Here is a 45,120-nt window from a genome sequence, read left to right as displayed (position 1 = left end):
AAACCGGTCGCTCACTCAACGTACTGACGATGATTAATCCGTCTTTCGACAGACAAACCTTCCTCTAATACTGTGTGAGGCTTTTGATACTTTTGCTATCCGGTGGCTCCGAAGAACCACCGCTGCATTCCGCATCAAGTGCCCACACTTATCGGCTGTTAGTTTTTAAAGATCGATTCGCTCAACGCGCTGCGCCATTACTTCAACTACCCGGCGCTGCTTCGTTTTGCGTCGCTGCGTCATCAGCGAAGAAGCGAGATTATGGAGATCCAAACACACTCCGTCAAGCCCCTTCTGCAAATTTCTTTTCGGGGACCGCAGCAGGGATGCCTCCCCTATATATAGATGGAGGGTTCGAACACACCGCGCCCTTGTGGGCGTACAGTGCACCTCTATATAGGGTGTAGCCCGCGCAGGCATCCGGCATGCCCACAACAATAGAGATGATGAATTGATGTGCACCGGTGAGCGTTAACCCCCAAGGTCGGCTATAATGCGAGCCGCGCAAAATTTCGCATGTCCATCGGCCCGCTTCCAGCGGGCTCATCTTTTTAGCTCCCCAGAGCACAGCCCAACAACCGCGTTGAGTCACATCAGGTGATGCTGAGCCCTGCTCGAAACGCCTGACGGTAGCGTCTTGCGTCTCATAGCGAAGCCTCTAGAGGAAATTACGTGAACCCTTTTGATCGCGAAGATTCGCAACACGAAGCCGCCGCGTTTACCGCCAAGCTCCCGTCCGGCCGCGCGGCCAAGGGCAAGGGCGCCAACAAAGCGATCCCCTCGGCAGCCGATCTGCCCCCGCAGCAAGCCGAAGAACGTCAGCGTCTGATGCGCGCGCTGATCCAGCTGGGTAAAGAGCAAGGCTACCTGACTCACGCGCAGATCAACGACCACCTGCCCGACAACTTCACGGCGACCGCCGCGATCGACAGCATCGTCAGCGCGTTCAGCGACATGGGCGTGCAGGTCTACGAACAGGCTCCCGACGCGGAAACCCTGCTTCTGAATTCGAACTCGCCCGCGGTGGTGTCGGACGATCAGGCGGACGAAGAAACCGAAGTCGCGTTGTCGACGGTCGACTCGGAATTCGGCCGCACGACCGACCCGGTGCGTATGTACATGCGCGAAATGGGCGCGACCGAGCTGCTGACGCGCGCCGGTGAAATCGCGATTGCGAAGCGCATCGAAGACGGCCTGCACGAAATGGTGCAGGCGATCGCCGCGTGCCCGCTCGCGATCTCCGCGATTCTCGCGAGCGCGCAGCAGGTCGCCGATGGCGAGCTGCGCATCGACGAACTGGTCGACGGTCTGAACGAAGAGACGGTCGCCGCGGAAGAGGAAGCCAGCGCCGATTCGGACAGCGACGAAGCCGCGGACGTGGACTCGGACGACGACGAAGAAGACGACGACGATTCCGGCCCGGCCGATTCGTCGGCGGCGGACGAAGCGCGTCTGAAGCAGCTCACCAGCGACTGCCTCGAAATCTTCGCGCAGGTCGGCATCCTGTACGACGAGATGAACGCAGCGCACACGCGCGGCGACGTCAGCTCGAAGGCCTACCGCCAGGCTCGCGAAGACATCCAGCAACACCTCGCGAAGATCCGCTTCACCGCTCGCACGATCGATCGTCTGTGCGGCGACGTTCAGCAACAGGTCGCGCAAGTGCGCGCGATCGAGCGCAACATTCTGCAGATCGTCGTCTCGAAGGCCGGCATGCCGCGCGAGAAGTTCATCGAGACCTTCGCCGGCACCGAAACCGACCTCGGCTGGACCGAGCGCGCCGCCCGCCTGGGCGCCTCGAGCTACGGCCCCGCGCTCGAGCGTCATCTGCCGGCGATCCAGTCCGAGCAGCAGAAGCTGATCGACATCGAAGCGACCGTGTCGCTGCCGCTCAAGCATCTGAAAGAGGTCAACCGCCAGATGGTCGCGGCCGAATCCAAGATGCGCAAGGCCAAGAGCGAGATGATCGAGGCGAATCTGCGTCTGGTGATCTCGATCGCGAAGAAGTATGTGAACCGCGGCATGCTGTTCCTCGACCTGATCCAGGAAGGCAACATCGGTCTGATGAAGGCGGTGGACAAGTTCGAATACCGTCGCGGCTGGAAGTTCTCGACGTACGCGACGTGGTGGGTCCGTCAGGCCGTCACGCGTTCGTTGGCCGACCAGGCGCGCACGATTCGCGTGCCGGTGCACATGATCGAGACGATCAACAAGCTGAACCGCATCTCGCGCGAAATCCTCCAGCAGACCGGTCAGGAAGCGCATCCGGCCGTGCTCGCGGAACGCATGGAGCTGTCGGAAGAGAAGGTGCGCGGCATTCTGAAGATCGCCAAGCAGCCGGTCTCGCTGGAAACGCCGGTCGGCGACGACGGCGATGCGACCCTCGGCGACATGATCGAAGACGCCGGCGTGTCGTCGCCGGCGGACGCCGCGATGCAGGCCGACCTGCGCGCCGCCATCGACGACGCACTCGACTCGCTGTCGCCGCGCGAAGCGAAGGTGCTGCGCATGCGTTACGGCATCAACACGAAATCGGACCACACGCTGGAAGAGGTCGGCAAGCAGTTCGACGTGACGCGTGAGCGGATCCGTCAGATCGAGAGCAAGGCAATGCGCAAGCTGATGCACCCGAGCCGCGCGGACCGTCTGAAGTCGTTCCTCGATCGTTAAGCTTCTCCATGCGCTTGCCGTGCGCGTTGCACGGCAAGCCGCGTCAAACCTCTTTTCTTGCAAGCAGCGGGATACGCCGGACGACGGCGAATCCCGCTGTTTTTCCTTTCAGGCACCCAAGATAGAACCCATGCGGAACTGCCGCATCGCGCGGCTTCGTTCGACTGCGCGACTCGCTCCCGATACCTGTCGGAGCTCCACTGTTGTCCACAGATTTTGGGCACAAGCTTGTGGACAAGCTGCGCATGACTGCGCTAACTGATTGAGCGGATTGGATTTCCCGGGCGAGCTCCCGGCAGGTCGCTACCCGCTTCAAGACTTGCCGCTCATCGCGCGAACCGCCGCCCGCTGCAGCGCTGCGCCCGTCGGAGCAGCACGCGCCACGCGGCAGCACAGGCGCGACGTCATCGTCAGAACGCACCGCCGTGATCGAGCAGGTTCAACATCCCCTCGCCCGTGAGCGGCGCCGCCTGGGTATTTTGATGCAGCATATGCGGCTCGACCGAACCGCACACCTGCAACGTATCCGCAGCAAAGCGCAGCGTCCGATGCCGCACGATCGGCGCGCCGAAACCGAGCGTGAACACGACGATCGCCAGATTGCCGAATTGCAGCGCGAGCAGACGCCCGACGCTGATCCGGCTGCCGAAGCACAGTTGCGAGCCGAGCGTGGTATTGCCCATCACATGGCGTACCCACGCGGTGACATAGAAACTGCGGATCAACATCACGCCGATAAAAAACAGCGCATAAAACAGGAACAGCGGCGCCAGCGTTGCCACCGACTGCGCGGTGTCCGGCGTGGGCAGATGACCGTCATGCATCGATGCGAGCGCGCTCTTCAGAAACATCGTGAACAACACGACGAGCAGCACCACCGAACCGGCGAAGGTAGCCGCGAACACCCCGTACACCGCCCGCGCCCGCCCCTGGAAATGAAACGGCAGATTGCCGAAGCTGCTCGCGTTGATGCGGCGCTCCGCGAGACGCATCGACATCCACGGCGTCAGCTGGCCGAGCGTCACGATGCACAGCAGCCCGTACAGCAGCGTGCGCACGCCGTAGCCGAGCGCGGAACCGGTCATGCCGCCGCAAATCCCGCCCCATTGGGTGCGGCTGAGCCGATAGCGCTGCGCGCTGTAAAACCCGCCCGCCGCCAGCACGAAGATCAGCGCATACAGCGCGATGACCGGCAACGCGCCGAGCAGCACGCTCCTCGTCAGCATGCGCACCGCGGCGCTCAGCGCCACAGCGCCGACTACCGCGCCGACTACGACCGCCGCCGCGAGCAGAAAACCTTTGAACAACTCGCCGCCGGTGCCGGTGTATTCGAAGCGCTCGTCCTGAAAACGCATATGCGACCAGATATAGCGACGGTTATGGGTGGTCGCCCAGAAGCGGTAAATGCCGAGCGTCAGAATCACCAGCAACAGGTTCTTAAAAAAGATGCCGTAGAGTTCGCCGAGCGTGCCGTCGTAGATCAGCAGCGGCCGTTTTGGCTCGAGTGAATTCATTTGCGTGCCCTCTTCCTCATCATTTAACGTCTTTTTATGCCCGTGAATACATATGCTTCGGGGCGCGCGCCATGCGCGGCCCAAAGCGGCGGGCTATTGGTGCTTCCCCGTGCGAACGCCGGCTCGTGCGGCAAGGATTCTTGCAAACCTTGCCGGTCCGCCTTTTACGAATACGGAACTGCGGGCAAACGGCAGCCGGACGGCGAGCACGATAATTACATGCTTTCCAATCTTTATAAACGGCATTTGCGCATATAAATCACAATTTGCATTACGAGATATAAGCAGAAAGCGAATTTATCCACGACGCATAATTTGAGGATAATAGCCGCGATATTTAAGCGGCATCAATAATTAGAAGTATCGATGTATTGACGTGAGCGGATTTTTCAGGGCATCACGAGCGTCAACTCGCCCGCTGCCGCCGCTGCCGCTGCCGTAATAGTTGACGAATACAGATGGGCGCCCTTGAGCGGCGCCGCGGACGAATAGATCTCCGGCCCGTAGCCGGCGGTGGTTACATCGACGCCGAGAGCGACGCCGGGCGCGACGACGACGTGCAGATCGAGGTCGCCGCCGCTGTCCCACGCGAGCAGCACGCGCAGCTTTGGCTGGGTTTTGCCGTCAAACCATGCGGAAAGCTTTGAAGCCCCGCTACACCACGTTCTTTTCGACGATCGGCCGGTTCTCCAGCACGCGCGCGAAGCTCAACGAACTCAGATCGAGCGTCGTATAACGGCCGTGCAGAACCAGTTCGCTAATACCGCGTCCGGTGGCCGGTCCCTGCTGCAAACCGTGTCCGCTGAAACCGTTCGCGAAGATGCAGTTATCGACATCCGGGTGATGCCCGATGATCGCGTTCTGATCGAGCACGTTGTATTCGTAGTAACCGGACCAGCAGTTCTGTACACGCAGCGCCTCGAATTGCGGCACCCGGTTCGCGAGCGTCGGCCAGATCACGTCGTCGAATAGCGTGTGGTCGACTTCGTCGAGCGGCAGATCGTCGGGGTCGTTATCCGCCGACGGCGACGTGCCGCAGATATACGCATTGCCCTCGGGCCGGAAGTACACGCCGCTCGGGTCGATCAGCAGCGGACAGCGTTCGAGCCTGGCCGGCGACTTCACGTTGAAGATGCTGCGGCGCCGCGCATAGACCGGAAGGTCGATGCCGAGCATCTGCGCGAGCTTGCGCGACCACGCGCCCGCCGCGTTGACGACCACGTCGCACGCATAGGCCTCGCCGTCCGCGGTCTGCACGTGGGTCACGCGGCGGCCGTCGCGATGCAGCGCGGTCACGTCGGCGGCGACATAGCGCGCGCCGAGCGCCTGCGCTTTTTTGCGCAGCGCCTGCACGAGGCCGTAGCCGTCGAACCAGCCTTCGCCGGTTTCGCCGTATGCGCCAGCGACGAGGTCATCGGTATTGAGCCAGGGGAAGCGCGTTTGCAGGCCGGCCCGGTCGAGCAGGCTGATGTCCGCGCCAAGACTGCGTTGCAGCGCGTGGTTCTCGCGCAGCGTCGCTTCGCCCGCGGGCGTCGCGAGAAACAGATAGCCGCCCTCGTGCAGATCGATCGAAGGCTGCGTGCCGTCCACTTCGAGCCGCGCGCCGAGCGAGCGTAGAAACTCGATGCCGAACAACGACATCCGGATCGACAGCGGCGTCGAGAACTGCTGCCGGATCGACGCCGCCGACAACGCCGACGACGAGCGCGCATAAGTCGGATCGCGCTCGATCACCGTGACACCGACCGTCGGGTCCGACAGCCGCAAGAAATACGCAATCGAACTGCCGATCACCCCACCGCCGACGATCACGACTTTCGAACTCACGTGTTGCTCCACGAGTAACGTGGCCGCTCCGGCAACGCCGGACGGCGCAAACGGCTTGCTTGATGAACGCGCGCGACTGCGGGCGCGCGCATTACGGTCAACGCGAACGTCGGGCGACGGCGCGCACGACGCATCGAGATCCGCTTCAATGCCGCGCGCCGCCGCTCAACCCCGCCTAACCCCTGCTCTACGCCGGCAATGCTCAGTCGAGGTTGAAGTCGATCCCCTGCGCGAGCGGCAGCGCCGACGAGTAGTTGACCGTATTGGTCGCGCGACGCATATACGCCTTCCACGCATCCGAGCCCGATTCGCGGCCGCCGCCGGTTTCCTTCTCGCCGCCGAACGCGCCGCCGATCTCCGCGCCGCTCGGGCCGATATTGACGTTGGCGATCCCGCAGTCGCTGCCCGACGCGGACAGGAAGCGCTCCGCTTCGCGCAGGTCGGTCGTAAATACGCAGGACGACAAACCATGATGCGCGGCGTTATTCGCATCGACCGCGTCGGCGAACTCGGCATAGCGCAGCACGTACAAAATCGGCGCGAAGGTTTCCTTCAGGACAACCGCGGTTTGCGACGGCATTTCGACGATCGCCGGCCGCACGTAGTAGCCGCCTTCATGCCCCTTCACCTCGACGCGCTCGCCGCCGAACACCTTGCCGCCCTCGGCCTTCGCCTGCTGCAACGCTTCCTGCATCCGGTCGAACGATTGACGGTCGATCAGCGGCCCCATCAGCGTGCCCTTTTCGAGCGGGTTGCCGATCGGCACGCGGCTATACAGCTGCTTCAGACGCTCGACGGTTTTGTCGTACACGCTGTCGTGCACGAACAGACGACGCAGCGACGTGCAACGCTGCCCGGCCGTGCCGACCGCCGAGAACAGAATGCCGCGCAGCGCGAGTTCGTGATCCGCGCTTTGCGTGACGATGCCCGCGTTGTTGCCGCCGAGTTCGAGCAGCGAGCGGCCGAAACGCTTCGCCACTTCGACGCCGACCTTGCGGCCCATTTCGGTGCTGCCGGTCGCGCTGACGATCGACGCGCGCGGATCGGCGACCAGCTTTTCGCCGACCTCGCGGCCGCCGTTGATCAGCGCGGTGAGACCGGCCGGCGCATCGCCGAATTCCTTCAAGGCATCGGCCAGAATCCTGTTCACTGCGAGCGCGGACAGCGGAGTCTTTTCCGACGGCTTCCAGATCACCGCGTTGCCGCACACCAGCGCGAGCGCCGCATTCCACGACCACACCGCGACCGGGAAGTTGAACGCCGAGATCACCACGCAGGTGCCCATCGGATGCCAGCTCTCGGCCATCCGATGACCGGGGCGCTCGGACGCGATCGTCAGACCATAGAGCTGACGCGACAGACCGACCGCGAAATCGCAGATGTCGATCATTTCCTGCACCTCGCCCATCCCCTCCTGCAGGATCTTGCCGGTCTCCAGCGATACGAGGCTGCCGAGCGCGTGCTTCTGTTCGCGCAGGCGGTTGCCGAGCAGCCGCACCAGCTCGCCGCGACGCGGCGCCGGCACGTTGCGCCACGTGGCGAACGCCGCCTTCGCCTGGGTCAGCGCCGCATCGACCTCGGCCACCGTATTGCTGGCCACACGGCCGATGAGCTCGCCGTTGACCGGCGAATGAACCGCGAGATCGCCGGCTTGCGCGGCTTGGGCGATGCCGAGATCGGCGAGGATGGTGGACGCGTCCATTTGAACCCCTTTAATTTCCGATGCGAAACAAGAGTAAGTTCGGAAACTATACACGCGGGTTTTTATGGCGACAAGAAGGTTCGATGGGGGGTAAAACGCGGCTTGACAGGGGCAGAGAAGTTTCCAGAAGGAAACTTGAAGAAAATCCAGGAAGGTAAGCGGCGGCCCGCGCCCGGCGATCCGCCGCGGACCGTTTCAGACCGTCGCGGTCCGTGGTGAAGTGCTGAAGCCGCACCGGTTCTACACGCGCCCCTCCATTCCTTCACGCCTGCGCCAGACCATCCCCTTCCGCGGCCGTCATCAACCGGTCGACCAGCACCCGCGCGAACGGCGGCAAATCCTTCAGACTGCGCACGCAGATCTTCAGCTTGCGCTCGGCCCACGGATCGTTCAGACCGACGAGCGCGATCTGCATCGTGCGCCGATGCCGCAACGCGACCGATTGCGGCACGATGCCGATCCCGACGCCCGCCTCGATCATCCGGCACGCGGCCTCGAAGTTGCCGACCTGGATGCGCAGTTTCAGACGCGCGCCGAGGCCGTCGGCGGCACTGATGATGAATGCGTGGATCGCGCTCGAGGTCGGCAGACTGACGAAGTTCGCGTCGAGCAGTTGCGAGAAATCGACCGATGCGAGCCGCGCGAACGGGTGATCGAGCGACGTGACCAGCACCAGCCGGTCGTCGCGATACGGCAGCATTTCCAGATGCTCCGCATGCACGTTGCCCGCGACGATGCCGATATCGGTCGCGCTGTCAGCGACGCCCTTGACGATCTCGCCGCTCAGCACCTCGCGCAGATCGATGTTGACGTCCGGGTGATCACGCAGAAAACGGCTCAGCACCGCCGGCATGAATTCGCTGATCGCGGTGGTGTTGGCCCAGATGCGCACATGGCCTTTGATGCCTTCGCCGTACTCCTGCATATCGCCGGCCAGATGCTCGACGCGTTCGAGCACGAGCCGCGCGTGATGCACGAACGCCTCGCCGGCGGGCGTCAGCGTCACGCCCTGACTGTTGCGGTAGAGCAGCTTGAAACCGAGCTGCTCTTCGAGGTTCTTCACGCGATTGCTGGCGGCGGGCGCGGACAAGTGCGAGCGCTCCGCCGCACGCGCGAGATTGCAGGTGTCGGCGATATGAAGGAGCAAACGGAGATCGACGAAATCGAAGTGCATGATGAAAGCTGTTCGCGAAGCCTGTGCGGAGCAAACTTTCATCTTAACCGCCCTACGTGGATCGGACGAATCAGGCCGACTTCTGGACCAGTTCCGCTTGCGGCTGCATGTCGGAGTCGGGGGAAATTTCCTCCAGCGTCTGTTGACTGGTTTCGATGCGCAACGCGAGGATCGCGATGCTCAGCAACAGCAGCACGCCGCCGACCATCGTCAGCACACCCGTCACGCCGAACTGCGTATAGAGCAGCAACGCGACGTACGGCGTCGACATCGATGCCGCGCGCCCGCAGGTGCCGGCCACACCGGTGCCGCGCAAGCGATGCGCGGTCGGGAACAGCTCGGGGATATAGCCGAACAGACCGAGCGTGCAGACCGTGTAGATGGCAGTGACCAGCGCGAAACCGACGACCGCAATCGATACCGGCTCGCGCATCTGCACGTAGATGAAGCCGAGCACGATGGTGGCGAGCGAGAACAGCACGATGCCGTTGCGTCGCCCGATGCGGTCCGTGATCAGATAGCCGACCACCGCGCCGGCCGGTGCGCCGGACGACATCAGCAGCACGAAGCCGAGCGACTGCACGATCGTCAGACCTTCCTTGACGAAGAAGGTCGGCAACCACGCGACGAAGCCATACAGCGACATGTTGATCGCCATGCAGGTCAGCGCGGCGACCAGCGTGCGGCCGATCATCCCGCGCGCGAACAGCGCGGAGAACGGCGCGGCCGGCACTTCGTGGCTGACCACGCGGGCGACCGGCGGCAGTTTGCCGACGCGCGCTTCGACTTGTCGTTCGATCGCCGAGACGGTCGCTTCGGCCTCTTCGAGCCGGCCGACGGTTTCGAGCCAACGCGGCGATTCCGGCATCCGGTGACGCAAAAACCACACGACGAGTGCGCCGATGCCGGCGATCGCGAACATGTAGCGCCAGCCGAGATGCGGGATCACCCAGTAGCCGATCGCCGTTGCGCCGAGCAGACCGGAGTTGATGATCAGCGCGAGCAGCGCGGTCCAGCGGCCGCGCGTGGCGGGCGGCACGAATTCGCACAGCGTGCCGGCGGCGACGACGAGTTCGGCGCCGAGGCCGACACCCATGATGAAGCGCAGCAGGATCAGCCAGTAGATGTTCGGCGCGAAGCTCGCGACCAGCGACGCGATACCGAAGATCGCGAGATTGGCCTGATACGAATAGCGACGGCCGAAGCGGTCGCCGAGATAACCAGACAGGCCCGCGCCGATCATCATGCCCATGAAGGTCGCGGAGATGAAGAACGAGCCGAGGCGCAGGTCGGTGAAGCCGCTTTTGACCATCGCGGCGAGCACGCCGTTGGCGAGGTAGATGTCGAATGCGTCGAGGAAAGCGCCCGCGCCGATCAGGCCGAGGATGTTCCAGTGGAAGCGGGTGATCGGGAGGCGGTCCAGGCGGGCGCCGGAGTTGACTGTTCTGGGGGTTTTGGTCGGGCTGGTTGCGGTTATTGCTGTGGCTGCCGTTGCTGTCGACACGGTTGTCTCCTGTCCTTTCTTTGCTTTCTGTTCTTCATGCTTTGCGGCTTGGGGCTCTGGTGCTTTGCGCGCGGCCCGGGTCTGGGCGCGCTGTGCACGGCTTAGCCCATCCCACTCCCGTTCCATCCTGCCGGTCGGTTGGCAATCAGAGTGCGTCACGTGGACCTGAGTGGGAATTGGTTTTTTTGGAAGTTGGGGTTTCGGTTTGGTTAATGAGGCAATGCTCCGCCGACGTTCACCACCGGACGGTTCTGCCGCGGTAGTCGAGGAACTCGAGGCCGGGACGTCCCTGCTTGGCGATCAGCACCTCGACGATCCCCGGCACGCTCTCTTCAATTGACAGTCGCCCTGCGGGTCCGCCCAGCTCCGTACGTACCCATCCAGGCGCCATCAGCAGCATCGCGCGTCGCGTGTTGGCCTGGCGCGCCGCGAAGCTGCGCATGAACTGGTTCAGTGCCGCCTTGGTGCCGCGATACAGTTCGCGCTGCCCGGACTCGTTGTCGGCGATGCTGCCTTGCCCGGATGACATCACTCCGATCAGACCATCGGCAGGCACCAGGTCGGACAGGCGCTCGACCACCCGCATCGGACCGAGCGCGTTGGTGATCATCAGGTCGACGAAGTCCCCGGTCGAAACTTCGCCGATGGTCTGCGTCGGATCAGGGTTGGTCGTGCCAGCGTTGACGAACAAAATGTCGTACCGCTGGTTCGACAACCGAGCTCGCAGAGTATCGATCTCGTCGGGACGGGTAATGTCCACCGTTTCGATCACGACTGTGCGCGGATTCGCGTCGGCCAAAGCGTGCAGCAAAGGAGAGTGGCTGCCGGCGCGGACGGTGCCGACAACGTTCCACCCTTTCGTCACGAACTGCGCGGCCATCGCGTAGCCGAGACCGCGCGAAGCGCCGATGATCAGGATCGTGGGAGCGCGAGCAGGCAGGGTTGCTTGGGACATGAGTTTTCTCCTGGCCGGTCGAAGTGATGGCTTCATTCTGAAACCCGTGCCCGCTTTGCACCAGACGCGCGAATCGCAAACCACGATTGCATGGAACGCCATGCGTGTTCCGCGATCCGGTATGCTGGGTCAATGTCACGCGTCGATCTCAACCTTCTTACGGCCCTGGACGCGCTGTTGAGCGAGCGAAGCGTCACAGCGGCGGCGCAGCGTCTGAATCTCAGCGTTTCCGCAATGAGCCGCACGCTCGCGCGCCTGCGCGCGGCCACCGGCGACAGGCTACTGCTGCAGGCAGGCCGCTCGCTCGTCCTCACGCCCTATGGCGAACAATTACGCCAACGCCTTGGCCCTTTGACCCTGGAAGCGCAGGCTTTGCTGAAGCCGCCGGAGTACCGGTTCGATGTCGCTGCTCTGGAACACAGCTTCGCGGTGCGAGCGGGCGAAGGATTCATCGATCTGGTCGGCGCCGCTCTGATCGAGCGGATCAGTCGCGCCGCGCCCGGCGTGCAACTGCGTTTCATGCCCAAGCCGGACTGGGATGCGCAGCCGCTGCGGGACGGCACAATCGACCTCGAGATCGGCACGGTCAGGACTTCCGCTCCAGAGATGCGCACGCGTCTGCTTTTTCGCGATCGCTACGTGGGCGCATGCCGCGTCGACCACCCGCTTTTGAGCAACAGCGGTGTGTCAGTCGAAAGCTGGATCGAATTCGGTCACATACTGACTGCGCGTCCCGGAGAAGAATCGAACCCGGTCGATCTGGCCTTGGCGAAGTGTGGCAAGGAGCGCCGAGTACCTATGGTCGTCCCGTCATTCACCAGCGCAATGCAGGTGGCTCGCCGCTCCGACTTGCTCGCTGTCATCCCGCGATCGTGCGTGGGTAATCCGTTCGTACCGGATCACGCTGCCGTAAATGGCTTGCAGTGGTTCGAACTGCCCGTGTCGACGCCCCGTTTCAATGTGTCGGCGATATGGCATCCGCGCCTCGATCACGACCAGGCGCATCGCTGGCTGCGCGCCGAGATTGTCGATGTATGCGTCGCTGCTTATCCACGGGACCCGATCGGACCAAAGTCCGATACACAGTCCGCTCGATAACGCATAGGCTGAAAGCTTCGATCAGGAAGCCGACCTGCGAGACCGTTGCAGGTTGGCCCGCCATGCGAAGTCCCATCGGGGCCGTGCTCACTGTCTTCCTCGCCGAGGCATTGCGGATGAGCGCAGCCGCAGCGAATCGGCGCAACGATACCCGCATCGATTTAGGGGCACATATGACAAAGTTGCTCATCGACGTCGTCATCTTTCTCGCCTCAGCGCTAATTGCCGTACCCCTGTCCGTGCGCCTCGGCTTTGGCGCGGTTCTGGGATATCTGGTCGCCGGCATCATGATCGGCCCGTGGGTTCTGAAGCTCGTGACCGACGTCGACGCCATCCTGCACTTCTCGGAGTTGGGCATCGTGCTGATGATGTTCGTGATCGGACTCGAAATGAGAGTCGATGCGCTGTGGGCAATGCGCCGCACTATTTTCGGCTACGGCACCATGCAGATGACCGTTTGCGCCGCAGCGCTGTTTGCAATTTTCGTGGTGCTGGGATTGCCGTGGCGCATTGCATTGACGGGCGGACTCGCGCTCTCGCTATCGTCCACCGCAATGGTGATGTCAGAGCTGCAACAGCGTGGGTTAATGAATATGCCGACGGGCCGGGCGGCATTCGGCATTCTGCTGTTCCAGGACATGGCGGCCATACCGCTGATTGCGCTGCTGCCGTTGCTCGCGCCCAAGGTCGCCGTCTCCACGGCAGATCCGGGTTGGCTTGTCGCGTTGCAGGCGCTTGCCATGCTTCTTGCCGTGGTCCTCGCTGGCCGCTATCTGCTGCAATTCGTGCTGCGGGTGATTACCAGCATTGAGGTCCCCGAAATATTCACGGCATTCGCACTGCTGTGGATAGTAGGCATTGCATTACTCATGCAGACTGTCCATCTGTCGATGTCCCTCGGGGCCTTCGTCGCGGGAGTACTCCTCGCGGATTCGGATTACCGGCATCAGATAGAAATCGATATGGCGCCTTTCAAGGGCCTCCTGCTCGGGCTGTTTTTCATTGCGGTGGGCACGTCGATCGATTTCGGCGTTTTACTGCGCGAACCCGTTCGTGTCGCGGTCCTTGTCGTGGCACTCGTGAGCATCAAAACGATCGCCCAGTGGCTTCTCGCCAACAGATTCGGCGTGCCGGCTTCGCAACGCTCATACTTTGCCATTTTGCTGTCGCAGGGCGGTGAATTCGCTTTCGTGGTGATGGCGGCGTCACTGGCAGCGGGTGTCATCGATCGACGCCAGTCATCACTCGTTACCCTGGTCGTTGCGCTCTCCATGGTCGCCACGCCTTTGCTGTTGGTCGTGCACCGCCGATTCTCGCTGTCATCTGTCAGTCGTGAGCCGGGATAGATGGCCGTTAGCGAAGCCGCTCAAATGCGTGTCAAGGAAAAATCGGCGTTGTAGCCTCCGCCCCCTCGACAGCGGCCCGCGGAAAATGAACGGCGACCATCTCCTCGATCTCCTCTTCTCGCGACCCGGGCACATCGGCCATGATCAGGATCTGCCCTGCCGTTATCGCGTCACGAAATCGCTCGAGCCGTGCATTCGGTTCGTCGACGCCGATCATCGCGGCCGTCCAGGCTCCGAAGCCCGCACCCGCCACCGTCAACGCGACGACAGCGCCCCCCGCAATCGCGAGCTGCGCGGGAGGAAAGACCAGCGCCACGAGGCCGACAAGCGCTCCTGTCGCGCCGCCGAGCGCCACGCCGCGCTCGAGCGAGTGCACGACGTCGCTGCTTTGCAGCAAGGAGGCTTCGGGTAACTGTTCGAGCGCGACGCTGTGGTTCGCAAGAACATGGATATGTCGCCACGTGACCCGAGCTCGCAGCAAGTCGTCCACGATCGCCCTTGCCGTCGTCGTCTCAGGTACGAGGAAATAAAGACGTCTCATCTCCGCCCTCCTTCGATCATGCGGTCCCGCCACGGGATGATGCCGTTCATCGTACGCCTGCGCCGGTCGAGCGGACGATGTCAACCTGATTAAGACCGGGGGTTTCGGCAGTTTTTTGCGGATTGCCCACCTGGATGTCAGCCAATAGACACATCCGAAAGGAGACTGTTAGCCGCGACTGTTTTCAACGGGCTGCTAACTCCTTCGGGGCGAGCGCTTAAAGTCCGCCGCGCGCGGCCATGGAGCGTGATAGCTGCTTTTTTTCAAACCGGACGTTGATAGCGGTTTACGGTCTTCATCGGTATTCGATACATTAACCGTGCTCAGGAGACAGCCCGCACAACACCCGCCGCGACAAACATCGGCTACCGCGCGACACCTGCTGTCTCTACCAACGCATCATCCGAACGCCGGCGTCCATTGATCACAGACCACCAGGCGTCTAACCGGAGGCAAACGATGACACGAGTTCGCGTTAACGGCTTCACCATCTCGCTCGACGGCTACGGAGCTGGTCCGAATCAGGACATCGACAACCCGCTCGGTGTCGGCGGGACGGAACTGCATCAGTGGCTGGTTCCGACGCGCACGTTCCAGCGGGCCTTGTTCGGCAACGACGTCGGTACAACAGGGGTCGACGAGGATTTCGCCGCCCGTGGCTTTCAGAATGTCGGCGCCTGGATTCTTGGGCGGAACATGTTTGGCCCCATTCGTGGCGACTGGGGGGACACCGAATGGAAAGGCTGGTGGGGCGACAATCCGCCATATCACGTTCCAGTGTTCGTCTTGACCCATCATGCTCGCCCTGACATCGAAATGGAGGGCGGCACGACGTTCCATTTCGTAACAGGAGGGATTCGCGAGGCGCTCGACCGTGCACGCAAGGCCGCCGGCGGAAAGGACGTGCGGATCGGCGGCGGGCCGGAAACGATCCGGCAGTATCTTCGTGAGGGTCTCATCGATGAACTGCACATTGCCATATCGCCGGTCCTGCTTGGCCGCGGAGAATCGCTCTGGGAAGGGCTTGATTTACGGGCTCTCGGATACGAATGCGTTGAATCTGTTGCGTCGGAGAAGGCGACGCATGTTGTGCTGAGGCGTCAAGGACGCTAGGAGCTTTCCCGAATGTCCGCCCCCGCATTCGCATGCCGAAGCAGACGATTTACTGCTGCGCTTTTGGTACTCGACTGCGAGCTGCGAAAAAAGGCGTTTTAGCGCTATTTCCGTAGCGAGTTGGAGTAGACGCGAGTCAGGATAACGTTCATTAACGCTGGGGATTTAAGGCGATCTTCCTCCGTATCTTCCGGATCAGGATCTCCAAACGCCAGTTGGACATCGACGGGGAACCGGCTCGTCGGACGATTCGAGGCACGATAGCGATAGCTATGCAGAAGAACATGGGGCGGAGCTGCTCCCATGTCATTGCCCGGTTTCCGATTGCCATCGCTATCGACCCAGTATCCAATATCAAGAGCAAACAAGGCTTCCAGGGCTGAGCGGCTCATATAAGGTGATCTCTATTTATTCACCGTTCCGCCACCCAACTTTGCGCCGCGCCCATACGAACGAGAAGCCGTGCCCACTGCCCTCGAAACGCGCGCGCACGAAGAACTGCCCGCCCCCAAACACTGACCGCAATCCGCAAATCCATACAGACATAACCGGAATCGCCCGACCAGACAGACTTGTATTTGCCCTCACCCGGCCCGAGGTCGACATCCCGTCCATTGTCGAACGCCCATTTCATCACGTGTTCAATGAGCAAGGACCCCGGCGAAAGCTTCGCATAGGCGGGATCGAACGCAGCCTGCATGCCTATCACCGTCGCCGCGGAAATCGCCACGAGATTCATCGCGATTGCTTTTCCATCCAAGGACAGAACAAATAATTTAAGTACCGGCTCGAGCGCGGGATCCGCCAATATTTTTCGAACGAAGTTCTGATAGGGCTCTTTGAAGAAATCCCCTTCTACTCCCATCCGGATCGCCCACTGGCTTTTCCAGTCGAACATTGTCCGAACGTAAGCGGCGCTATCGGCCTCGGCCAACGTTGCAATGGCGATTTCAACTTTTCCCGCTCGCGACAGGCGGCGCTGATGATAATCCTGCTCCTTGCGAAACGCCGGCGCCAATTCACCTCGATATTGCGCCCACGATTCGTAGCGCGATAAAGGCGCCACCTTGATCATGCGTCGCGCCCCATGCGATACGCATTTCTCTCGCCACCCGAGCCGGTACAGAACGGAGTCCGTGCGCACCATCGGCAAGCTGATGACATCGCTGCCGCATGAGGCAAGCAACACGCGCCAAGCCGCGGTAATCGTCGCTTCCGGGTCCTCTCCATCCGCCAGCAGCAAATCAGCGGGCTCCGACGGATCCGGTGCGAGCGGCCGCAATGCCGTCCATAAGTATTCCCGGTATCGGACCAATGGCCACACGAAAATCAAGCGCCCCTCTTTCCTGCCGATAATGCAATGCAAGCTCCCACCCGCGGGAAGCGCGACCTCGCGCAGCGTATGAAGACAATAGTGGAATTGCAGAAACGGCTTGGCATTGGCGGCATTCCAGAGCATCTCCCAGTCTTGTTCGAGCGACAGAAAGTTCTCGGAATCGGTGATTACCTCAAATTGCGAAGTGATCCCGATTGACGACATTGCCTCTATCTTTTTCCCCGAAGAATAGAAAAATCCATCAAGTAAGAAATTTGTTTTCATTCTGTCGGCTCGCGGAAAGCATTTCAAAGAGATGCGGGCAAGCCGCATCGGTTTTGGCATCGACAAAATATCCGGGCACTATTCGCGCTTCCGGGGGTTGGCGCACATTCGGCACGATATTTACTGCGCACCATCAAAAAAAAAAGATCAAAACCTTACCGAGCGACCAGTAATTTTTTCAGCATGGCGAATTACGGTCACCCGTCTTTATTTAGTCCACCGCGGTTCGGGTCGCAATGACGTCACGAGGGGAAGTCCGCGCCCGGTACGCCGACCAATGTGATGACGAGCAATTACACCCCATGGGTGGTCGGACTCGTCGAACGTTTGTTGGGACAGTGAGCACCAGCTCGTTCACAATGAACTTATCCATCGGAGACAAAGGGTGCTTGCAATGAACGATACGAATCTGGCGGATCTGTACCGCGGCTACATCGACTGCCTGAACCGGCAGGACTGGGCAAGGCTCGGCGAATTCGTCGGCGACGACGTCGAATACAACGGCCAACGGATCGGTTTGTCCGGCTATCGCGAGATGCTCGAACGAGATTTCCGCGCCATACCGGACCTACGCTTCGAAATCCAGCTGCTCGTTTGCGAGCCGCCCCGTATCGCGAGCCGCCTGCACTTCGACTGCACGCCGGCCGGTTTATTTCTTGGGCTTCCGGTGCATGGCAAGCGCGTCGCGTTTTGCGAGAACGTGTTCTATGAATTCGGCGGCAACAGGATCCGGCAAGTCTGGTCGATCATCGATAAGGCCGCTATCGAGCGTCAGTTATCGACGCACCTCGACACCCCCCCGGATCTGCCGTCCAGCAATTCCACCGACTGACCATGCGGCGAATACCGCTATAACGCGAATTCGCGCGCAAACGCTGCCATTAGGGAAGTGGCGCGGGTACCGCAAATGCCACTATTTCCCCTCGACTCCATTTATCGCGCGAACGTGCGTAGGCTCGCTGCGGCTCAGTGCAATGCAGCGCGCGCGGCGTCGAACGAAACCAGCTTGCCGGAACTGTCGAGAATCGCGACAGGCCCCACGGCGTCCACCTCCGGTTCATCGACGATCACAAGCTGTGCGCTGGCGCCGGGTTGCGCCGTTGCGGGCACACCTGCCACGATAGCTGCCGCGTCGGCGAACTGCCTGAAAGAAGCCTCGAAAAGTTCTTGTACCACCGAGAACAGTCCGCACTGCGCGCGCACCGTGATATCGCCGACATGCTGCCAGTACGAAAAGCTCTTGCTCACTGCGGCCGGCAGTTGCCGGAATTGAAGTTCGCATAGCTGATCGATGGACTTTGCGTCTACCGCCGCCTGCGCCAGCACGTGCTGCTCGGCCAACGACGTGTTGACCGACTGCAGGTTGAGTTCGGCCATTTCTTCCAAGCCGCCAAGCAGCGTGGCCGCGCATTCGAACGCGGTATCAATGGTTTTCGGGTGCAGGGTCTCGCTATACATAAAGCCTCCGTGACGGTGTGGCGCGCGGCGCCGTGGTATCGATGATTCGATCTTTCCACCGGTGCCGATGCACGCGACGTGCCTGAAAACGGAGAACTAAACAATGAATACGCATCGGGAAGACGCCGTGAGCGTCAAGGTTTGTTCGCCCGCGGTGGCCTTGCATTCACAAACGGGTTGTAGCCGGACGGCGTCGCTGTTCGATTCGCGGAACGCGCGCGGCGGCCCCTGCCCGACGACTCACTGCCCGCGAGTTGGGCTAGTAGTTCATCCGGCTCCGCTTCGTCAGCGGCCGGCTCGGATTTCCGCCGTGAGCGTTTGTTCGGCTGCGCAAATTCCGCATTCGCATCGTCGCGAGATGCGGAAGAGCCGACGCCCCGCAAATGCTCGATCACATTTCCGAAAGACTCCGCTGCTGAGCGGCCCGTTTGTCCCGGCAGCATGGTCAGCGCGACGATCTCATGCACGGTGCGGCCGTCGACGGAACGGACCTGGGGCTTCGCGCGCCAGTCGGGGCTCGCCTGCGCGAATGCGCCGATTACCCGCTCGAGAATCGCGGGCGACAACACTCCGCCGTCGTACAGCCGGATTACGACGTCTTCGAAGGTCCGGAACGGATTGAAGCCAGTTGCTTTCGACACCACGGTGCTGACCCGGTTGAATTCTCTTGCGAGTTGTAGGTACGCGAACGGTCAGCAACCGGCGTGCCTTCTCTGCGCCACCCTACCTCCCGTCCAAAATCCTCCGCGCCTTCAAAATCACCGGCATATCGACCATCTTGCCGTCGACCGCCACCGCGGCGCCGTGGCTCGCGTCGACCGCCGCAAACACCCGTTGCGCCCATTCGATCTCCGCGTCGCTCCACGCGTAAGCGCGATGCACCGCGTCGATCTGCTGCGGATGAATGCACAGCTTGCCGCCGAAGCCGAAGCGCCGGCCGCGCCGCGCATCGCCTTCGACCGCGTCGGTATCGGTGATCGTGGTCGATACGCCATCCACCGGCGCGCCGATCCCGGCCAGCCGCGACGCCAGCACGATCTGCGAGCGGAAGAAATGCAGCTCCTCGTCGTCGCCGTCGATGCCGAGATCGACCTGAAAATCGAGCGTGCCGAACACGATCCGCTGCACCCGCGGCGCCGCGCATAGCTCAGCGAGATTCGCGATGCCGCGCGCGGTCTCGACGATCGGCAGCACGCTCAACGCCGGATGCGCGTTCGCGAGCAGCGCATCGATCTGCTCGCGCGACTCGGCTTTCGGCAGCACGATGCCGGCCACGCCGGTCTGGCCGGCCAGTGTGGCGACGTCGTCGCGAAACCATCCGGTATCCGAACCGTTGATCCGCACCCACGCCGCGCGGCCCACATTGACGACCACGTCGCTCAATACCGCCGCGCGCGCCGCCAGCTTCTGCTCCGGCTGCACCGCGTCTTCCAGGTCGAGAATCACCGCATCCGCGCCGGCCGCGAACGCCTTGTCGAAGCGCTCGGGCCGGTTGCCCGGCACGAACAGATACGAACGGGGCAGCGCGCCGCTCATGCCGCCACCGCCGCTTTCGCGCTCGCCCCGAACACCGAACCGAGTTGCGGCTGGCCGGCGACTTGCCAGGCAGTCCCGAGCAATTGCGCAGCCTCCGCTTCGCTTGCCGCGCCGGAGAACGCGGCCAGCCGATGCAGCTTCGTCGCGATCTCGTCGCGCGACAGCGTGTTGCCCGGATCGCCCTTCGGTTCGTCGACGCGGCCGGCGAACACGCGGCCATCGTTGGTCGTCACCGTGACCTTGCCGATCCAGCGCGCCGGATACGCGCCATCGACTTCGGCGTCGAGCGCCATCGTGACCTTGTCGCGGAAGGCCGCGATCTCGCTGGCGTCGAAGCCCTGCTCGAATTCGGTGACGCCCGCGTAACCGTGATGTGCGACGAGGCCGAGCACGGTGCCCATGTTGAACTTCGCCTGATGCACGGTGCGCGGCGTGACGACCGGGCCAAGCACGTCGATCGCGCCTTGATGGACGTGCGCGACGACTTTCGCGATCTCGCGTGGCGCAAGTCGATGCGTCTGCACGACCGACAGCAACGCATCGGCGGCCGGATGGGTGTGACGGCAAGCGGCGTGATATTTGAACGAGGTCTCCGCGGTCGCCCAGCGGCTGCCGAGGCGGTCGGTGAGGCGCGCCGGATCGGCGTCGCTCGACATGCCCGCGGCCATCCCCTGCGCGCCTTCGAGAATATGCGTCGCGCCCTTGAAGCCGTCGGCGGCGAGTTGCGCGGCCATCAGACCGTTCGCGGCGGCCATCGCGGTGTGCAGTTGCTTCGAGTCGGCGGCGGCGCGCAGGAATTCCCACAGCCCGCTCGCCTGGGTGCCGGCGGAGCCGAACGCATCGAGCATCTGCGCGGGCGACAGCCCGAGCAGGCGGCCGGCGGTCGCCGCGGCCGCGACGGTGCCGACCGTGCCGGTGGTGTGAAAGACTTTGTAGTGCGAACGGCCGAGAAATTCGCCGATGCGGATGCCGACTTCGTAGCCGGCCACCGCGGCCGCGATGAACTCGCGCCCCGACGCGCGGCGCGCCTGCGCGAGCGCGAGCGCGACCGGAAACACCACGGTGGCCGGATGGAACACCGAGCCGTTGTGCACGTCGTCCTGCTCGGCAAAGTGCGACGCGGCGCCGTTGATCATCGCGGCGAAATACGGGGTGGTGCGGGTGCGGTCGATCAGGACTTCGCTCGGGCCGTTGCCGTTCGCGGCGCCGGCCAGCCGCGCAAACCGCGCGATCGTCTCGACCGGCCGCGCGCCTTTGCCGGCCAGCGCCGAGCCGAGCCAGTCGACGTACAGATTGACGGTACGCTCGACGACCTCAGTCGGAATGCTGTCGAAGTCGAGTTGCGCGGCGAAAGTGGCAAGCGTGAGACTGGGATGGTCGTTCATGAGTGTCGGGCGCGCTGTCGCGCCGGGTGGCATCAGGGATTGGCTGCGGTTTTTTTAAATCGTGCCGGCCGCGCGCAACGTGTCGATCCGCGCGCCGTCGTAACCGAGTTCGCGCAGAATCGCTTCGGTATGCTGACCGAGCGCGGGCACCGGGTCCATCCGCGGCTCGAACTCGGCGGGCATGCCTGGCGGCAGCAACGCGGGTACCGTGCCCGCCGCCGTGCCGACTTCCTGCCAGCGCTCGCGCGCCTTCAGTTGCGGATGCGCCCACACGTCGGCGAGCGTGTTCATCTGCGCATTGGCGATCCCCGCCTCGTCGAGCCGCGCGATCACCTGCGCGGCAATGAACTTCGCAAACGCCGCCACGATCACTTCGCGCAACGCGTCGCGCGCGGCGGTGCGCTTCGAGTTCGACGCAAAGCGCTCGTCGGTCGCGAGGTCCGGCTGTTCGAGCACGCGCTCGCAAAAGAGCTTCCATTCGCGCTCGTTTTGCAGGCCGAGCATCACGACCTTGCCGTCGCCGGCCGGGAATGGGCCGTACGGATAGATCGTCGCGTGGGCGGCGCCCGCGAGCGCGGGCGGCGACTGACCGTCGATCGCGTAGTAGAGCGGATAGCCCATCCACTCGACCATGCTTTCGAGCATCGATACGTCGATCCGGCAGCCGCGCCCGGTGCGGCCGCGCTGCAGCAGCGCGCTCAGAATGTTCGAATACGCGTACATGCCGGCCGCGATATCGGCGATCGAGCAACCCGCCTTCGCGGGCGCGCCCGGCGAACCGGTGATCGACAGAAAACCGGATTCGCTCTGAATCAGCAGGTCGTACGCTTTCTTGTCGCGATACGGGCCGTCCGCGCCATAACCGGAGATATCGCAGACGATCAGCTTCGGATACTTCTTGCTCAGCGCGTCATAGCCGAGGCCGAGCCGTTCGGCCGCGCCCGGTGCGAGGTTCTGCACGAGCACGTCGGCGTCGGCGACCAGCGCATCGAGAATCTCCGCGGCCGCCGGCTGCTTCAGATCGAGCGACAAGCTCTCTTTCGAGCGATTGGTCCAGACGAAATGCGACGACAGTCCATGCACGCGCTCGTCATAGCCGCGCGCGAAATCGCCGACGCCGGGCCGTTCGATCTTGATCACGCGGGCGCCGAGATCGGCCAGTTGCCGCGTGCAGAACGGCGCGGCGATCGCGTGTTCGAGCGTGACGACCTTGATGCCTTCGAGTGGTCTCATGATGTGCGCCAGGTTAGAACGAACGCGGCAGCCCGAGGATATGCTCGGCTACGTACGACAGAATCAGGTTGGTCGAAATCGGCGCGACCTGGTACAGGCGTGTTTCGCGGAATTTACGCTCGACGTCGTATTCGCACGCAAAGCCGAAGCCGCCGTGAAATTGCAGACACGCATTGGCCGCTTCCCACGACGCATCCGCCGCCAGCAGCTTCGCCATATTCGCCTGCGCGCCGCACGGCTGATGCGCATCGAAACGACGCGCCGCTTCGAAACGCATCAGGCTGGCCGCCTCGACGTTGATGAACGAGCGCGCGATCGGAAACTGCACGCCCTGGTTCTGACCGATCGGGCGGCCGAACACGACGCGTTCTTTCGCGTATTCGGTGACTTTGTCGACGAACCAGTAGCCGTCGCCGATACACTCGGCGGCGATCAGCGTGCGCTCCGCGTTCAGTCCATCGAGAATGTATTTGAAGCCCTGGCCTTCTTCACCGATCAGGTTCTCGGCCGGAATTTCGAGGTTATCGAAGAACAGTTCGTTGGTCTCGTGATTGACCATGTTCAAAATCGGCTGCACGGTCAGCCCATGACCGAGCGCTTCGCGCAGATCGACGATAAAAATCGACATCCCTTCCGACTTCTTCTTCACGTCCGCCAGCGGCGTAGTGCGCGCGAGCAGGATCATCAGGTCCGAATGCTGGACGCGCGAGATCCACACTTTCTGCCCGTTGATCACGTAACGGTCGCCACGGCGCTCGGCGGTAGTCTTGATCTTCGTCGTATCGGTGCCGGTGGTCGGCTCGGTCACGCCCATCGATTGCAGACGCAGGTCGCCGCAGGCGATCTTTGGCAAGTACTTGCGCTTCTGTTCTTCCGAGCCGTGCCGCAGCAGTGTGCCCATGTTGTACATCTGACCGTGGCACGCACCCGAATTGCCGCCGGCGCGATTGATCTCTTCCATGATCACCGACGCTTCGGTCAGCCCGAGCCCCGAGCCGCCGAACTCCTGCGGAATCAACGCGGCAAGCCACCCCGCCTTGGTCAGCGCGTCGACGAACGCCTCCGGATAACCGCGTTCTTCGTCGATCTTGCGAAAGTACTCCCCTGAAAACTGGAGGCACAGATCGCGCACGGCCTCGCGAATGTCCTGGAACGAATCGTTTTGCGTGGTTTGCATAGTCGGGTCTCGTCGAATTCAGGCCAGCGCGGCGGTCGCGCGCATGGTCAGATAACCTTCGTGGTCTTTGGCCCACAGGTCGATGGTTTTGCCGTCGGCGGAGGGTTTGCCGCACACCGTGAACGGCTGGTTCGCGAAGGTCGGGCGCAGCGCGCGGAACGCGAAACTTTGCAGCGTGGCTTGCGGCAGTTCGCGGCGCAGCAGATCGACGAGCAGCGTCGCGATCAGCGGACCGTGCACGACGAGGCCCGGATAGCCTTCCACCTGCGTGACGTACGGGTAGTCGTAATGGATGCGGTGGCCGTTGAAGGTCAGCGCCGAGTAGCGGAACAGCATCACTTCGTCGGCGTGAATCGTGCGGCTCCAGGTTTCGCCTTCCGGTGCGAGCGCCGGCTGCTGCGGCCGCGCGCCTTCCTGCGGCGCGTCGCGATAGACGATGTCGTGTTCTTCCTCGAGCTTCAGTTCGCCGTTCGCTTCATAGGTGTGCTGAACGGTGACGAACACGAGGCGGCCCGAGCGGCCGGTCTTGTCTTCGATACTGGCGATCGTCGACGTGCGTTTGGCCTGCTCGCCGACTTTCAGCGGCGCATGAAACGTGAGCCGGCCGCCGGCCCACATACGGCGCGGCAGCGGCACCGGCGGCAGGAAACCGCCGCGCTTCGGATGACCGTCGGGGCCCACTTCGGCAAGCGGCGCGACCGGCAGGAAATACAGCCAGTGCCACAACGGCGGCACCGTATCGCCGCTTTCCCCGCGGTCGAGCGTGGCGGCCAGCGCCTCCAGCGGAAACGCGGTGATGTCGTCTTCGGCCACCGCCTGCTTGTCGAGCCAGTCGTCGAGTTTTTCTGAGGATGCTGACATGGCAATGTCTCCAGGAACGGATGTTGATTCTGCTGGGGCCTTACTATGAACGACGCACGGCGCCTGACGAAGTTTCGATTTCCGAAGCGGGCATTTGGTTTTGCTTAAGGCTGTGGGCGTTGCTGTGCACTTGATACGCGTGATGTACTTGATACGCTCGATGCGTTCGGCTCGCCCCTAGCCGCGCAGATGCGCGGACGCCTCGTCTTCGATCCGTTGCCAGATTTCGATCGCCATCGGCTTTTCGCCTTCTTCCATGATATGACCGACCAGACCGATCGCGCGCGCCATCACGCCGAAGCCGCGCACGATGCGCCACGGGAAGCCGAACTCGCAGCAGATCGCGCCGATCGCGCCGGTCGCGTTGATCGGCAGCGTCTTGCCCGATGCGCATTCGGCTTCCGCGCCGATCAGTTTCATCAGCTTCACGTAGCGGCCGGCCATGCCGTTCTCGTTAGCCAGTTGAAAGAGACGCGGGGTGCGCGGATCGATCGGCTTGTGCAGCGGATGGCCGAGGCCCGGCACGATCGCGCGGCGCTCGCGGTAGGCGGCGACGGTGTCGCGCGCGATCCGTTCGAGTTCGGCGTCGCTGACGTCGGCCGCCGTATAAGGCAGCGCCTCCGACAGCATCTTGCACGCGGTCTCCATGCTGCCGACGAACACCGAGCCGAGCCCGCACAGCCCCGCAGCGACCGCGGCCTGCAACGACTCGGGCGCGCCGGCATACGTCATCCGCGCGGCCAGCGCGCTCGGCGTCACGCCATGCTCGACCAGCGTGATCAGGATCGCGTTGAACATCGCGGACTGCTCGCGGGTCGCTTCGCGGCCGGTCAGTTGGAAGAACGCGAAGTCGCCGAGATTCATATGGCCGAGGATTTCGTTCGGCAGATCCTTGCCGCGCACGACGATCCGCTCGGGCGTGCTGTAAGCGATGTTCGAGTGGACCAGCGGCTTCGGTGTTCTGGACATGATGGTGATTCCTCCGAGGGGTTCTGTTCGTTAGCACTGCGTCGGGTACTGGGACTTTCTGTTCCGCCGATACGTCGCGCCGATACTTCGCGCAGAGTATTCACTGCAATTCCGCGCGGCCGTTGTTAAGCACGACGACATCCCGCTCCAGCACCCGTGAGCGAAACTGCACCGCACCGTCGTCGTGCCAGAGTTCGGTGCGAATCGTCTCGCCCGGATAGACCGGTGCGCTGAAGCGCGCATACAGCGATGCAAGCTTCTCGGGTTGGCCCGCGCAGGCGGTCTTCAGCACCGCGTGACCGGCCACGCCCCAGGTCGCGAGACCATGCAGGATCGGCCGCTCGAAACCCGCCGCGCGCGCAACCGCGGGGTCGGCGTGCAGCGGGTTGTCGTCGCCGGACAGGCGGTAGATCAACGCGGTTTCCGGGCGCGTCGGCAGATCGCAAATCGCGTCGGGCGCGCGTTCCGGAAGTGGCGGCGGTGCGGCCGGCGCCGCATCGGACGGCTGACCGTTCGCGCTGAAACCGCCGTCGCCACGGCAGAAGTTCAGTTGCTCGATCGTTGCCAGCAGCTCGCCGCTCGTTTTGTCGGTGACCGTGCGCTCGATCAGCACCAGCGCACCCTTGCCGGCTCCCTTGTCGACGACACGCGTCACGCGCGAGCGTCCAACCACGGTCGCCGCGACCGGCAATGGCCGATGAATCCGCAGCCTCTGCTCGCCATGCAGCAGCTTCACCCAGTCGATTCCGGTGCCCGGATGTTTGGCCCAGAAGCCCGGATAACCGAGCACGGTCGCGAACGTCGGCGGCACACGCAGCGCTTTCTCGTAGACGAACGGCAGATCGTCGGGATCGAGCGGATCGTTGCCGTAGCCGAGGCCGAGGCTATAAAGAATCGCGTCGCGCTGCGTATAGGTCTGTTCGATTTCGTTGAACGGCCAGTTGCGCAGCGTGTGATAGTCGATAGTCATGGCGAACTCACGCGGAAGGCCACTGGAACAGCGGCGTCGTTTTGTCCTTGAAGCGCTGCACCGCTTCTTGATGAAACGCGGTCGAAAACGCGATCCCCTGGGCGGCCGATTCGAGTTCGAGCATTCCGCGCAGGTCCGCGCCGAGCGACTGATTTAGCGCCCGCTTCGCGAGCCCGAACGCAACCGGCGACGCGCTCGCAAGACTCGCGGCGATCCGCTGCGCTCGCACACGCAATGCGTCCGGTTCGACGATCTCGAAGACCGCACCGATCTGTTGCGCTTCCTGCGCGCCGACTTCGCGCGCGGTGAACACGAGTTCTTTCGCGCGCGCCATCCCGACCACTCGCGGCAACGTATAGAACGCGCCGCAATCGGGCACTAGCCCGACTTTCATGAACGGCATGCAGAACCGCGCGCGCGGCGTGGCCAGCACGAAATCGGCGGTCAACGCGAGACTGAACCCCGCGCCGTACGCGACGCCGTCGACCGCCCCGATCACCGGTCGGTCCAGATCGAGCAGCATGCCGACCCAGCCGTGCAGATCGTCGAGACGATTGCGGCCGTCCTCGGCGCTGGCGACGTTCATTGCGCGCAGGTCGCCGCCCGCGCAGAAATCCTCGCCCGCGCCGCACAACACCAGCGCGCGCACCGCGCGGTCGTGACGAATCGCGTAGATCGCTTCGCGCAAGCCGACCCGCATCGACATATCGAGCGCGTTCTTCTGGCGCGGCCGATTCAGCGTCAGCGTCGCAATGCCGGTGTCGGCATCGAAGTCGTACAGCAACGCGTCGTCGCTCATGCGGCGACCTCCGTGCGATCGAGATCGGCGAGCGCAAAATCGAGCGCTTTCAAAAGATGCGCGGCTTCGACGCCCGCGAATTCGACATCGGCGCGCGCGAGAAACGCGTGGATGTGCGGCTCGCACGCTTCGCGCGTCGCGGCGAGACCGGCGAAGCCTTCTTCTAACCAGTCGACCGAACGCAGCGGCCGCGGATGCCAGTCGCCGTTGACGATCGCGCGCAGCACGACGCCGTCGCGCACCAGCACGCTCAGCCAGATCAGACCGGCCGGCGCTTTCTCGCGGCCGCGGCCGATGCGGTCGCCCGCGCGCATCAACGGTTCATAACGCACCGCTTCGCTCTTTTCGTGGAACCAGCTATCGCTCGTCAACTCGCCGGTGAACTGCTGCGCAAGCGCCTGTTCACGCGGCACCAGCGCGCCCTCCTGCAGCGTCGCGTCGCCAAACGTGCGGCGCATGCACGCGTCGACCCAGCTCCGCAGTTCGTCGTGCGTGACCGGCCGGCCGAGTTCCTTTTCGAGGAACGTGTAGCGCGAGCCGAGATCCTTGTGTTTCTTGTCGCGGGTTTTCTCCGGCGCCAACGGCATTGCGCGCGCGGCGATGTCGGTGTTGATCGCCTTCACGTTCAGCAGAATGCGGAATGTCAGCACTTCTTCCTCGATCTTCAGCGACGTCGCGATCAGCTTTCGCCCGTCGATCTCGACGTCGTTCAGCGGTCGGTAGGATGCCTGAAGACCGAACACGTCGCGCAGGCTGTCGGCGACATGGCCGAGGATCGTCGGAAACGCGACCGCCGCGCTGGTCGGCACACCCGCGAGACTGACCGGTAGATACATCGCGAGAAACGTCGAGCCCTTGCCCGCGTAGATCGCTCCGCCGCCGTTCACGCGACGCCGGGCGAGCACGCCGTTCTCACGGCAGAACGCGAGATCGAGCACTTGCTGCGGGTCTTCGTTGACGCCGATCGTCACGCTGTCGTCGTTGAAGATGTTCAGATAGACGGTCGGCGGTGCGCTGCCCTCGGCGACCGCCCGCTCGACGGCCGGCGAAATCGAAATCGAAAAGTCCGCATAGCTGTGATGACCGACGATAAAACGCCAAGGCGCGCGGTTTGCGTCATTGCTGATGCCACTGCTCATGCTGTGCTCCTTTGATCGATAACCAGCTCGCTGCCTTCGAGCTTCGCGACCGCCTCGATGACATCGGCATTAATCAGGGTCTGGCGTTTGAAGCGCGCGGCGAGCGCATCGATCGCAGCCGGCGTCGCCGCGCCTTCGATCTGCAAGCGCAGATGATCGCTGCCGTTCAGGCTGCGCGACACCACCAGCCGATACGCGCCGCTCAATCCGTCGACGCCGAGCAGCACCGTGCGCAACTCCGACGGATAGACCTTCACGCCCTTGATCTTCACCATCGAATCGGCACGCCCGAACACCACGCGCGGCAGCGCTACGGTGCGGCCGAACAGCGGCTCGGTGTGGCGCAGCACCGTCAGATCGCCGGTGCGATACCGGACCAGCGGCTGCAATTCTTTCTGCAGATGCGTGAGCACCAGTTCGCCGCGCTCGCCCGGCGCGACCGGCCGGCCGCTATCCGGATCGACGACTTCCGCGTACAGCAGCTCGTCGAACACATGCACGCCGGTGCCGCCCGGAAACGTGCGTGCGACCGGCAAACATTCGGATAACGAAAAGCTGTCGATCAGCAAAGTGCCTGGCATCGCATTGCGCACGCGCTGATACAGCGCTTCGTTGCCGGTGAACGCTTCGCCGCCCGCGAAGAACACGCGCGGCACCGGGCAGCCGGCTTCGATCAGTTTCAGCGCATGTGACGGGTTGCCGGCCAGCACCGTGACGCCGCAGCGTCGCGCGATCCCGGCCGCGCGTTCGGTTTCGCCGGGGCCGTGCGGAATGCACGCGACGCCGCGCGCTTCCATCTGGCTCTGGTAGAACAGTCCGGCGACGAACAGGTGATAGCCGAACGTGACCATGCAGACGTCGCCGGGGCCGATTCCGCATGCGTCGAGATGCTGGCCGCACGCGGCCTCGATCGCGCGCAGATCGGCGGCGCTGTGCAGGATCGGCACCAGCGACGCGCCCATCGGCGTCAAATGGATACGCACCGGTGGCACCTGCGGCGCGAACGCGCCGTAACCGGGGCGCGTCATTTGCGCGACCAGTTCCGCGCGCGACATCAGCGGCACGCGTTCGGCGAACTCCTCCGCGCTGTCCACCCGCGACGGCAAACGTCCTTCGTAGAACGGATGAGTTTGCAAACGCGCCAGTTGCGCGTTCAATCGATCGAGCATGTTGGTCGCTCCCGTCACACCGGGTCCCAGCTGAACACGTCGGCCGACACGTCGAGCGAATGGAAGCCCGCGCGCAGCGCCGGCATCGCGTGCTCGGCGATGCTCTCCGGCGTCCAGCCCTCGCCGCGATGCACCGAGCGCACCGGGCGCGGCTGGCTCATCACGAAGATCTCGTTGTTGCGCACCGCGAAAATCTGACCGGTCACGTCGCGCGCGGCATCGCTCGCGAGATAGACCGCGAGCGGCGCGATCTTCGCGGGCGTCATCTGGCGAATCTTCGCGACCCGCGCTTCCTGCTCCGGCGTATCGATCTTGATCGAGTTGATCATGCGGCTCCACGCGAACGGCGCAATGCAGTTCGAGCGCACGCCGAACTTCTGCAAATCGAGCGCGATCGATTTCGACAGTCCGGCAATGCCGAGTTTCGCGGCGCTGTAATTGGCCTGCGCGAGATTGCCGATCAGCCCCGAGGTCGACGTCATATGCACGAACGCGCCACTGCCCTGCTCCTTGAAATGCGCGGCGACCGCGCGCGACACGTGATAACTGCCGTACAGATGCACCTTGAGCACCGCGTCCCAATCGTCGTTGCTCATCTTGTGGAAGAAGCGGTCGCGCAATATGCCCGCGTTGTTCACCACGCAATCGACGCGGCCGAATACGTCCAATGCGTTCTGCACGATCCGTTCGCCGCCTTGCGCGTCGGCGACGCTGTCGGTATTCGCGCTCGCGCGGCCGTCGAACGCGAGAATTTCGTCGACCACGCTTTGCGCGGGACCCGCGCTATGTCCCTCGCCGCCGAGCGACGCGCCGATATCGTTGACCACCACGTGCGCGCCCTGGCGCGCCATCAGCAGCGCGATATCGCGGCCAATCCCGCCGCCCGCGCCGGTTACGATCACCACCTTGCCATCCATCATGCGTTGCGTCGTCATACGTGTCGCTCCTCGCTATCTCGTGTCCGTCTGGTGTGGTGCCGCGTATGCTGCGAGCGCGGCGGCGGCGGTTGCATGGGCTACGTCAAGCACGATCCGCTTCCGACGCAGCTTGACGCATCGGCCAGCACGCGACAATTTCGATATGCCGAAACCCCATTTCGGCTCGCATTAACCCGTAATACGCCTAATGTCGCAAAGCGTGCAGCGGCGCAATAATGACCCTGCCCTTCAACGGACCCGCTCATGCATTTCGATCTTGTCGATCTGAAGCTCTTCATTCACATCGCTGAAGCAAGCAGCCTGACTCGCGGCGCCGAGCGGGCGCATCTGTCGTTGCCGGCCGCGAGCACGCGAATCAAGAATCTCGAAGAGCAGGTCGGGGTAAAGCTGCTGAGCCGCACCAGTCAAGGCGTGACGCTCACCGCGCCGGGCGAAACGCTGTTGCTGCATGCACGCCGGGTCTTTCAGCAACTCGAACAGCTGACCGGCGATCTGCAGGAATATGCGAACGGCGTGAAGGGCCACGTGCGGGTTTTTGCGAACACCACCGCGATGAGCGAGTTTCTGCCGGCGGTGCTACGCACCTATCTGATCAATCATCCCGACGTGAACGTCGATATGCACGAGCGTCTGAGCCCGGACATCGTGAAGGCGGTGCAGGAAGGCACCGTCGATATCGGCATCGTCGCGGGCAATGTGCGCACCGACGGGCTCGAAGTCATGCCGTACCGGCGCGACCGTCTGGTGCTGGCGACCGCGCTCAGTCACCCGCTCGCGCAGCACAAGAAGATCGCGTTCGCGTCGACGCTCGACTATGACTTCATCGGCCCGCCTGAGGCCAGCGCGATTTACGGCTTTCTGAAGCGCGCATCGGCCGAATTGCAGCGCACGATGCGCTGGCGCATTCAGGTCAGCAACTTCGAAGCCGCGTGCCGGATGATCGAGGCGAACATCGGCATCGGCGTGCTGCCCGAAGGCACCGCGCGCCGTCATGCGCAAACCATGGCACTGCGTATCGTCCCGCTCACCGACGAATGGGCGGTGCGCAAGCTGCAAATCTGTGTCGCGAACCGGCAGGCGTTGCCGCTGTTCGCGCGCAAGCTGGTCGATCTGCTGGTGGCCGATGGGGTGGGACGGGTCGAATAGCGTCGCCCCTGCATCAGCGCTTGCATTGGCGCCTGCATCACGCGTCAGCGCGCGAAATACATATCGTGCAGCGCGTCCACATTCACCTCGGCCGCGCGCGCCGACAACGTGACCTTGCCGCCCTGCATCAGATACACCTGATCGGCCAGCCGCAACGCCATATTGGTGTTCTGCTCGACGAGCACGATGGTGCGTCCCTCGGCCTTCAGCCGCGCCAGAATCTCGAACACTTCCTGCACGATCACCGGCGCGAGCCCGAGCGACGGCTCGTCGATCAACAGCAATTGCGGCGACGACATCAGCCCGCGCCCTAATGCGAGCATCTGTGCCTGGCCGCCCGACAACGTGCCGGCCGGCAATGCGCGCCGCTCCTTCAGCAGCGGAAACAGCGTGAAGACTTCTTCGAGCTGCGTTTTCGCGGCGCCGCGGCGCGCCTTCGGAAACGCGCCGAGCATCAGGTTCTCCTCGATCGACATGTCGCGGAAAATCATCCGCCCTTCCGGCACCATCGCAATGCCGCGCTCCGGCAAGTCCCATGTCGGCACACCGGCGAGCGACGCGCCGTCATAGATGATCTGGCCGCGCTGCAACGGCAGCAGCCCCATGATCGCGCGCAGCAGCGTGGTCTTGCCCGCGCCGTTCGGCCCGACGATCGTCGTCACCTCGCCGCGCGCGACCTTCAACGACACGTCCCACAGCACGTTGATCGCGCCATAGCCGGCTCGCACCGCGTTCATCTCAAGCATCGATCACCTCTCCGGTATAGCTCTTCACGACGGCCGGATCGCGGAACACTTCGGCCGGGGGACCATCGGCGATCAACTCGCCGAAGTTCAGCACGCAGACGCGTCGGCATAGATTCATCACGGTCTCGATGTCGTGCTCGATGATCAGGATGCCGACCTGATAACGCTCGTGCACCTCCAGCAAGGTCTTCATGAAGCGGCGCTTGCTGGCGGTTTCGAGCCCGCCGAGTACTTCGTCGAGCAGCAGCAGTTTCGGCGCGGTCGCGAGCGCCTTCGCGACTTCGAGCGCCTTCAGTTCGGTCAGCGCGAGTTCGGTCGCCGCATTGCGCGTGGCCTTGCCGCTCAGATCGAGAAACTCGAGGATCCCATCGATGCGCGCATGATTGATCTGGCCGGCGCCGAAGCGCTGCGCGACCAGCAGGTTCTCGCGTACGGTCAGCTCGTGCATCGGCTGCGGCACCTGGAACGTGCGGCCGATGCCGAGTCGCGCGCGCCGGTGCAGCGAGGTCTTCAGCATGTCCTGACCGTCGAAGCTGATCGAGCCTTGCGTGGGCCGCACGAGACCGGAGATCGCGTTGAACAGCGTGGTCTTGCCCGCGCCGTTCGGGCCGACGAGTCCAACCAGATCGTTCGTGCCGACTTCCATCGATACGTTATTGACCGCGGTGATGCCGCCGAAGCGGATCGTCACGTTGCGCAGTTGCAGGTCAGCTTGCGGCATACGCGCCTCGCTTGTTTTTGCGCCATGCGATCGCCGTGAGTCCGGACGGACTGACGATGATCATCGCGACCAGCAGGATGCCGAGCACGATCTGATGGCCGGTCGGCAGCACGTTCTTCAGGAACAGTTGATCGATCAGGTACACGACCACCGCGCCGGCCAGCGGTCCGCCGATCGTCCGGTAACCGCCGAAGATCGCCGCGATGATCGGCACCACCGCCCACGACGAATTGAACGCGTAGTCGGGTTCGAGAAAGTTGATGTAGTGCGCGTTGAACGCGCCGACGAGCCCCGTCATCAGCGCGGACAGCATCAGCATCGACAGTTTCAGCATCACGCTGTTCACGCCGACCACGCGGGTCGCGTCTTCGGATTCGTGCATCGCGCGCAACGCGAGGCCGATGTAGCTGCGCCGCAGGAAGTGATAGACCAGCGCGAACAGCAGCACCAAGGTGAGGATCACCAGGTAATTGCCGGTCTTCGAGCCGAACTCGAAACCGGCGACGGTCGGCAAACCGGGAATGCTGGACAGCCCGCCCGAGCCGCCGGTAAGCCCGGCGAACTGGGTCGCGAGAATACGAAAGATCTGCGCATACGCGAGAATCGCCAGCGCGAAATACGGTCCCTTCAGACGCAGCGCCGGCAGCATCGCGAGCGACGCGACCACCGCGCCGGCCCCGCCGGCGAGCATCGCCGGAAACACCGGCCAGCCGGCCTTCAGCGTCAGCAGCGCGGAGATATAGGACCCCACGCCGAAGAACGCGGCGTGGCCGAAGCTCACCATCCCGCCGAGATTGCCGAGCAGCGCCCACGCGAGCGCGATGCCGGCGATCGTCAGCGACGCGACCGCGAGACTCATCAGGTACAGGTCATGGCCGAGCGCGAGCGGCACGCCGAGATACAGCGCGAGCACCAATACGGCCAGCAGCAGTTTGCGCGTGATCGTCATCCTCTTCTCCTCGCCACACCGAACAGGCCGTTTGGCAGTACGTACAACACCAGCAGAAACAGCAGCATCCCGGCCAGTTCCTGCAACGCCGAGCTATACAGCGTGACGGTCAGCGCCTCGGCGATGCCGAGCAGCATCGCGCCGAGCAGCACGCCAGGAATCGAGCCGACGCCCGCCAGCACCGTGATGATGAATGCCTTGACCGTCATCGCTTCGCCGATCGACGGCTGGATCGCGCTGCTCGCATACATCGCGACGCCCGCGCACGACGCCAGCACGCCGGCGACGATGAACGACACCAGTTCGGTCCGGCCCGGATTGATGCCCATCAGCCGCGCGGCGTCGCGATTGCTCGAAATCGCCCGCACCGCGCGCCCGTACCACGAGCGCGACAGCCACCACCACAACGCGCCCATCAGCACGACGCTGATGCCGAACGACAGCAGTTCGCTGCGCATGCTCAGCACGTTGCCGAGCATCACGCTGTCCTGCAGCCATGCGGAATTGGTCGAACGCACGTCGGCGCCCCAGATCAGCAGCACGCCGTTGGTCAGGATGATGCCGAGACCGTAGGTGAGGATCAGCGAGTTCAGTTCGCGGTCGCGCGCGATCCGGCTGACCAGATACCACGCGGCGGCGGCGGCCACGCAGACCACCGGCATCGCGGCCGGAATCGCGAGCACCGGATTGAGGCCGAGCCGCGTCTCGAACGAATACGCGATGTACGCGGCGAGCAGCACGAGTTCGCCGTGCGCGAGATTGATGATGCGCATCGAGCCGAACACCAGCGCGAGCCCCAGGGCGACGAGCGCATAAGCGCCGCCGACCAGCACGCCGGAGTAAAGCGACTGCAGGATCAGATCGGTCATGACGACTCCTCGATGGACAGGCCGCGACGCTCGCGAGCGGGCGCGCGCAGTGTGACCGGCAGGGTCCGCATCACCACGGCTGCGCCGGATAGTTGAGCTTGCCGGTGGCCTTCTCCTTCGGCCAGATCACGACGACCTTGCCGTCCTGGATCTGCGCCATGCTGTTCAGGAAAGCCGGGTTTTCGCCGCGATTGTCGAAATGCACGGTGCCGATCAGCGTGTCGAACGGCTGCGCGCGCAACTCGCTGGCCACCCCGCCGCTCTTGAGCGTGCCTTTATCCGACGCTTTCGCTAGCGCGTCGAACAGTACCGTCGACTGCACGTACGAAAACTCGGCCAGATAATCCGGGTCCTTGTTATAGGCCTTCCGATACGCGGCGACGAACGCCTTGCCTTCCGGTGACGCGAACTGCACCGGATGCGGCAGCATCGCGTTACCCACTACGTTGTTCACGAGGTCAGGAAACTCGGCCGCCATCTTCGGCGTGACGAGCGCCCAGCTGCCGATCACCGCCTTCACCGGCGGCTTGAGCACCTTGGCCGCGCGCAGAATGCCGATGTAGTCGTTCTCGTAGCCCATCATCACCATGACGTCGGGCTTGTCCTGCAGCTTGATCTTGTTGACGATCGGCTTGAAGTCGGTCATCGACGGATCGAATTCGTGCACCGTGACTTTCACGCCCTTCGCGGTCAGCGCGGAACTGACGTCTTTCGACAGATCGGTCGGCGCCTGTTTGGTCGACGACACGATCGACACCGACTTCACGTTCATATCGGTCAGCACGCCGATCATCGTTTTCGCGTAGCCGGACGCAGGTCCGACGCGAAAGAAGTTCTTCAGCCCGCGCGAAGTCATTGCGCTATCCACCGCGCCGGACGTGATGTACACGAGGCCGGCTTTATCGGCCGCTTCGGAGGCCGGGCTCACCGAGTTCGAACCGTAGCCGCCGGTAATCGCAAGCACGCCTTGTGACGCGAGTTTTTCCACCGCCGACACGGCCTTCGCCGGCTGCGCTTCGTCGTCGATCACGGTGAGCTTGACCGTGTGCTTCGGATCGCGCTGATTGAACATGTCGGCGGCGATCCGGATGCCTTCGAGCTGCGCAGTGCCGGCGCGCGCCATGCCGCCGGTCAACGGCAATTCGACGCCGACCGGCAGATCGGCGGCTTGCGCGCACGCGCCGAACGCGAACGCCGACACGGCGGCGAGAAATTTCAGCGACGCCGCGAGCGGCGCGTGAGAGAGGCGGGTCATAGGTGTCTCCTGCTTTTTAATTGGACGGGCCCGACGTGAGGAATGGCGATTCTTGGTTTGCTTCCGTCGGGCCCGTTGCGTTTCATTAGCGCGCCGCGGCTCGCATCATGTTGCGGGCGATCAGGATCTGCTGGATCTGGCTGGTGCCTTCGTAAATGCGGAAAATCCGCACGTCGCGATAGAAGCGCTCGATCCCGTACTCGGACATATAACCGGCGCCGCCATGAATCTGCACCGCGCGATCGGCGACCCGTCCGCACATTTCCGATGCGAACAGCTTCGCGCACGACGCCTCGGTGCTGACGTTCTCGCCGTTGTCGCGTTTGCGCGCCGCGTCGAGCACCATGCAGCGCGCCGCGTACAGTTCGGTCTGACTATCGGCGAGCATCGCCTGAATCAGCTGGAATTCGCCGATCGGCTGGCCGAACTGCTTGCGCTCCATCGCGTAGCGCAGCGCGTCGTCGAGCATTCGCTGCGCGACGCCGACGCAGATCGCGGCGATATGAATGCGGCCTTTATCGAGCACCTTCATCGCGGTTTTAAAGCCGACGCCTTCCTTGCCGCCGATCACGTTCTCCGCCGGCACGCGGCAGTTTTCGAAAATGACGTCGCAGGTATGCGCGCCTTTCTGGCCCATCTTGCGATCGCGCTTGCCGAAGCTGATGCCCGGCGTATTCGCGTCGACGATGAACGCGCTGATGCCGGCCGCGCGCGGCTCATCGGGATTGGTGCGCGCCATCAGCGTGAAGATGCCCGCTTGCGGCGCGTTGGTGATGAAGCGCTTGGTGCCGTTCACCACGTAATGATCGCCGTCGCGTACCGCGCGGGTTTTGAGCGCCGCCGCATCCGAGCCGCATTCGGGTTCGGTCAGCGCGAAACTCGCGAGCGTGTCGCCGCTGGCCAGCTTCGGCAGCCACTTCGCTTTCTGCTCTTCGGTGCCGTCGATCACGATGCCTTGCGAACCGATGCCAACCGTGGTGCCGAAGATCGAACGGAACGCGGGCGATGTCTTGCCCATTTCGAACATCACCAGTACTTCCTCTTCCATCGTCAGGTCGAGGCCGCCGTACTGCTCGGGGATCGTCAGCCCGAACAGACCGAGCGCCTTCATGTCGTCGACGATATCGGCGGGAATCTCGTCCGTTTCGGCGACGCGTTCTTCGTTCGGCACCAGACGGTCGCGCACGAAGCGCGCGACGTTGTCGAGCAGAACGTTCATGGTTTCCTGATCGCGGATCATCGTTGCTTGACCTCTTTCGTGATGAAGATATGAATGGTGCGCGTGTTCACCACGGCACGCCCGGATAGACCGGTTTGGCGGTCGCATAGTCGGCGGGCCAGACCACCGCGAGCTTGCCGTCGGGCGTGAACTGGCCCATATGCGCGACGTAACCGGGGTTGTCGCCGCGTGGGTCGAAACTGACCTTGCCGAGGAAGGTGCCGTCGCCGGCGCTCTGGCGCAGCGTGTCGGCGAGGCCGCCCTTGTCGAGTGCGCCGCTTTTCTGCGCGCGGGCAATCGCGTCGAACAGCAATTGCGCGTACGCGAACGAAGTCTGCGACTGATAGTTCGAGTCGGTCTTGAAGAGGCGTTTGTAGGTATCGGAGAATTCGCGCTGATCGGCCGAGCGATAGTCGGCCGGCGACGCGAGCACCGTCGCGCCGTACACTTTCGGCACGAGGTCGGGGAACGACGCGGCCATCTTCGGGCTCGCGAATGCCCACGGCGCGGCAATCGCCTTCAGGTTCGGCTTCAGTACTTTCGCCGCGCGCAGAATGCCGACGTAGTCGTTCTCGTAGCCGATCATCGCCATCGCTTCCGACTTGTCCTGAAGCTTCACCTTGTTGACGATCGGTTTGAAGTCGGTCATCGACGGATCGAACGCGTGCAACGACGTGGTTACGCCTTTCGCTTTCAGTGCGGTGTCCAGTTGCTGCGCGAGATCGCTGGTCGCGTCTTTGGTCGAATAAACGATCGACACGGACTTTACGCCGAGCTGGTCGAACAGACCTGCCATCCCTTTCGTATAACCGGGCGTGTTGCTGACGCGAAAGAAGTTCTTCAGGCCGCGGCGCACCATGTCGTCGCTGGTGCCGCCCGAGGTCATGTAGACGATGCCGGCCTTGCTGGCCGCCTCGGACGCAGGGCCCGCGCAATTCGAATTGGCCGCGCCGGCAATCGCGACGACGTTCTGCGACGCGAGCTTCTCGACCGCGGCGACGGCTTTGGCGGGATTCGATTCGTCGTCGATCGCGACCAGCGTGATCCTGTTCTGCGGATTGCGGCGGTTGTAGACATCGGCGGCGACCTGGATGCCGCGGTACATTTCGGTGCCCGCCTGCGCGAGCGAACCGGTCAGCGGCAACTCGACGCCGACTCGCCATTCGGTGGCATTGGCGCTCGATGCGGCCGCGAACGACAGTGCAGCGGCGACCATGCTCGCGGCCCGCCGGCCGCGCAACGCGAATTGCTTCATGTCTCCTCCGTGGCCTTGAGCGGCCTGTTTTCGAGGTGAGGCCGGCGGCTGCCGATGGGCTCGCGCCGGGTGCTACTTGAAGTGCTGCCGGTTCATTTTTTTCAGCGCTGCTGGTTGATGCTCGGTTCGTTGCCTTATTCGTGCGTCTGCGACTCCGCCGCAAGCTCGCGCAGCTTCTGCTTCAGCAGCTTGCCGCTCGCGGTGGTCGGGATCGCATCGATGCGCACGATCTGCGTCGGGCGCTTGTACGCGGAAAGACGGTCGGCCAGATAGTCGCGCAGTTCTTGCGCGTCGAAGTCAGCGTCTTCCTTCACTTCGACGTATGCGATCACTTCCTCGTTACCGTCGGCGGTCATGCGGCCGACCACCGCCGACTGCTTGACCGGTTCATAGGTATTGATCACCGATTCGACTTCGATCGGATAGACATTGAAGCCGGACCGGATGATCAGATCCTTCGTACGCCCAACGATAAACAGCGCGCCGTCGTCACCCAGCCGGCCGATATCGCCGGTATTGAGCCAGCCGCCCGGCCGCAGCGCCTCCGCGGTCTGTTCGGGCGCGCGGTAGTAACCGCGCATCACGCCGGGGCCGCGCACCCACAGCTCGCCGGGCGCGCCGCGGGCGACGTCGTCGCCATTCGCATCGACGATGCGCAGCTCCGCGCCCTCGACGATTTCGCCCGACGCGCAATCGCTGCGCGGACGCTCCATTCGCGTGATGAACAGTGAACCCGCGTATTCGGTCATTCCATAGCCGTGATGAAGCGGCTGGCCGAACAGCGCCTCGACATCCTTTTTCAGCGTCGGGTCCAGCGGACCGCCGCCGGTATACAGGTAGCGCAGTTTCGACGTGAAGCGCAAGCCGCCCTGCTCGCGTACCTGCGCGACGATGCGCGTGAACATCGTCGGCACGCCTTGCAGGATCGAGATTTCGTCGGCGGCTAACGCGCCGAGCACTTCCTCCGCGCTGAAGCGCGCGGCGAGCAGCAGACTTGCGCCCGCCTGGAAGGTTGCGAGCAGTAGCGTCGCGAGGCCGAAGATGTGCGATACCGGCATTACCGCGTACGCGCAATCGGCGGGCGTCATGTTGCGCGAGGTCGCCGACACGCGCGCGAAATGCAGCAGGCCGCGATGCGTCGCCATCACGCCTTTGGGCTTACCGGTGGTGCCCGACGTATAGATCAGCACCGCGACTTCGCGCGCGAGCGCTTCGGGCTCACGCGGCGAATTCGAATCGTGCGCGCCGAGCATCAACGGACCGAGACCGGCCGGCGCGATTTCGCGCGCACGATAGCGCACGCCGTGCCGAACCGCATCGGGCGAGGCCGCTTGCGTAAATAGCATCAGACGCGGCTGGCAATGCGCGCGGATCGCCTCGATCTCGCGCTCGGACAGCCGTGCATTGACGATCGCGGGCCACGCGCCGAGCTCCGATAACGCGAACAGCAGCGTGATCACCGCGGTGCAATTCTCGGCGACGATCATCACCCGATCGCCGCAGCCGACCTCCTGCTCGCGCAGAAACTGCATCGCGGCTTCGATGTTCTGCCACAGCTGTCCAAAGCTCAATTGCGCGCCGTCCTCGCGGATCGCGATTGCGGCCGGCGTGCTGGCGGCCCAATAACGCGGAATGTCGCTGATCTTGTGCGGCTCCGGTACAGCCAATGTCATGGTCCGTTTCCCCTGTGCTGCGCGATGCGTCGATGCATCGCTGACTGGCTGCCAGTGTGTTCGAGCCGCGCGGCGCCAACAATTTGTTTTCAGCGAAGTGGGGATTCGGCGTGGCTTAACCTGGTAGTTTTACCGACGGGTAGTCCCGGGCTTTTAAGGGGGTTTAGTTCGGCGATTCGGCCACGTTGGGCGGGACCGCGTGTCAACGCGCCAACTGTCCCGCCAGTTCAGCCGACTATTTGAGCCCGAGCCGTTTGGCGAGCCGATTCAGATTAGCCCGGTCGAGCCCGAGTTCGCGCGCGACAGCGGCCCAGTTCTGTTTGTTGCGCTCCAGCGCATCGAGCACCAGGTTGCGTTCGAACTCGGTGACCGCCGTGCGGAAATCCTTCGCTTCGCCCGGCGGCTGCGCTTCGGCCGGCGCCGTTGCTTCGGGTTCCTGTATATCGGACAACGCAAAGTCGGCGGCGGTCAACGTGAGAATGCGCCGGCGCTCGCGATTGGCGGCCAACGCCTTCAGCGCGCTGCGCCCGATCAGATGCTCGAGCTCACGCACGTTGCCGGGCCACGAGTAACGCAGCAACGCGGCCTGCGCATCTGCTGCGAGACGCAGACTCAGTAGGCCGAGCCGCGAGCGGTTGTCTTCGAGAAAAAACCCCGCGAGCAGCAACACGTCGCGGCCGCGCTCGCGCAACGGCGGCACGCGCAGCGGGTAGACGCTCAAGCGGTGATACAGGTCGGCGCGAAAGCGCCCCGCGCGTACTTCCTCTGCCAGATCGCGATTCGTCGCCGCGATCATCCGCACATCCACGCGATGTTCGTGGTCCGAACCAATCCGCTGCAACTGACCGTTCTGCAGCACCCGCAAAAGCTTGGCCTGCACGGCGAGCGGCAGTTCGCCGACCTCGTCGAGGAAAATCGTGCCGCCGTCCGCGAGTTCGAACTTGCCGCGCCGGTCCGCCGACGCGCCCGAGAACGCGCCGCGCACGTGACCGAACAGTTCGCTCTCGACCAGCGTGTCGGGCAAGGCCGCGCAATTCAGGCTGACGAGCGGCTTGTTCGAGCGCGGCGACAACGCGTGAATCGCGTTCGCGACCAGCTCCTTGCCGACGCCGGTCTCGCCGGTCACCAGCACGGTCAGATCGCTGGCGGCGACTACCTCGATTTCCTTCATCAGCCGACGATGCGCGTCGCTGCTGCCGATCATCTCGCGACGGCTCTCGCTGCTTGCCTGGCGATACGCTTCGGCGCGGCGCTGCGCCTCCTCGCCGTTGCGCGCCAACGCATCGATGCGTTCGACCACGCTCACGGTCGCGGCCGCCAGACCGAGAAACGCCTGCAGCGACGAGAAGTCGATCGAGTCGAAGCGCGCCGGGTCCAGCGCGTCGAGCGTCAGGAGTCCCCACGGCTCGCCGCGAATGAATAGCGGGCAGCCGAGACAGTCATGCACTTCGAGATGGCCGGCCACGTCTTGCACGACGCCGTCGTACGGATCTGGTAGCTCGGAATCCGCGGCGAAACGGGTCGGGCCCGGTTGCGCGAGGATCTGCTGGAAGCGCGGATGTTCGGCAACGCGAAAGCGCCGCCCCAGCGTATCGCTGCTCAGACCGTCGATTGCGAGCGGCACCAGCGTGTCGCCCTCGAGACGCAGCAGCGCGGCGGCGTCGCCCGGAAACATATCGCGCAGCGCGCTGAGCAGGCGGCGATAACGCTCGCGCTCGGACAACTCGCGCGACAGATCCAGAATCAGCGGCGTCAACACGTCGAGCACCGCCTGGGTAGTCAATCCGATTAGGGGTTGAGTCTTTTCGACCAGTGTCGAATTAACCATTTAGAACGCCAGATCGTTGATTTCACGCCATTTTATACCTGGCACGAATCGTGGATAGTAAAGAACGTCTGCCGAAACCGGCTGTAATACTTGCTGATAGACAGACTTTTACGGACTCTCATCAGGATCAAATCATTATGCTATCCGCCGAACACCGCGCCATTATCAAAGCAACCGTGCCGCTCCTCGAAAGCGGCGGCGAGGCGCTCACCACGCACTTCTACAACCTGATGCTCAGCGAGCATCCTGAAGTACGCCCGATGTTCAATCAGGCCAATCAGGCGAGCGGCGCGCAGCCGCGCGCGCTCGCCAACGGCGTGCTGATGTATGCGCGTCATATCGATCAGCTCGAACAACTGGGTGGGCTCGTCGCGCAGATCATCAACAAACACGTGACGCTCAATGTTCAGCCCGACCACTACCCGATCGTCGGCAAGTGCCTGCTGCGCGCGATTCGCGAAGTACTGGGCGCGGAAGTCGCGACCGATGCGGTGATCGAAGCGTGGGCCGCCGCGTATCACCAACTCGCCGATCTGCTAATCGGCCTCGAAGAGAAAATTTACGCCGATCACGAAGCGGCGCCCGGCGGCTGGCGCGGCACGCGACTGTTCCGCGTCGCGCGCAAGGAGCGTGAAAGCGACGAGATCACGTCGTTCTATCTGCGTCCGGCCGACGGCGGCGAACTGCTCGCGTTCGAACCGGGGCAGTACATCGGCGTGCGTCTGGTGATCGATGGAGAAGAAGTGCGCCGCAACTATTCGCTGTCGGCAATGGGCGATGGCCGCGAATACCGGATCAGCGTGAAGCGCGAAGCGAACGGCACCGTGTCGAAATACCTGCATGAGCGAGTCAACGAAAACGATACGGTCGAACTGTTCCCGCCGGCCGGCGAATTCACGCTGCAGCCCGGCGACAAGCCGCTGGTGCTGATTAGCGGCGGCGTCGGTATCACACCGACGATGGCGATGCTGCAGGCCGCGCTGAAAACGAATCGTCCGGTGCACTTCATTCATGCGGCCCGTCATGGCGGCGTGCATGCGTTCCGCGGCGCGATCGATGCATTGGCCGCGCGTCATCCGCAACTGAAGCGCTTCTATTGCTACGAGGAACGCCGTGCGGGCGATGCCGACGCGCATGAAATCGGCTATCTGAACGAAGCGAGTCTGAACAGGTGTCTGCCGGAAACGCGCGACGTCGACGTGTATTTCCTTGGACCGGTCGCGTTCATGAACGCGATCAAGAAAGGGCTGAAGGCACTGGGCGTGCCTGAATCGCAGAGCCGTTATGAGTTCTTCGGGCCGGCCGCGGCGCTCGAATAAGACGTTCGAGGTACTGAGTATCGGCCTGCGGTGAGACCGTGGACATGCGTGTATGCCGGGCGAGAGTTCTCACCCGGCGTGCATCAGCGCTCCCTTCTACGGCGAAACGCCCACCAACCAGTCAGGCCGGTAAAGCCGGCGACCAGCAACACCATTACCCAGAAGCCGTGCTTGTTCTCGGCGAGAGGAATGCCGCCGACGTTCATCCCGAAGAAGCCCGCGATGATATTGATCGGCATTGCCAGCACCGTGACGAGCGTCAGCGTGAAGAGCGTGCGGTTGTTCTGCTCTTCGAGCCGCGCGGTGATTTCTTCCTGCAGCAACCTGACCCGTTCGATCAGCCCAGCCACATCCGAGAGCACCACCGAAAACTCTTCCGTCGATTCGCGCAGATCCTGCACGTCTTCCGTATGCAGCCAGCGCGGCGGCCTTGCGAGCAGGCGGAAAATTGCGCCGGGCTCGGGTGCGAGCATCCGCTGCAAGCGCGTCAGCGTACGGCGCATCGCGCCGAGATCGAGCCGGTTCTGGGTCGGCCGTTGTGACAGGAAACGGTCCTCGATCCGGTCGACGTCGGCACTCGTGCGACGCACGATCTGCACGAGCAAATCGGCCTGGTCGCGCATCAGATGGACCAGCAATTCGACCGGTGACCTGAAGATTTCGCCATCGCGCACCGACGCGCGCAGACGGTCCACCGAGCGCAGCGGCTTCAGGCGCGCGGTAATGATCAGGCGTTTGTGCGCGTAGATCCACAGCGTCGCGATTTCGGACGGAATGAATTCGAGGTTGAACATCACGTCGTTGACGACCGCGCGCAACGCGCCGTCCGCGTGTTCGATCCGCGTCGAATGAGAGCCTTCCTGCAACGCATCGAAGAAGGTTTCCGGCAGATCGAGTTGCGAGCGCATCCAGCGTTCGCTCGCGCTGTGCGCGAGATTGAAATGCAGCCACAGAAACTCGTCGGCTTCGTTTGCCGCGATGGCCGCATCGTCGTTACGCTCGCGAAACCATTCGACCACTTCGCCGGCGTCGATCGGCCGCCCCGCCTGGGTCGGCGAGAAGCGGAATCCGCAGACCATGCCGGTCGAGTCCGCGCCATAGGTTTGCAACAGCAGATCAGATCTCATAGGTCACTCGACGCCGGCGTTCCGGGAGGAATATCGGAGCATAGCGTGGCCAGGAGAAAGGCGGTTAACGCTGGAGCTTTACGGCGTTGTGTCGGGTCGAGGTGGGCGGATTGTCACGATAACGTCACGCGACAGCGTCAGTCCGCGCTTTGTCGTGCGCTTGATCGTTCGTTTCATCGTGCGTTTCGGCGCGTATTGCACCGATTTTCGCGCGTAAACGCCAGAACCCCGGCGCTCTTTCGGAGACACCGGGGTTCTGGACATACAGCATAAGGAGCCTGACGATTACCTACTTTCACACGGGCAATCCGCACTATCATCGGCGTAGAGTCGTT

Annotated in this window: 38 protein-coding genes and 1 pseudogene; 7 read left to right on the top strand and 32 right to left on the bottom strand. The window is 63.3% G+C overall.

Annotation, left to right across the window (positions count from 1 at the left end; all coding sequences use genetic code 11):
- Nucleotides 1-672: 672 nt before the first annotated feature.
- Nucleotides 673-2,670: an RNA polymerase sigma factor RpoD gene (gene rpoD / locus LJ656_RS33460; RefSeq protein ID WP_230513726.1), complete on the top strand. Its 1,998-nt coding sequence runs from the start codon at nucleotides 673-675 to the stop codon at nucleotides 2,668-2,670.
- A 410-nt stretch (nucleotides 2,671-3,080) separates the two neighbouring features.
- Here the strand turns inward: rpoD and LJ656_RS33455 are convergent, their stop codons facing one another.
- The 7 genes and pseudogenes from LJ656_RS33455 to LJ656_RS33425 all read right to left on the bottom strand — a co-directional run bounded on the left by LJ656_RS33455 (nucleotide 3,081) and on the right by LJ656_RS33425 (nucleotide 11,346).
- Complete coding sequence (locus LJ656_RS33455) at nucleotides 3,081-4,184, bottom strand: YjgN family protein (RefSeq protein WP_230513725.1); 1,104 nt, start codon at nucleotides 4,182-4,184, stop codon at nucleotides 3,081-3,083.
- A gap of 417 nt (nucleotides 4,185-4,601) precedes the next feature.
- Nucleotides 4,602-4,813 (bottom strand): annotated as a pseudogene (locus tag LJ656_RS33450) (hypothetical protein); the annotation flags it as partial.
- Nucleotides 4,814-4,838: 25 nt separating this feature from the next.
- Complete coding sequence (locus tag LJ656_RS33445) at nucleotides 4,839-6,011, bottom strand: NAD(P)/FAD-dependent oxidoreductase (protein WP_230513724.1); 1,173 nt, start codon at nucleotides 6,009-6,011, stop codon at nucleotides 4,839-4,841.
- Between the two features lie 202 nt (nucleotides 6,012-6,213).
- Nucleotides 6,214-7,713 carry an L-piperidine-6-carboxylate dehydrogenase gene (amaB, locus tag LJ656_RS33440; protein ID WP_230513723.1) on the bottom strand — a complete coding sequence of 500 codons (1,500 nt, stop codon included), beginning with the start codon at nucleotides 7,711-7,713 and terminating at the stop codon, nucleotides 6,214-6,216.
- Nucleotides 7,714-7,975: 262 nt separating this feature from the next.
- Nucleotides 7,976-8,887 (bottom strand): LysR family transcriptional regulator, encoded by a 912-nt coding sequence (locus tag LJ656_RS33435; RefSeq protein WP_230513722.1) that lies wholly within the window; start codon nucleotides 8,885-8,887, stop codon nucleotides 7,976-7,978.
- Nucleotides 8,888-8,957: 70 nt separating this feature from the next.
- Nucleotides 8,958-10,364 (bottom strand): MFS transporter, encoded by a 1,407-nt coding sequence (locus tag LJ656_RS33430; RefSeq protein WP_230513729.1) that lies wholly within the window; start codon nucleotides 10,362-10,364, stop codon nucleotides 8,958-8,960.
- 262 nt (nucleotides 10,365-10,626) lie between these two features.
- Nucleotides 10,627-11,346, bottom strand: a complete 720-nt coding sequence (locus tag LJ656_RS33425; RefSeq protein ID WP_230513721.1) for an SDR family NAD(P)-dependent oxidoreductase — start codon at nucleotides 11,344-11,346, stop codon at nucleotides 10,627-10,629.
- Between the two features lie 132 nt (nucleotides 11,347-11,478).
- Between LJ656_RS33425 and LJ656_RS33420 the strand changes: the two genes are divergently transcribed.
- Nucleotides 11,479-12,444 (top strand): LysR family transcriptional regulator, encoded by a 966-nt coding sequence (locus LJ656_RS33420; protein WP_230513720.1) that lies wholly within the window; start codon nucleotides 11,479-11,481, stop codon nucleotides 12,442-12,444.
- A gap of 173 nt (nucleotides 12,445-12,617) precedes the next feature.
- Entirely contained in the window at nucleotides 12,618-13,790 is a 1,173-nt protein-coding gene (locus LJ656_RS33415; RefSeq protein ID WP_230513728.1) for a monovalent cation:proton antiporter-2 (CPA2) family protein, read from the top strand.
- Between the two features lie 31 nt (nucleotides 13,791-13,821).
- Here LJ656_RS33415 and LJ656_RS33410 read toward each other — a convergent pair whose 3' ends face one another.
- Nucleotides 13,822-14,331 (bottom strand): DUF1269 domain-containing protein, encoded by a 510-nt coding sequence (locus LJ656_RS33410; RefSeq protein WP_230513719.1) that lies wholly within the window; start codon nucleotides 14,329-14,331, stop codon nucleotides 13,822-13,824.
- 459 nt (nucleotides 14,332-14,790) lie between these two features.
- On the opposite strand from LJ656_RS33410, the gene LJ656_RS33405 reads away from it, so the two are divergent.
- The gene (locus LJ656_RS33405; RefSeq protein ID WP_230513718.1) at nucleotides 14,791-15,444 is read left to right on the top strand and encodes a dihydrofolate reductase family protein; all 654 of its coding nucleotides are present in this window, start codon (nucleotides 14,791-14,793) and stop codon (nucleotides 15,442-15,444) included.
- A gap of 412 nt (nucleotides 15,445-15,856) precedes the next feature.
- Here the strand turns inward: LJ656_RS33405 and LJ656_RS33400 are convergent, their stop codons facing one another.
- Nucleotides 15,857-17,104, bottom strand: coding sequence for a GNAT family N-acetyltransferase (locus tag LJ656_RS33400; protein WP_230513717.1), 1,248 nt, complete (start codon nucleotides 17,102-17,104; stop codon nucleotides 15,857-15,859).
- A 334-nt stretch (nucleotides 17,105-17,438) separates the two neighbouring features.
- Between LJ656_RS33400 and LJ656_RS33395 the strand changes: the two genes are divergently transcribed.
- On the top strand, nucleotides 17,439-17,876 hold the full coding sequence (locus LJ656_RS33395; protein WP_230513716.1) for an ester cyclase: 438 nt from the start codon (nucleotides 17,439-17,441) through the stop codon (nucleotides 17,874-17,876).
- Between the two features lie 134 nt (nucleotides 17,877-18,010).
- On the opposite strand, the gene LJ656_RS33390 is transcribed toward LJ656_RS33395, so the two are convergent.
- The 13 genes from LJ656_RS33390 to LJ656_RS33330 form a co-directional block, all read right to left on the bottom strand.
- Nucleotides 18,011-18,502 carry a phasin family protein gene (locus LJ656_RS33390; protein WP_230513715.1) on the bottom strand — a complete coding sequence of 164 codons (492 nt, stop codon included), beginning with the start codon at nucleotides 18,500-18,502 and terminating at the stop codon, nucleotides 18,011-18,013.
- Between the two features lie 134 nt (nucleotides 18,503-18,636).
- The gene (locus tag LJ656_RS33385) at nucleotides 18,637-19,071 is read right to left on the bottom strand and encodes a hypothetical protein (protein ID WP_329958923.1); all 435 of its coding nucleotides are present in this window, start codon (nucleotides 19,069-19,071) and stop codon (nucleotides 18,637-18,639) included.
- Nucleotides 19,072-19,225: 154 nt separating this feature from the next.
- Nucleotides 19,226-20,038 carry an HpcH/HpaI aldolase/citrate lyase family protein gene (locus LJ656_RS33380; RefSeq protein ID WP_230513713.1) on the bottom strand — a complete coding sequence of 271 codons (813 nt, stop codon included), beginning with the start codon at nucleotides 20,036-20,038 and terminating at the stop codon, nucleotides 19,226-19,228.
- On the bottom strand, nucleotides 20,035-21,423 hold the full coding sequence (locus LJ656_RS33375) for an MmgE/PrpD family protein (protein WP_230513712.1): 1,389 nt from the start codon (nucleotides 21,421-21,423) through the stop codon (nucleotides 20,035-20,037). The genes LJ656_RS33380 and LJ656_RS33375 overlap by 4 nt, the downstream gene beginning before the upstream one ends.
- A 54-nt stretch (nucleotides 21,424-21,477) precedes the next feature.
- On the bottom strand, nucleotides 21,478-22,656 hold the full coding sequence (locus LJ656_RS33370) for a CaiB/BaiF CoA transferase family protein (protein ID WP_230513711.1): 1,179 nt from the start codon (nucleotides 22,654-22,656) through the stop codon (nucleotides 21,478-21,480).
- Between the two features lie 13 nt (nucleotides 22,657-22,669).
- Nucleotides 22,670-23,833, bottom strand: a complete 1,164-nt coding sequence (locus LJ656_RS33365; protein WP_230513710.1) for an acyl-CoA dehydrogenase family protein — start codon at nucleotides 23,831-23,833, stop codon at nucleotides 22,670-22,672.
- A gap of 18 nt (nucleotides 23,834-23,851) precedes the next feature.
- The gene (locus LJ656_RS33360) at nucleotides 23,852-24,694 is read right to left on the bottom strand and encodes an HTD2 family dehydratase (protein ID WP_230513709.1); all 843 of its coding nucleotides are present in this window, start codon (nucleotides 24,692-24,694) and stop codon (nucleotides 23,852-23,854) included.
- A gap of 177 nt (nucleotides 24,695-24,871) precedes the next feature.
- A complete protein-coding gene (locus LJ656_RS33355) occupies nucleotides 24,872-25,663 on the bottom strand; it encodes a citryl-CoA lyase (RefSeq protein WP_230513708.1) in 792 nt (263 codons plus the stop codon).
- Nucleotides 25,664-25,763: 100 nt separating this feature from the next.
- Nucleotides 25,764-26,633, bottom strand: a complete 870-nt coding sequence (locus LJ656_RS33350; protein WP_230513707.1) for a MaoC/PaaZ C-terminal domain-containing protein — start codon at nucleotides 26,631-26,633, stop codon at nucleotides 25,764-25,766.
- A 7-nt stretch (nucleotides 26,634-26,640) separates the two neighbouring features.
- The gene (locus LJ656_RS33345) at nucleotides 26,641-27,432 is read right to left on the bottom strand and encodes an enoyl-CoA hydratase/isomerase family protein (RefSeq protein ID WP_230513706.1); all 792 of its coding nucleotides are present in this window, start codon (nucleotides 27,430-27,432) and stop codon (nucleotides 26,641-26,643) included.
- Nucleotides 27,429-28,571: a lipoate--protein ligase family protein gene (locus LJ656_RS33340; protein ID WP_230513705.1), complete on the bottom strand. Its 1,143-nt coding sequence runs from the start codon at nucleotides 28,569-28,571 to the stop codon at nucleotides 27,429-27,431. Before LJ656_RS33340 ends, LJ656_RS33345 begins: the two co-directional genes overlap by 4 nt.
- Nucleotides 28,568-29,740 carry a phenylacetate--CoA ligase family protein gene (locus LJ656_RS33335; protein ID WP_230513704.1) on the bottom strand — a complete coding sequence of 391 codons (1,173 nt, stop codon included), beginning with the start codon at nucleotides 29,738-29,740 and terminating at the stop codon, nucleotides 28,568-28,570. The genes LJ656_RS33340 and LJ656_RS33335 overlap by 4 nt, the downstream gene beginning before the upstream one ends.
- A 14-nt stretch (nucleotides 29,741-29,754) precedes the next feature.
- Complete coding sequence (locus LJ656_RS33330) at nucleotides 29,755-30,660, bottom strand: SDR family NAD(P)-dependent oxidoreductase (protein ID WP_230513727.1); 906 nt, start codon at nucleotides 30,658-30,660, stop codon at nucleotides 29,755-29,757.
- A 261-nt stretch (nucleotides 30,661-30,921) separates the two neighbouring features.
- Between LJ656_RS33330 and LJ656_RS33325 the strand changes: the two genes are divergently transcribed.
- Nucleotides 30,922-31,824, top strand: coding sequence for a LysR substrate-binding domain-containing protein (locus LJ656_RS33325; RefSeq protein ID WP_230513703.1), 903 nt, complete (start codon nucleotides 30,922-30,924; stop codon nucleotides 31,822-31,824).
- Nucleotides 31,825-31,868: 44 nt separating this feature from the next.
- Here LJ656_RS33325 and LJ656_RS33320 read toward each other — a convergent pair whose 3' ends face one another.
- The 9 genes from LJ656_RS33320 to norR all read right to left on the bottom strand — a co-directional run bounded on the left by LJ656_RS33320 (nucleotide 31,869) and on the right by norR (nucleotide 42,339).
- Nucleotides 31,869-32,570, bottom strand: a complete 702-nt coding sequence (locus LJ656_RS33320) for an ABC transporter ATP-binding protein (RefSeq protein ID WP_230513702.1) — start codon at nucleotides 32,568-32,570, stop codon at nucleotides 31,869-31,871.
- Nucleotides 32,563-33,291, bottom strand: a complete 729-nt coding sequence (locus LJ656_RS33315; RefSeq protein ID WP_230513701.1) for an ABC transporter ATP-binding protein — start codon at nucleotides 33,289-33,291, stop codon at nucleotides 32,563-32,565. Before LJ656_RS33315 ends, LJ656_RS33320 begins: the two co-directional genes overlap by 8 nt.
- A complete protein-coding gene (locus tag LJ656_RS33310) occupies nucleotides 33,278-34,240 on the bottom strand; it encodes a branched-chain amino acid ABC transporter permease (RefSeq protein ID WP_230513700.1) in 963 nt (320 codons plus the stop codon). Before LJ656_RS33310 ends, LJ656_RS33315 begins: the two co-directional genes overlap by 14 nt.
- Entirely contained in the window at nucleotides 34,237-35,109 is an 873-nt protein-coding gene (locus tag LJ656_RS33305) for a branched-chain amino acid ABC transporter permease (protein WP_230513699.1), read from the bottom strand. Before LJ656_RS33305 ends, LJ656_RS33310 begins: the two co-directional genes overlap by 4 nt.
- Before the next feature lie 70 nt (nucleotides 35,110-35,179).
- Complete coding sequence (locus tag LJ656_RS33300) at nucleotides 35,180-36,364, bottom strand: ABC transporter substrate-binding protein (RefSeq protein ID WP_230513698.1); 1,185 nt, start codon at nucleotides 36,362-36,364, stop codon at nucleotides 35,180-35,182.
- Nucleotides 36,365-36,449: 85 nt separating this feature from the next.
- Nucleotides 36,450-37,604 carry an acyl-CoA dehydrogenase family protein gene (locus LJ656_RS33295; protein ID WP_230513697.1) on the bottom strand — a complete coding sequence of 385 codons (1,155 nt, stop codon included), beginning with the start codon at nucleotides 37,602-37,604 and terminating at the stop codon, nucleotides 36,450-36,452.
- A 46-nt stretch (nucleotides 37,605-37,650) separates the two neighbouring features.
- Complete coding sequence (locus tag LJ656_RS33290) at nucleotides 37,651-38,838, bottom strand: ABC transporter substrate-binding protein (RefSeq protein WP_230513696.1); 1,188 nt, start codon at nucleotides 38,836-38,838, stop codon at nucleotides 37,651-37,653.
- Between the two features lie 134 nt (nucleotides 38,839-38,972).
- Entirely contained in the window at nucleotides 38,973-40,511 is a 1,539-nt protein-coding gene (locus tag LJ656_RS33285) for a class I adenylate-forming enzyme family protein (RefSeq protein WP_230513695.1), read from the bottom strand.
- Nucleotides 40,512-40,746: 235 nt separating this feature from the next.
- Nucleotides 40,747-42,339, bottom strand: coding sequence for a nitric oxide reductase transcriptional regulator NorR (gene norR / locus LJ656_RS33280; RefSeq protein ID WP_230513694.1), 1,593 nt, complete (start codon nucleotides 42,337-42,339; stop codon nucleotides 40,747-40,749).
- 137 nt (nucleotides 42,340-42,476) lie between these two features.
- Between norR and hmpA the strand changes: the two genes are divergently transcribed.
- Entirely contained in the window at nucleotides 42,477-43,658 is a 1,182-nt protein-coding gene (hmpA, locus tag LJ656_RS33275) for an NO-inducible flavohemoprotein (RefSeq protein ID WP_230513693.1), read from the top strand.
- Nucleotides 43,659-43,741: 83 nt separating this feature from the next.
- Here hmpA and LJ656_RS33270 read toward each other — a convergent pair whose 3' ends face one another.
- Complete coding sequence (locus tag LJ656_RS33270; protein ID WP_230513692.1) at nucleotides 43,742-44,785, bottom strand: transporter; 1,044 nt, start codon at nucleotides 44,783-44,785, stop codon at nucleotides 43,742-43,744.
- Between the last annotated feature and the right edge of the window lie 335 nt (nucleotides 44,786-45,120).

The sequence above is a fragment of the Paraburkholderia sejongensis genome, assembly GCF_020880815.1.
Classification (GTDB): Bacteria; Pseudomonadota; Gammaproteobacteria; order Burkholderiales; family Burkholderiaceae; genus Paraburkholderia; species Paraburkholderia sejongensis.
This window is presented reverse-complemented; position numbering and strand designations above follow the sequence as displayed.

Excerpts from the sequence above, each read along its gene's own strand:
- LJ656_RS33340 (WP_230513705.1), bottom strand. The coding sequence starts at position 28,571 with ATGAGCAGTGGCATCAGCAATGACGCAAACCGCGCGCCTTGGCGTTTT.
- LJ656_RS33290 (WP_230513696.1), bottom strand. The coding sequence starts at position 38,838 with ATGAAGCAATTCGCGTTGCGCGGCCGGCGGGCCGCGAGCATGGTCGCC.
- LJ656_RS33305 (WP_230513699.1), bottom strand. The coding sequence starts at position 35,109 with ATGACCGATCTGATCCTGCAGTCGCTTTACTCCGGCGTGCTGGTCGGC.
- LJ656_RS33365 (WP_230513710.1), bottom strand. The coding sequence starts at position 23,833 with ATGCAAACCACGCAAAACGATTCGTTCCAGGACATTCGCGAGGCCGTG.
- LJ656_RS33415 (WP_230513728.1), top strand. The coding sequence starts at position 12,618 with ATGACAAAGTTGCTCATCGACGTCGTCATCTTTCTCGCCTCAGCGCTA.
- LJ656_RS33345 (WP_230513706.1), bottom strand. The coding sequence starts at position 27,432 with ATGAGCGACGACGCGTTGCTGTACGACTTCGATGCCGACACCGGCATT.
- LJ656_RS33325 (WP_230513703.1), top strand. The coding sequence starts at position 30,922 with ATGCATTTCGATCTTGTCGATCTGAAGCTCTTCATTCACATCGCTGAA.
- LJ656_RS33435 (WP_230513722.1), bottom strand. The coding sequence starts at position 8,887 with ATGCACTTCGATTTCGTCGATCTCCGTTTGCTCCTTCATATCGCCGAC.
- LJ656_RS33395 (WP_230513716.1), top strand. The coding sequence starts at position 17,439 with ATGAACGATACGAATCTGGCGGATCTGTACCGCGGCTACATCGACTGC.
- LJ656_RS33370 (WP_230513711.1), bottom strand. The coding sequence starts at position 22,656 with ATGAGACCACTCGAAGGCATCAAGGTCGTCACGCTCGAACACGCGATC.
- LJ656_RS33400 (WP_230513717.1), bottom strand. The coding sequence starts at position 17,104 with ATGCCAAAACCGATGCGGCTTGCCCGCATCTCTTTGAAATGCTTTCCG.
- LJ656_RS33320 (WP_230513702.1), bottom strand. The coding sequence starts at position 32,570 with ATGCTTGAGATGAACGCGGTGCGAGCCGGCTATGGCGCGATCAACGTG.
- LJ656_RS33335 (WP_230513704.1), bottom strand. The coding sequence starts at position 29,740 with ATGCTCGATCGATTGAACGCGCAACTGGCGCGTTTGCAAACTCATCCG.
- LJ656_RS33420 (WP_230513720.1), top strand. The coding sequence starts at position 11,479 with ATGTCACGCGTCGATCTCAACCTTCTTACGGCCCTGGACGCGCTGTTG.
- LJ656_RS33360 (WP_230513709.1), bottom strand. The coding sequence starts at position 24,694 with ATGTCAGCATCCTCAGAAAAACTCGACGACTGGCTCGACAAGCAGGCG.
- LJ656_RS33405 (WP_230513718.1), top strand. The coding sequence starts at position 14,791 with ATGACACGAGTTCGCGTTAACGGCTTCACCATCTCGCTCGACGGCTAC.
- LJ656_RS33410 (WP_230513719.1), bottom strand. The coding sequence starts at position 14,331 with ATGAGACGTCTTTATTTCCTCGTACCTGAGACGACGACGGCAAGGGCG.
- hmpA (WP_230513693.1), top strand. The coding sequence starts at position 42,477 with ATGCTATCCGCCGAACACCGCGCCATTATCAAAGCAACCGTGCCGCTC.
- LJ656_RS33350 (WP_230513707.1), bottom strand. The coding sequence starts at position 26,633 with ATGACTATCGACTATCACACGCTGCGCAACTGGCCGTTCAACGAAATC.
- LJ656_RS33380 (WP_230513713.1), bottom strand. The coding sequence starts at position 20,038 with ATGAGCGGCGCGCTGCCCCGTTCGTATCTGTTCGTGCCGGGCAACCGG.
- LJ656_RS33330 (WP_230513727.1), bottom strand. The coding sequence starts at position 30,660 with ATGATGGATGGCAAGGTGGTGATCGTAACCGGCGCGGGCGGCGGGATT.
- LJ656_RS33390 (WP_230513715.1), bottom strand. The coding sequence starts at position 18,502 with ATGTATAGCGAGACCCTGCACCCGAAAACCATTGATACCGCGTTCGAA.
- LJ656_RS33425 (WP_230513721.1), bottom strand. The coding sequence starts at position 11,346 with ATGTCCCAAGCAACCCTGCCTGCTCGCGCTCCCACGATCCTGATCATC.
- LJ656_RS33310 (WP_230513700.1), bottom strand. The coding sequence starts at position 34,240 with ATGACGATCACGCGCAAACTGCTGCTGGCCGTATTGGTGCTCGCGCTG.
- amaB (WP_230513723.1), bottom strand. The coding sequence starts at position 7,713 with ATGGACGCGTCCACCATCCTCGCCGATCTCGGCATCGCCCAAGCCGCG.
- norR (WP_230513694.1), bottom strand. The coding sequence starts at position 42,339 with ATGGTTAATTCGACACTGGTCGAAAAGACTCAACCCCTAATCGGATTG.
- LJ656_RS33355 (WP_230513708.1), bottom strand. The coding sequence starts at position 25,663 with ATGTCCAGAACACCGAAGCCGCTGGTCCACTCGAACATCGCTTACAGC.
- LJ656_RS33300 (WP_230513698.1), bottom strand. The coding sequence starts at position 36,364 with ATGACCCGCCTCTCTCACGCGCCGCTCGCGGCGTCGCTGAAATTTCTC.
- LJ656_RS33315 (WP_230513701.1), bottom strand. The coding sequence starts at position 33,291 with ATGCCGCAAGCTGACCTGCAACTGCGCAACGTGACGATCCGCTTCGGC.
- LJ656_RS33375 (WP_230513712.1), bottom strand. The coding sequence starts at position 21,423 with ATGAACGACCATCCCAGTCTCACGCTTGCCACTTTCGCCGCGCAACTC.
- LJ656_RS33270 (WP_230513692.1), bottom strand. The coding sequence starts at position 44,785 with ATGAGATCTGATCTGCTGTTGCAAACCTATGGCGCGGACTCGACCGGC.
- LJ656_RS33295 (WP_230513697.1), bottom strand. The coding sequence starts at position 37,604 with ATGATCCGCGATCAGGAAACCATGAACGTTCTGCTCGACAACGTCGCG.
- LJ656_RS33455 (WP_230513725.1), bottom strand. The coding sequence starts at position 4,184 with ATGAATTCACTCGAGCCAAAACGGCCGCTGCTGATCTACGACGGCACG.
- LJ656_RS33285 (WP_230513695.1), bottom strand. The coding sequence starts at position 40,511 with ATGACATTGGCTGTACCGGAGCCGCACAAGATCAGCGACATTCCGCGT.